Raw genomic sequence first — 56265 nt, 5'->3', positions numbered from 1 at the left:
TACTGTGGCCTGGCGCTCGCACAAGCCCTGGCCTGAGGTGTATCAGGAAGGCCGCATGCCGCTCCGATATCGGTGACATCCCCGCCGAGTGCCCGAGGGTCGCCCATGAAGGCCGCGAGAAACCCCGCTGAGACCCTGTTCACCCCGAGGAACCCGCTCGGGCCCAGTGTCGTGTCCGACCGGGTGAGCATCCCGGTGCTGAGGGCCATCTACGACACGCGGGTTCACCTGCACCTGCGATCGAAGGACAACCCGCCCACGTTCATCGTCGGACGGCGGGGCTCGGGGAAGACGGCGCTGCTGCTGTCGCGCGAGTTCGAGCCGCGCAACCTCGTGGTCCGGCTCAGCGCCCACGGCGTGTTCTCGCGCCTCCAGGCGGCCACCGAGCTGCTCGCCATCCCGCTCGTCCTCAGCGTGGAGGGGGTGGCGGAGCTCTGGGAGACGCTGCTGTGGGCGCCGATCATCGGCCGGCTGGTCGCGGAGCGGCACGACTGCGACCCCGACCGGGCCTTCCAGGTGCTGTGGGAGGAGACCGCCGCGCTGCGCCAGGACGTGGCCGGGTCCGACAGCCGGGACGACGCGGCGCTCGACTTCGTCACCACGCGCCTGATCGAGCACGTCGACCAGTTCGACAACGTCGTGAGCCTGGAGAAGCTGAGCCGCGACTTCCGGCTGTCGCGCCGCCCGTGGAAGGAGACGATCGAGGCGGCCAAGAGCGTGCTCGACGCCCGCGACACCCCGGTCTTCGTGCTGATCGACTCGCTGGAGAACATCGGCGACCACATCGAGCGCATCGAGGGGGTCCTGCGCGGGCTGTTCCACCTGGTCGGGCGGCTCGGCCTGCGCATCGACCGGACCTACTTCCGCATCCAGTGCTGCTTCCCCAGCGAGCTGTGGCCGGTGCTCGACCGGGTCTCGGCCAACCCGATCAAGGACTTCAGCGGGCGCATGGTGCTGCGCTGGACCTGGCAGGACCTGCTGCGGACGGTCGGGGCGCGGTTGCACATGTTCCTCACCCGGCACTATCCCGAGCTGCTGCGCGGCCTGCCGGACGACGGCTACCTGACGCTGCTCGACCGGGTGATCGTGCCCGAGCTGAAGAACCGGGCCGGCCTGCCCGAGCGGTCGGTCGCGTACGTGCTGCGGCACACCCAGCTCCTGCCCCGCCAGGTCCTGTACATCTTCAACGAGGCCCTGCACCGCGCCATCGCCACGACCGGCCGCCCCGTCGTGGACGGCAACCACATCCTGGAGACGGTGACCGAGGCCGAGGCCACGCTGTGCCCCGAGGTCTTCTCGGCCCACCACTTCCGCCATCCCAAGGCCCACGACGTGGCCCGGCGGCTGATCCCGTACCTGCCCTTCCGCTTCGACGACGCCTTCCTGCACCGGATGTGCAACCAGGCGGGCATCCGGCGCGAGTTCGGGCTCGACTACCGGGAGGTGCGCGAGATGTTCACCGACGTGGGCATCATCGGCCGCCTCACCGGTGAGAGCGAGCGGTACCTCAAGGCCGAGTTCGCCTACGCGGCGGAGGGCCAGATGATCCTCTCGCCCGACGAGGAGTACTGCCTGCACCCCCTGTTCGTCCGCGAGTACAACGCGCGCGGCAGGGTCTCCTCGCCCGCGTCCAAGCCCGTCTACCCCTCGGGAACGCCGGAGCCGTCATGACCGCCCACACCTCCCGGTACCGCTACCTGGCCGAGCCGGCCGGGCTCGACCAGATCGGCCTCGCGCTGAGCGGCGGCGGCGTGCGGGCCGCCTGCCTCGGGCTGGGCGCGCTCCAGGTGGCCGAGGAGTCCGGCGTGCTGGCCCGTACCCGCTACGTGTCGGCCGTGTCCGGCGGCAGCTACACCGCCGCCGCGTTCATGGCCGCCCGCGCCGAGACGCGCCGCCACCCGCTGCCGCCGGGCGCGGTGCCGCCGTGGAGCAAGGGCTCGCCGGAGGAGGCGCACCTGCGCAGGAACCTGCGCTACCTCGGCGAGGACTGGTCGGACATCTTCCTGTCCGGTGCCAGGTACGCGCTGGGGATGCTGGTGAACCTGGTGCCGTTCGTGGCCGCGATCGCGCTGGCCGGGGCGGTGCTGGGCGCCGCCTACAGCCTGACGCGGGTGCTGGCCGTGGACCACGACGTGCTGGCGGGGCGCTTCATCGGGCAGCGGTGGGCGCTGGCCGCCGCCGTCGCGGTGATCGCGGTGCTGCTGGAGATGCGGGTGCGCAGCCGCGCCGCCGAGCTGCTGACCCGCCGCCTGGCGCTGGCCACGGTGACCGCGCTGGTGCTGCCCGACGTCATCGCCGTCAGCACCCGGGTGCTGGACAGCCGCATGTTCGACCTGTCGGCGACCACCCGCCTGGCCGGGCTGGTGGTGGTGCTGGCGGTCATCGCCGTGTACGTCTTCCGCTCCCAGTGGCTGCTGTCCTTCAGCGGACCGCGCCAGCTGCTGCGCCGGCTGCTGCGGCTGCTGTTCTCCACCGCGATGGCGGCGGTGCTGATCCTGCCGACGCTGCTGCTGGCGGCGCAGGTCACCCAGCTCAGCCCGGTGGCCACGGCCGTGATCGCGGTGACGGCGGTGGCGGTGCTGGGGGTGTTCGCCATGACCGTGCACGCCAACGACACCTCGCTGCACGACCCGTACTCGCGCCGGCTCAACCGGGCCTACGTGGTCCGCACCGGTCTCGGCGAGCGCGGCGACGAGGGGATGCTGCGGCTGTCGCAGGTGCACCTGGCCGACATGCACGCCGACGGGCTGCCGTACCTGCTGCTGTGCGCGTCGGTGAACCTGCGCGAGGACGAGTCCGCCGCGGGGGAGGGGTGCGCCTCGTTCGTGTTCGCGCCCGACTACGTCGGCGGCGCCGCGATCGGCGAGGCGCCGCCGCAGGCGCGCGCGGCGGTGCCGGACGCGGCCTCGCTGGTGGCCGCCTCGGGCGCCGCGGTCGCGCCCAACATGGGTCGCTACACCAACCGGGCCAGCAGGATGGCGCTGGCCCTGATCAACCTGCGGCTGGGCCTGTGGCTGCCCAACCCGGTGGGCAGGCGCCCGCCCGGGCGGCTGACCTCGCACGCGCCGCAGTGGTTCGTCCGCCGCTGGCACCGGCCGGGCCCGCTCACGACCTGGCGCGAGGCGCTGGGCAACCTGTCGGTACGCCACCGCTACGTCTTCGTCTCCGACGGCGGCCACTGGGACAACTCGGGCGTCGTCGAGCTGCTGAGGCGGCGCTGCCGCACGATCTTCGCCGTGGACGCGGCGGTGGACGAGCACCGGGTGGGCAACCTGCTGCGGGTGATCTCGCTGGCCCGGACCGAGCTGGGCGTGGAGTTCGAGGCCGACGGCCGGCTGCTGACCTCCAAGGAGCCGGTGGAGCGGATCCGCTTCGCCTACCCGGACGACACCCCGGACAGCCCGGCGAACTACCTGGTCCTGGTGCGTACCCACATCAGCGACGACATGCCGAGCGACCTGGTCGCGCTGGCCGCCGACCGGGGCGCCTTCCCGTGCCACTCGACGGTGAACCAGTTCCTGCGCGCCCGCGACGTGGACGCCTACGTGGCGCTCGGCCGCTGGTTGATGCAGCGTGGCCTGCTGGCCGCCGACCTGCTGCCCGCCGGGCTCGACGCGCGGGCCACTGTCAACGGAGTTAGCGTGTAATCCTGTAAGCAAAGGAGTGCACGTAATGGCGGATCCCCTCGACGCCTACTCCCGCGTCGTGTCTTCCGTGGCAGCCGAATTACTGCCGAAAGTGGCCGCCGTGCGGGCCGGCCGGGGCAGCGGATCCGCGGTGGTGTTCACCGCCGACGGGTTCCTGCTGACCAACGCCCACGTGGTCGGCTCCTCCCGCGGAGGTGCCGTCGCCTTCGCCGACGGCACCTCCGGCGACTTCGAGGTGGTCGGCCGTGACCCGCTGTCGGATCTGGCGGTGATCAGGGCGCGGACGGCCACGCCCCCGCCCGCCGAGCTCGGCGACAGCGACGAGCTGGTGGTCGGGCAGCTCGTGGTGGCCGTGGGCAACCCGCTCGGGCTGACCGGGTCGGTGACCGCCGGGGTGGTCTCCGGGCTCGGCCGGTCGCTGCCCGCGCGCAGCGGCGCCAACATGCGGCTGATCGAGGACGTCATCCAGACCGACGCCGCGCTCAACCCGGGCAACTCCGGCGGGGCGCTGGCCGACTCGCGGGCGCGGGTGGTCGGGATCAGCACGGCCGTGGCGGGGGTCGGGGTGGGGCTGGCCGTGCCGATGAACGGCACGACCCGATCCATCATCGCCGCGCTGATCAGGGACGGCCGGGTCAGGCGGGCGTTCCTGGGCCTGGTGACCTCCCCGGCGCCGCTGCCGGAGCAGCTGCGCCGGCGCACGGGGCAGGACGGCGCGCTGCGGGTGGTCGAGGTGGTGCCCGGCTCGCCGGCGCACCGGGCCGGTCTGCACGCCGGCGACCTGGTGCTGGGCGCGGGCCGCAACCCGGTGGGCGACGCGCAGAGCCTGCAGCGGCTGATGTTCGCCGACGCGATCGGGCGGCCGCTGCCGATCACCGTCTACCGCAACGGCGCACTCGTGGACGTCATCGCCGAGCCGGTGGAGCTCACGGGCACGGGGGTGTGAGGTCCGCCGGGGCGCCGGCCGGGCGGGTCCTGCCCTCGCGCCTGGCCAGCAGGTCGGCCAGCAGCGCGTCCCACTTCTGCCCGATGACGTCCACGTCGTAGGTGTGCGCGGTCTCCAGCGCGCCCGCGGCCAGGTCGCGGCGCAGCTGCTCGTCCTCGATGACCCGGATGATCGAGGCGGCGAGGTTGGCGTTGGTACGCGGCTTGACCAGCAGCCCGTCCACCTCGTTCGTGATCATCTCCTTGGGGCCGTGCGGGCTGTTGAAGCTGACGATGGCCAGCCCCTTGGCCATGGCCTCCAGGATCGTCATCGGGAAGCCCTCGTGGCGGGAGCTGAGCACGTAGATCGACGCCTTCTCCAGCTCGCCGCCCACGTCGGCGGTGGGCCCCGGCAGCTCGACCTTGCCCTCCAGACCCGCGTCCACGATCTGCTGGGCGAGGTTCTCCTCCTGCGGCCCGGCGCCGTAGATGCGCAGCTTCCAGTCGGGGTGGGCGGCGGCGACCGTCTCCCATGCGGTGATCAGCCGGTGGAAGCCCTTGATGCGGGTCATCCGGCCGACGGCGACGGCCACCTTGGCGTCGAGCTTGGAGACGTCACCGGTCATCGGCGGCACGGCGTTGGGGATGCGGACCAGCTTGCGCGGCTTCTTCGGCAGCGTGTCGCGGTAGTCGCGCAGGTCGGCCTTCGTCAGCGTGACCAGGGCGTCCAGGCGCCGGTAGCGCCACTTGATCAGCTCCTGGATCGGTTCGGCCTGCGTGCGCAGGGCCACGTGTTCCTGCCCGATGGTGATGACGCCGGGCAGGGCTAACTGGGCCATCGCGAGGTTGAGCCCCGGGCGGGTGGCGATCAGCACACCGGTCTCGAGTGAGCGGATGTAGCGGGCCAGCTTCAGGTCGGTCCACATGTTGAAGCGGTGGTAGGCCGTCTCCTCCTTGGGGATGAGCCTGCTCGGCAACTTCGACAACATCGCGCGCACCGGGTCGGGGCCGGGGTTGAGCCGGTCGTCCAGGAAACGGAACCGCACACGGGGGTCGATGGGGAAGAACGGCTCCTCGGCCTCCTTCAGGATGCTCACGATCTCCACGTCGTGCTTCTCGGCCAGGTAGCTGGCCAGGTTGAACACCGTCCTGATCGTGCCGCCCATCCCGTTGGCGTGCAGCAGCAGGATGCGTACCTGCCGGGTCGAGGGAGGCGGCGCGTTCCGCACCTTGCGCCGGTTGTATCCCCGGTAGAGCCGGACCATCGCCGACTTGCCCTTGCGTGCCAGTGCGCGCACCTGTCGGATCCCCCTTAGTCGCGGAAGAAGTCTCAACACACGTGGCCGGAGGTGAGGGTTGTCGCCTCACCACCGGCTCATTGTCCTGCGGTCGATGGAGTGCACGGTGTTCATCCCCTGTGCGCTATCCCCACCTATGATCTTTAGACGCCGGACAGGTGCCTAAGGTTGCATGCGCGGCCGGTGCCGGGGATCAGGAGTGTGCGGCGGGCGCTCGGCCAGCAGGTCCAGCGCGACGTCGATGGCCCGCTCCAGCTGCGTGTCCACACCCCTGGCGTAGTCCTGCGGGGTGATGTCCACCTCGATGTCGGGATCGGTGCCGTAGTTCTCCACCTGCCAGCCGACGTCGTCGAAGGCGAAGGAGAACTCCGGCTGCGTGGTCACCGTCCCGTCGGCGAGCTGGTGGCGCGGCCAGATCCCGATCACGCCGCCCCACGTGCGCCGGCCGACCAGCGGGCCCAGCTTGAGCAGCTTGAAGGTGTGGCTGAAGATGTCGCCGTCGGAGCCCGCCCACTCGTTGGTGATGGCCACCAGCGGCCCGCGCGGCGACTCCGGCGGGTACGGCTCCGGATCCCCCCACCTCGGGTAGTCGTAACCGAGCCGCCGCCTGGCCAGCTTCTCCAGCAGCAGCGCCGAGACGTGGCCCCCGCCGTTGAAGCGCACGTCCACGACCAGCGCGTGCCGGTCGTACTCGGCCAGGAACCCCCGGTGGAACTCCCCGAACCCGTCCGCGCTCATGTCCGGCACGTGCAGGTAGCCGACCCGGCCGCCGGAGCGCTGGTGGCACTGGGCGCGGTTGAGGTTGACCCAGTCGCGGTAGCGGGCCGGCTGCTCGTCGGCCAGTGCGCGCACGGTGACGGTGAAGACCCGCTGCTCCCGGCGCAGCGTCAGCTCCACCTCCTCGCCCGCCTGGTTGACCAGCCGCTCGTTCGGGGTCGCCACCCCCACGCCGATGGGAGCGCCGTTGATGGCCAGGACGGCGTCACCCGTACGGACGTCGAGCCCGAGCCGGTTCAGCGGCGAGGTCGCCCGCGGGTCCCACGGGTCACCCGTGACGATGGCGCCGATGTGGTAGACCCCGTCGCGCAGCCGCCAGTCCACGCCCAGCTTGCCCTGGCTGTAGTCGGGGCCGGGACGATATTCGCCGCCGCTCTCGTACGCGTGGCTGGTGGCCAGCTCGCCGTGCAGCTCCCACAGCAGGTCGGAGAACTCGCCCCGGGTCGTCACCCGGTCCACCAGCGGCTGGTAGCGATCGTAGACGGCCGGCCAGTCCACGCCCGCCATGTCCTCGGTCCAGAAGTTCTCCCGCTGCAGCCGCCACGCCTCGCGGAACATCTGCCGCCACTCCGCCTCCGGGCAGACCGACACCTTGATGCGCGACAGGTCGATCCAGCCGCTCTCGCGCCCCGGCCCCTCCTCGTCGCCGGGCACCTCGCCCGCCTTGACCACCCGCAGCCGGCTCCCCGCCCGGTACAGCAGCGTCTTGTGGTCGCGGCTCAGCTCGAAGTCCCCGACGCCGTCGGCGAACGTCTCGTTCTCGCCCTTGGCGAAGTCGAACAGGTGCAGCGTGTTGTCCCCTTCGAGCGGGCTGGTCAGGATCAGCGCCTTGCCCTTCAGCCCGGCCACCCGCTCGTAGCGGCCCTCCGGCAGCGGGAACGCGGTCACCCGGCGGGCCAGCCCGTCCACCTCGACGCTCAGGGGTCCGGGCTCCTCCTCGTCCTCGTCGTCCTTCTCCTCCAGGGGGCGCGGCCGGGGCACGAACGGGTCCGGCACGTCCGCGCGCAGCGCCACCGCGTACGGGCGGGTGCCCAGCGGGAAGCCCAGGTCGAACTGGAGCTGGTCGTAGACGGGGGAGAAGACGCGCTGGCCGATGAAGTACAGGTAGTCGCCCCGCGGGTCGAACGCCGGCATCGAGTCCTTCAGCACCGGCTCGCTGGCCTGCACCGTGCGGCCGGTCTCGGGGTGGTGCAGCTTGATCGCGGTGGCCTGGGAGTTGAGCGGGCTCGCGTACGCCAGCCACGTGCCGTCGTGCGACCAGGCCGGGTCCTCCGGCGGGCCGTGCGGGTTGGCCTCGACCAGCTCGGCCCGGCCCGTGGCCAGGTCGAGCAGGTGCAGCTCGTCGCGGTGGTTGACCACCGCCACCCGGTCGTGGGCGGGGTCGGGCACCAGCTCGTTGATCCGCCCCAGCCGGGCCACCTCCGTGCCGGAGCCGCCCTCGCCGCCCTCCAGGATGACCAGCTTCTCCTCGTCGCCGTCGTCGCTGGCCGCCGCGATCAGCCGCGCCCCGTCGTTCAGCCAGGTCAGGAAGCGGTAGCGGGCGCCGTCGGAGGAGCCGTGCTGGCGTACGGGGCCCTCCCAGTCGGCCATCGCGTACGCCTTGCCGCGCGCGGTGATCGCCAGCGCGCTGCCGTCCGGGCTGAGCGTGGCGCTGTCGAGGTAGTCGGCGGCCTCGACGAACCTGCGGTTGCGCTGCGTCCTGGAGCTGGCCAGCCGCACCGCCAGCCGGCGCGGCCGCTCACCGGGCTCCAGCAGGTACAGGTCCGCGCCCGCGTGGTAGACCAGCCGGTGCCCGTCGCCGGACAGGTTGCGGGCGTAGTAGTCGTCATGGTGGGTGTGCTTGCGCAGGTCGCCGCCGTCGGGGGTGCACGAGTAGACGTTGCCGACGCCCTCGTGGTCGGAGATGAAGCACACCCGGCCGCCGCTCCAGCAGGGCGAGGCCAGGTTGCCGGGCAGCCTGATCAGCCTGCGGAACTCGCCGTCGCCGTGCGGGTCGATCCACAGGTCGCCGACCGTGCCGCCGCGGTAGCGCTTCCACCGTGCCGGGTCGGCGGTGTTGCGGCCGAGCACGATCATGCCTTCGGGGCCGTGCGCGATCGAGTTCGCCGGGCCGTACGGCAGCCGCTCCGGCACCCCGCCCGGTGCCACCCGGTGCAGCCACTTGCGGCCCTCGAACGGCTGGGACTGGTCGCTGGCGTACAGGATGCGCCCTTCGGGGTCCCAGCCGGTCACCGTGCAGCGCGCGCCGTGGAAGGTGACCCGGCGGGCCGCGCCGCCGTCGGACGGCATCACGTACACCTCTTCCGGCCCCTCCTCGCGCCCGACGAAGGCGAGCTGGTCGCCGCGCGGGGAGATGCGCGGGTAGCCGGCCTCGGCGAGCCCGGCGGTCAGCCGGAAGGCCCGCCCGCCCTGGGCGGAGACCATCCACAGGTCGTCCTCGGCGGCGAAGACCACCACGTCCTGGAAGACAGCGGGGAAACGCAGGTAACCCGACATGGGCGCAGCTCCACGGTCGATCGGACAGCCGGGGCCCTGTGGGGCCTCGGCCGTCCGATCATGTCACCGGTCGGGCAGCCGGCGACGGCTGCCCGATGGTCACTCCTCGCCGGTGGTCTTCCGGTCCTCCCGCTTGGTCTCCTTGGCCTGCCTGCTGGTCTTGATGGCCTGCTTCTTGGACTTGCCGGACTTGGATGCGGGTTTCTTCTTCGTGTCTGCCATCGAAATCCCCCCTGTACGGACGAGATGCACCGGATTGGTGCACCAAGCCCCTTAATACCCATCTAACGAGAAAACCGACATACCACCTATCTGGTCGCAGTGGACTGCCGCACCGCACGGTCGCCGGCGGCCTCCGACCACCAGACCCCCTCGCCGTGCGACAGCCCGGGCAGCCGCAGCTCGACCTCGTGCACCGCCGCCGCCGGGATCTCGCCGGCCAGCACCCAGGTGTCGTCCCGCCGCCGCGTGTCCCGCAGCTCGGCGCCGACTCCGGCCAGGCTCGCGGTGACCGCGCCGAACGTCTCCAGCGGCACCTCCGCCTCGAAGCGATGGCACGGCTCGTACACGATCGTGCCCGCCCGGCGCAGCGCCCGCGCCAGCACGACGGGCGTGCGCCCGCGGAAGTCGGCCGCCACGGATTCGGGCGCGGAGTAGCCGGTCCTGGTCAGCGTCACCACGACGTCGGTGACCGGCCAGCCGTGCGGCCCCTCGCGCAGCGCCAGGTGCACGCTGTCCTCGATCGCCCGGTGGAAGGCCAGCGGGAGCGACCCCAGATCGACCTCCCGCCGGTAGTCGACGCCCGAGCCCGGCGGGGCCGGGTCGACGCGCAGGCCGACGGTGGCCATGAAGGCGTTGCGGCCGTGGCGCTGGATCTCCTCGACCGCCTCGCCGGTGCCCGCCGGGCGCTCGAAGTAGACGGGCCGGCTGGGCTCGAAGTCCGCCTCGACGCCGAAGTCCCTGGCCAGGGTCTCGCCGATGACCTCCTTCTGCACCTCGCCGTAGAGCAGGACCGAGGTGTCGCCGCCGGCCAGCGTACGGGTGCCGATCAGCGGGTCCTGCTCGGCGAGCGCGAGCAGGGCGGCGTGCAGGCGGGGCTCCTGGCCTGGGACGCGGGGGCGTACGACGGTCTCCAGGCCGGGCGGGGTGAAGTGGGCCTGCCCGGCCGGGCCCGGCCCGCCCACGTGGTCGCCGACCCGGATCTCGGGCACGCCCCAGACCCTGACGATGTCCCCGGTGACGGCCTCCCGCTGTGCTGGGGCGCCGGCCACGGACAGGGCGGTCAGGCGTCCGTCGTACGTGGCGTTCTGCCCGCGGTGGAACACGACCGGCTCCCGCACCCGCAACACCCCGGCACGAAGGCGCAGGTACGCCACCTTCTCCCCGGACGGGCCCCGCTCGATCGCGAACACGGCCCCCCGTGCCGGCTCGTCCGGGAGCGCGGACCGCGACACGGCGGGCAACAACGTGCCGATCCCGTCGAGCAGCTCGGGAACGCCCTGCCCGGTGATCGCCGAGCCGAACAGCACCGGATAGGTCACGCCGTCCCCGCACTGCCGGGCCAGCGCCGCGCGTACCAGGTCCGCGCTCGGTGTCCCGCCCTCGACGAGCAGCTCCAGCAGCCCGTCGTCCCGCTCGGCCAGCACCTCGGCCGCCTCCTGCGTGGAGCCGGCGGGACGGGTGACGGCCGCCCGGCCGCCGATGCCGGTCACGGTGTTGACCGGGACGCAGGACGGGGCGAGCCGCCGCCGGATGTCGGCGAGCAGCTCGCGCTCCCGGGCCCCGGCCCGGTCGATCTTGTTGACGAAGATGAGCGTCGGCAGGCGCAGCCTGCGCAGGGTCTTCATCAGGACCCGGGTGTGCGGTTGCACGCCCTCGACCGCCGACAGCACCAGCACGGCGCCGTCGAGCACGCCGAGCGCCCGCTCGACCTCGGCCACGAAGTCGGCGTGCCCCGGGGTGTCCACCAGGTTGACCCGCAGGTCACCCAGGGTGAAGGAGGCCACGGCGGTGCGGATGGTGATGCCGCGGCGGCGCTCGATCTCGCCGCTGTCGGTCTGGGTGCTGCCTTCGTCGACGCTGCCGAGCCGGTCGATCACGCCGGTCTCGAACAGCAGCCGCTCAGTGAGGCTGGTCTTGCCCGCGTCCACGTGCGCGAGGATGCCGATGTTCAGGATGTGCATGCTGGAGGAGCCCTCGAGAAACTCTTGTGCCAATGGGGCGCTGGGAGATTCCGAGGCGGCGCCGCATCTCAAGCTCCTGATCGTCGACGGGCTACAGCCCGGCCATCCTGCCACCGCCCACCAGCCGCGGGCGAGCCATTTATCGCCAGGCCCCCGAAGCGTGCCGTCGGGGCGTGGAGCCCCGGAGCGCACCAGCCGGTCAGGGCGGAACACACGGTGGGGGCCGGCCGGCAGCGGGCCCAGGGGTGGGGGGGTGGCCGCCGCGAAGCGCGCCGTCGGGACGTGGAGCCCCGGAACGCACGGTGCCGAGCTGGCCGGCAGCGGGCCCAGGGGTGGGGGTGGCAGCCCTGGGTCGCGGGCCGGCGGGGTGGTGGCCCCTGCGGGCCGCAGGCGGTTACAGGAGGCGGAGTTGCTCGGGCTCGGCCGGGGCGGTGGGGCGGCGGGGTGGGAGGCGGCGGGCCATGGCCGGGGTGGCACGGCCGACCCCGTGGCGTTCGGCGAGCTCCTTGACCAGGCCCGTCACCCGCTGCTGGTAGGACTTCGGCGCGTAGGCGCCCCGCCCGTACAGCTCCAGATAGCGCGGCACCAGGCGCGGGTGCTCGCGGGAGAGCCAGCTCAGCCACCACTCCCGGGCCCCCGGGCGCAGGTGGAGCACGATGGGGGCGATGTGGGTGGCGCCCGATTCGGCGATCTCCTTGACCGTGCGGTCGAGCTGGGCGGGGGAGTCGGAGAGGTAGGGCAGGACGGGCGCCATCAGGACGCCGCAGGCGATGCCGTTGTCGTTGAGGGTCGCGCAGGTCTCCAGGCGGCGGCGCGGGTTGGGGGTGCCGGGCTCGACGGCGCGCCACAGCTCCGGGTCGACGAACCCCACCGAGACGTTGGCGCTGACGTCGGTCACGTCGGCGGCCTCGGTCAGCAGGTCGAGGTCGCGCAGGATCAGGGTGCCCTTGGTGAGGATCGAGAACGGGTTGGCGGCGTCGCGCAGGGCGGCCAGGATGCCGCGCATCAGCTTGTAGCGGCCCTCCGCGCGCTGGTAGCAGTCGACGTTGGTGCCCATGGCGACATGGTGGCCGCCCCAGCGGGGCGCGGCCAGCTCCTTGCGGGCCAGCTCGGCGGCGTTGACCTTGACCACGATCTTGGAGTCGAAGTCCGCACCGGCATCCAAATCTAGGTATTCGTGCGTTTTTCGGGCAAAACAGTAAATACAGCGATGGCTGCAGCCGCGATACGGGTTGATCGTGTAGTCGAACGGCACCCGGCTGGCCCCGGGAACCCGGTTGATGATGGATCTGGCCCGGATCTCGTAGAAGGTCATCCCCTTGAACTCGGGTGTGTCGAACGTTCGGGTCACCGCGCCGCGAGCGAAGAGCGGCGCGGCCGGATCGTCCCGGCCGGGCCCGGCCAGGCGCAGGTTGTCCCAGCGCATGCCATGATTAGAACAAAGGTTCGAGCTTGATCGCAAACTGAAAAGAGGTGGCAATTACTGGGTCAGCCGGGGGCTAATGATCTTCAGGGTTGGGCAGAAAGACGCCACAGAGCTTGCGTTCCGGAGGTGCACCTATGGCCTGGTCGCAGGACGAGGAGCGGATGCTGGCCCAGATCGAGCAGCACCTCGTCGACGACGATCCGCGACTCGTCGCACGGCTGGAGTCGTTCAACGAGCGGGTTCGCCGCAGCGAGGCGAGGTCGACGGGGCAGTCGCCGGGTCCTCGGAGCCGGCCGCGTCGCTCGACGGTCATCATTCTGATCAGCTGGTTGCTCATCGCCACGCTGGTCGCCACGCTCCTGATCATGGTTCTCCGCCACGAGGCCGCCGCGGCCATGGCCCTGGCCACCGCCTTCTGACCCCTTGTCGCCGCCTTCTGATCCCCCTGTCGCCTTCCGGGTGCGAGCCCTCACGTGTGAAGGCCGGTCCACGCCTTCTGCAGGGTCCTGTAGTCGATCACCACGATGCCCTCCTGCCGCAACAGCTCCCGCGCCCGCGGCGAGGTGAGGAACTCGTAGTCGCTCAGCCGCACCCGCCACCCGTCCGGATCCACCGCCCGTGCCTCCTCCTCGTCCAGCGCCGGATGCACGGCCCACTCGCTCAGCCCGGGCGGCACCTCGCGCAGCCGCCGCGCGTACGCGGCCGCCTTGCCGTCCAGGTCGAGCCCGAAGCTGTCCAGGAAGCCGGGCTCGGCCACCGGCAGGCCCCGGGCCCGTAGCTTCCCGCGCGCTGGGTCGAGCCAGGCCCGCACCGCCAGCCCGTACTCCCGGGCCAGGTCCACGGTGAGGTCGAAGATGTCGGCCCGCCCGCCGTCCGCCAGGCAGTGCCAGTCGAGGTGGGTGGGCGCCAGCCCGGCGTCGGTGGCGGCGGTGATCTGGGCCCGGAACTCCACCTCCACCTCCTCGATGCGCGCCGCGGCGAGCAGGTCGGGAATGCGGTCGAACGTGTACAGCAGGCCGTCCGGGTCGAGTAGCGAGGGAACCGTCTCCCGGGCGGCCAGCGGCCCCCACGGATGGCCGGGCGCTTCGCAGACCAGCGTCAGATGGAGGCCGAAGGAGATCTCCGGCCGCTCGCGCAGCAGGCCCATCGCGTGCCCGGCGGCCGGGCAGGGTGTCATGAGGCTGCACGAACCCGCGATCCCCTCCTCGATCGAGCGCACCACCGCCTCGTTGACCGCCCGGTACATCCCGAAGTCGTCGCAGTTGACGATCAGCAGCCGGCTTCCGGCCGGGTGTCCCAGTAGTTCGTTCACGCCCCCAGCGTGCCGACAGGCCCCCGGAGATCCAACCGGTTTAGTGCAGGCCGCGCTTGCCGGGGGCCCAGAACGGCTTGACCTTGATCGACTTGCGCGGCCAGTTCCGCTCGCGTACGAGATAGTCGCGGATCATCTGGCACGTGCGCGCCTCACCCGCCACGTAGGCCGCCCCCGTGTTCCCCGGCAGCTCCAGCCCGGCCACCGCCTCGACCAGGGTCTTCGACGACGCGGCCGGCGCGCCCCGCCGGTGGACCCGGCGCAGCTCGTGCGGCCCGGGCATGGGCGGATCGTGCTCGGCGGACTCGCTCTCCAGCGCGCCGTGCACCCGCGCGCCGGGCCCGAGCGCGCGGATCATCGGCCCGAACGCCGCGCTCGCCGTCTCGTCCCCGGCGAACAGGTGGAAGGGCGCGTCGTCGCGGGTGAAGAAGTCGCCCTGCGGCCACCAGAACGTCACCGCGTCCCCCGGCGCGACCTCCCGGGCCCAGCGCAGCCCGATGCCGTCGCCGTCGTACAGGTGCGTCCGCAGCTCCAGCGCGCGCCGGTCCGGGTCCAGGTCCCAGATCGTGTACGTGCGCAGCGTGTCGGCCGGCCGCAGGATCCCTGACACCGACAGCGGGTCGTTGAGCTGCACCCTGATGTGCTGGCCCGGCCGGTAGGGGAACGCGATGGGGACGCCGGTCGCCAGGCGTATCCGCCGCATCGTGGGCGTGACGAGCTCGGCGTCGGTGACGCGGCCCTCCATCACGTATCTGGCGAAGGCGCTCGCCAGCGGGTTGCGCGCCATTCCTTCTCCTTAGTGAGGATAGATTTGTTTATAGGCCATAAGGAAACATAGACGCATTAGGATGTCAACGTGCGTTCCCGGAGGAAGGTGGGCGATGGCCACGCAGGGCGTCAGCAGGCGTGAGCGGGTGCGGCAGGCGACGCTGGCGGAGATCCGCGCCACGGCGCGCAGGCTGCTGATCGAGCAGGGGCCGGCGGCCGTCACGATCAACGCGGTGGCCAGGGAGATGGGGATGAGCGGGCCGGCGCTCTACCACTATTTCGCCGGTCATGACGATCTGGTCGCGGCGGTGACCGTCGACTTCTACCGCGAGCTGACGGAGACGATCAGGGCGGCGCGCGAGGCGTACCCGCGGGAGGAGCCCGGCCGCCGGCTGCTGGCGGCGTGCCGGGCGATGCGGCGCTGGGCCATCACGCACCGGGCGGAGTTCGGCTGGGTGTTCGCCAGCCCGATCAGGGGCGAGCGGCGGCTCGACTCGCCGCGCGACCGGGCCGGGCAGGACTTCGAGCGGGCCTTCGTCGAGGAGATCGCGCAGCTGTGGGAGGCGCGGCCGTTCCCGGTGCCCGCGCCGGAGGAGCTGGATCCGTCGATCAGGGCGCAGCTGGAGACGTACGCGCAGGCCGCCGGCCTGACGCTGCCGGTGGAGGTGATCCACGTCTTCCTGTCGTGCTGGATCAGGCTCTACGGCCTGCTCTGCATGGAGGTGCTCAACCAGCTCGACTTCGCCTACTCCGACCTGGAGCCGATGTTCGAGGATTGCCTGCGCGAGCTCGCCCCCAGGCTCGGCCTCGACTACGACGCCGAGGCCGGCCGGGGGGCGTAGGGGTGGCGGCCGGCCGCCCGCGTGGCCGGCCGGCGGCCGTCAGCCGATGCCGCGTGTGCGGAGGGCGGCGATCACCCACTGGAAGGCGGGGACGGCGGGTGCGGATTCGCCGTGCCCGTTGAGCGCGGCCAGCAACTCCCAGTAGCGCTCCACCCGCGCGTCCGCCACCGTCTCCATCCACTCCAGCAGGGCCGCCCGGTCCACGGCCGGGCCCGCCACCCGGTCCAGCACCTCCTTGCCCGCCGGCGACCCGGGATCGACCCCGCCCGCCAGAGCCGGACCGGCCTCGGCCAGCACGCGGGCCCGCAGTTCGTACTCGGGCAGCGGGCCGGGCCCGGCCAGCGCGATCCGGCGCAGCCGCCGCCGGAAGTCCTCGTCGGCGATCAGCCCGGCCAGCTCCACCCACGCGTCGAGCTGCGCGGGGGAGGGGGAGTCGGGCAGCTCGCGCATCCAGTCCGCGATCACCTCCGCGTCGCCGTCGAGCTCGATCCCGGCGAACGTCCCCGAGACGAACTCCGTCACGATCTGCCGCCGTTCGGCGGCCGACAACTGGGCGAGTCTGTGCAACATCACGGTCTCCTCCTCGGTAGTGCCACGTTCGGAGATCAGGCGCAGTACGGCCCGGCGCGCCCGCAGGGCCCGGATCTCGGCGTCCACGGCCCGCAGGTGCACCCGCGCCACCTCGGCCACCGTGACCTGCCGCGCCAGGATCTCCTGCACGGCCTCCAGCCCGATGCCCAGCTCGCGCAGCATGCGCACCAGGCCGAGCCGGGTCAGGGCGGCCTCGTCGTACAGGCGGTAGCCGCCCGCCGACCGGCCGGTGGGCGGCAGCACGCCGCTGTCGGACCAGAACCGGATCGTCCGCACCGGCAGCCCGGCCCGGCGGGCCAGCTCGCCGATGGTGTAAAGCCCGTCACTCACGACTCGCAGCCTGCACCTTCCACCTACTGGAGACTCAACCTTGTGGCATGATACTCGTGAACGTATACTCGCCAACGAGTATTCGTAGACGAGGCGGTGACCGGAATGGGCAAGCGGCGCCCGGTGGCAAACCTGCTGGCACTGGCGGTGCTCACCGTGGTCGTCCAGCGGCCGATGCACCCGTACGAGATGGCCTCCGTCCTGCGCGCCCGTGGCAAGGACCAGGACATGCCTCTCAAATGGGGCTCGTTCTACACCGTCGTGCGGAACCTGGAGAAGCACGGCCTGCTGGAGGCGGTGGAGAGCGGCCGGCAGGGCGCCCGGCCCGAGCGGACCGTCTATCGCATCACCGACGCCGGGCGGCGGGAGGCGGAGGACTGGACGCGCGAGCTGCTGTCCACCCCGCAGCCGGAGCCGTCGGCGTTCGGGGCGGGCCTGTCGGTGATGGGCGGCCTCGGCCCCGACGAGGTCGCCGCGCTGCTGCGGCGGCGCCTGGAGCTGCTGCGGGAGCGGATCGAGGCCGAGCGGCGGACGCTGGAGGAGGAGCGGGCCGAGCTGCCCAGGTTGTTCGTCGTCGAGTCGGAATACGCGCTGGCGATGCGGGAGGCCCAGGCCGCCTGGGTGCGCTCGCTGCTGGCGGAGCTGGACGGGGGCACCTTCCCCGAGCTGGACGGGTGGCGGGCCTATCACCGGACCGGTCACCTGCCGCCCGGCATGGCGGACCTCGCCGAACGAGGCCGCCCGGCCGAATGAAAGATCCCGGCGGCAGTGCTGCAACACCGCCGCCGGGAGACCTCGCAACCGAAGCGGAGCCCCGGCCACGAGCTGGCACAGGCAACGATAGCCGGGCCCGCTTCCCGTACCGAACCATGGGGAGCGCGACATGACCACGACCACCGCCGGCACCGTGACGTCGGACGACGGCACCACGATCAGTTACCGCGAGGTCGGGCGGGGACCCGGCCTGGTGATCCTGCACGGGGCCATGCAGACCGGCCACAGCCAGATCGAGCTGGCCCGGGCCCTGTCCCAGGACTTCACCTGCTACCTGCCCGACCGCCGGGGGCGGGGCGGCAGCGGCCCCGCCGGCCCCGCGTACGGGCTCGACCGCGAGGTCGAGGACCTCGGCGCGCTGCTGCGGGCCACGGGCGCGCCGTACGCCGCCGGGGTGAGCTCGGGCGCGATCATCACGCTGCGCACCGCCATCGCCCGGCCCGGCCTGCTGCGCAAGGCCGTCGTCTTCGAACCCCCGATGAACGGCTCCAGCTCGCGGGACCACCTGCCCCGCCTCGACCGCGAGCTCGCCGCGGGCCGGATCCCGGCGGCGCTCGTCACCGGCATGAAGGCCGCCCGGCTGGGCCCGCCGATCTTCAACGTCCTGCCGCGAGCGCTGCTGGAGCTGCTCACCGGCCTGATGGTAAGAAATGAGGGCAAGGGGGTGGCGGGCGACGAGCCGACGTTCAGGGAGCTGGCCCCGACGCTGCGCCAGGACCTCCAGCTGGTGGCCGAGGCCGGTGGCGACCTGACGGTCTACCGGCCGGTGGAGGCCGAGGTGCTGCTGCTCGGCGGCACCAGGAGCCCGGCCTACCTGCGCGCCACGCTCGCCGGGCTGGAGCGGGTCCTGCCGCGCGCCCGGCGCGTGGAGCTGGCGGGCCTCGACCACAGCGCCACCTCCAACGCCGCCCGGCGTGGCCGGCCGGAGCGGGTGGCCGACGAGATCCGCGGGTTCCTCACAGGCTCCTGAGGCCGGGTCCTCTCACGCTCCTCACAGGTTCTTGAGGAACGTGGCCGCCACGGGGGCGGCGACCTTCCCGCCGCCGCCCCCGCCCTCGACGACCACGGCGAACGCGACATCGTCCTTGAACCCCATGAACCAGGCGTGCGACTCGAGCTTCTCGCCGGTGCCGTACTCGGCCGTCCCGGTCTTGCCGTGGGTGCCCGCCGGCAGCCCCGCCGCCTTGGCGGTGCCCTTGGTCACCACGGCCGACATCATCGCGTGCAGCCCGCTCTTCACTCCACCGGGCAGCTTGCGCTCGGTGGCCTTCTGCTTGATCGAGGGCACCAGCGTCGGCGGCCGCCAGGTGCCGTCGGCGATGGCGGCGGCCACCGAGGCCATCGACAGCGGGCTGGCCGTGATCCGCGCCTGCCCGAACGCCTCCGCCGCCAGCTCGGCGTCGGACTCGGCCTTGGGGAAGCTGGCCTTCGTGGCCGGGACGCCGATGTTGAGCGGCTGGTTGAAGCCCACGTCCTCGGCCGTGTCGAGCAGCTTGTCGGCGCCCAGCTTCGCCTCGGCCAGCGGCGCGAACGTCGTGTTGCACGAGTGGGCGAACGAGTCGAGGAACGACAGCGACCCGAACTCCTCCTTGTCGGAGTTGCGGATCTTCAGCCCGCCGACGGTGGCGTACATGGGGCAGGTGACCTGGTCCTGCGGCGACATCCCGGCCGCCAGCAGCCCGATCGCGGTGACGGCCTTGAACGTCGAGCCGGGCGGGTAGCGGCCGTCCAGTGCCCGGTTGAACCCGCCCACGTTGTTCACCACGGCCAGGATCTCGCCCGTCGAGGATTTCACGGCCACCAGCGAGGTGGGCTTCTTCATCTCCTTGACCGCCGTCACGGCGGCCGCCTGCGCCCGCGGGTCGAGCGTGGTCCGCACGGGCTTGCCCTCGGTGCCCTCGATGGTCTCCAGCGTCTTGCCGCCGAGCTTGATCTCGGTCGCCGGCGTGCCCGCCAGGCGCTCCTGGAACGTCTCCTGCAGCCCGCCGCGTCCGACCGCCTGCCCGACCTTGTAGGAGGAGCCCAGCCGGGCCACGTCCTTCTTGGTCGCCTTGTCCAGGTAGCCGACGAGCTGCTGCACCGAGCCGCCGACCGTGCCGGTGTCGATGCGGTCGCCGTCGGCGTCGGTGATCTCGGCGCGGTCGGGCCAGCGGGTCTTGAGCGAGAACGTCGCCCCGGAGGTCATCGACGGATGCAGCGCGGCGGGCTTCCAGTCCACCTTCCACATGCGGTCGGCCACCACCAGGTCGATCTGGCCCTGGTAGGACCACTCGCCGATGTTCTTCAGGTCGAGCGTGGCGGTGTAGGGGACGCGGGCCCGGCCGTCGCCCTCGGCGACCTGGCCGAGCTTGATCGAGGCAGACTCGACCGCGAGGGCGGTGCGCTGCTGGTCGTACGCACCGAGCTGCTGCGGCGTGGCCAGCTCGGCCGCCATGGCGCCCTTGTCACCGGCCTGCCACGCCGCGGCGAAGCGCTGCGCGGTCTCGGCCGGGGTGCCCCTGGTGTGGAGCACGTAGTAAGCGCCACCGGCCGCGGCCCCCACCGCGAGGACGGTGGCGCCGGACACGATCGCGATGGTACGGCCCCGCGCCACTGATCAGCCCCCTGCTCTTCGACGACAGGTCTCCGAGCCTAGCGGCGTCGAATCAGGACATACCATTCGAGGCCTTGAAGCTCGTGGCATACGTCGGAACGTATTCCTGGCCGGACAACTTCTGGATGGCCGCCATGATCTCGTCGGTCACCTGCCGCCGGTCGCGCGCCTTGGTGTGGTCGCCCTCGAACCGCATGGGCGCCCCGATGGCGATGCCGATGCTCGCGGGCCTGGGCACCTTCGCCCCGACGGGCAGCACCTTCTCGGTGCCGCTGAGCGCCACGGGCAGCACCGGCGCGCCGGTCTTGAGCGCCAGCCAGGCCACCCCGATCTTGCCGCGGTAGAGGCGGCCGTCGGGGGAGCGGGTGCCCTCGGGGTGGATGCCGAACAGCTCGCCCCGCTCCAGCAGCGCGGCGGCCTCGTCGAGCATGACCTGCGCGGAGTGGGCGCTCTCGCGGTCGATCGGCAGGCTCCCGCCCAGGCGCATGAAGAAGCCGGAGACCGGGTTGCCCGAGAAGTACTCGTTCTTGGCGGTGAACGTCACGTGCCTGGGCAGCAGCGCCGGCAGCAGGAACGAGTCGAGCACGGAGAGGTGGTTGGCGGCCAGGATCGCGGGGCCGGTCCTCGGCACGTGCGCCGCACCCGAGATTTGCGGCCGGCACATCGCGTGGGCGAGCGGCGCGGAGGCGAACTTGACCACTTCGTACAGCAACGAGCTCTCCTGATCATCGGGCGGGCGGCCACCCCACAATAAGGCAGGCGCCCCGCAGGTGTGGCGGGACGCCTGGGAAAAGCTGTTAGGCCGATGTGGCGGTCGCCTCCTCGGCGAGATGCACAACACGGCTCCAGCCGAACGGTATTCCGTGAAGGCGGTAATTTGCGGCCCGGGGGACACAGACCACATCGGCACCTTGAGTTAAGCACACGGTCCGGCCCTGGGGGTAATCCTGGCCCCCGTCCGGGGGCAATCGTGGCCTCCGTACGGGGAACGCGTGACCTGGCGGGCGGCGGTCAGGTCCTCGTCCAGTGCGGTTGCGCCACGTCGAAGACCCGCTGCTCCCGCCCCCGCAGCGCCACCTCCGCGAACTGCCACAGGATCGCCCCCGTCGGCGCGTGGATCACGATGGACGGCCCCAGCGGCATCTGCAGCAGATCGCCCCGCCAGCGCGGCACCCCGGGCGCCAGGAACCGCTCCAGCGGCACCGCGTGCACCGAGGCCACCTCGCGCGGGTCGGGCACCGGCTCCTGGTGACCCCCGAACGCCACCACCGGCGTGATCACGAACCCCGAGTCGGTGACGAAGTCGTCGAGCAGCCCGGCCACCTCGACCCCGGTGATGCCGGTCTCCTCGGCCAGCTCCCGCAGCGCCGCCTCCACCGGCTGCTCCCCGTCGTCGGCCCGCCCGCCGGGCAGCGCCCACTGCCCGGGGTTGCGGCCGCGGGCGGCCCGCCTGATCACGACGACGTACGGGCTGCGCTCGGCGTCCTCCAGCACGCACACGGTGACGGCGGCCCGGCGCACCCCTCCGGCCGGCGGGACCTGCCGGCGGTCGAAGGCGGCCAGACGGGCGGTGATCTGCGCGCGCAGCTCGTCGATGGGCGAAAGCACATGTCAAGGATCTCACGGAGGCGTGCGCGGGAGCCGTACCTCCACCCGCAACCCGCCCTCGGGCCGCGCCGAGGCCGTCACCCGGCCGCCGTGCGCGGCCACGATGGCCCGGACGATGGACGGGCCCAGGCCCGCCCCTTGGAGGAGCGCACCCGGTCGCCCTGCATCCGGCTGAGCGGCACGAACAGGCCCTCCACCTCGTACGGCGGCACCGGCGGCCCGGTGTTCTCCACGACGATCGAGGCGCCCCCGTGCTCCCTCCTCAGGATGAGCCGGACCGCACCGGCCCGCACGTTGTACTTGATCGCGTTCTCCAGCTGGGTTGAACAGGCACCGCTCCAGGAACAGCGGATCCCCCTGCACCAGCACCGGCCGCAGGTCCTGGTGCAGCGTGACGGGCCGCCGGCGCGAGCGCAGGTCGGTCTGCTCCAGCACGGTGCGCACGACCTGCTCCAGGTCCACCGTCTTGCGCGCGGCGAGCTGCTGCTCGGACTGCGCGAGCAGCAGCAGGCCCTCGATGAGCCGCTCGTAGCGGGCGTTGCCGCCCAGGAGCGCCCTGGCCAGCGCCTTCATGTCCTCCGAGGCGGCCGGCTCCTCCAGCACCGTACGGTTGACGGCCGGCGGCGTACGCGGCTCGTGCATCGTGCTCCCCGACAGCCGCCGCGCCGTCTCGGTCACCCGGTCCAGCGGCCGCAGCGCCTGGTCGGCCACCACGTAGCCGAGCGGCAGCGCGATGATCCCGGCCAGGATCATCACCAGCATGACGAGCGCACCATCTCGCTGAGCACGCTGTCGGCCCGGTATTGGACCTCCGCCCGGAAGACCATGTCCCCGTGGAGCACCTGCGGCGGGGGCTGGGGGGCGCCGCCCGCCTGTCGCCCACGGTGGCCCTGGCCACCGCCTGACCCCCGCTCATCCCGGGGTCAGCAGGATGCTGAGCACCGTGCCGAGGAGCATGCCCGCGCCCGCGGCGATGGCGGCCCACCGGCCGAGGGGCTCGCCGCGGGTGTGGCCGACGATGCCCAGCACGACGCCCGCCAGGCCGAACAGGACCGGGACGAACAGCACGGCCACCGCGGCGCAGACGAATCCGATGATCGACAGGACCTGATCGCTCACCCGGGGCCGCTGCGCCGGCGCCGGGCGGGGCGACCAGGCGGCCGTGCCGTCGGCGGCGTCGTGGGGCTGGTCGTCGCCCTGCGGCGGGTCCTGCGAAGAGGTCACGGGGGGCTCCTCTCACGACGGGAACCACATCACACACCCGAACGAGAGGCCCTGTCGAGCCATCCGTTCCCGGACATCTGCCCATTTCAGGCGGCTTCTGCCGGACGGGAAAGCTGCGGCGGGAGCGGGCGGGCGTGCACGACGTCGAGGCGGGAGACAGCGCGGGTGAGGGCGACGTACAGGCGGTTGAGGCCGCGCCGCTCCGCCTCGGCGATGGCGGCGGGCTCGGCCACGACGACGTGGTCGTACTCCAGGCCCTTGCACAGCGAGGCGGGCAGCACGCCGATCCGGCCGGCCACGTCCAGACCCTCGTCCCACAGCGCGGAGGTGAGCGCCTCCACGTCGGCGTCCGCGGCGATCACCCCGATCGAGCCCTCGAACTCCAGCGCCTCGCGCACCGCCGCCACTACGCCCTTCTCCAGCTTCGCCACCCGGGTCACCCGCAGCCGCCCGTCCGACCGGTACGAGCGCGTCGCCGGCACCTCGGTGCCGAGCGCCGCCAGCAGCGTGTTGGCCAGCTCCACCACGGCCGCCGGCACCCGGAAGCCGGTCGTCAGCGCGATGACCTCGCCGTCCGGCTTGCCGAGGAGCTCCATGCGCTCGGGCCAGGACGTCGCGGCCCATGGCGTGGTGCCCTGCGCCAGATCGCCCAGCACGGTCAGCGAGCCGTGCTCGCTGCGCCTGGCCACGGCCCGGCACTCCATGGGGGACAGGTCCTGGGCCTCGTCCACGATGACGTGCCCGTAGCCGCGCGGGCGCTCGATGAGGGCGGCGATCTCGTCGAGCAGCACCAGGTCGGCGGCCGACCACTTCGCGCTCTTGGCGCTGCGGGGCGGCCTGGCCCAGGTGAGGGCGGCACGCTCGGCATCGGTCAGCACGCCCTGCGCCGGGTCCCGCCCGCCCTCGCCGCGCGCCGGGTCGCGCCCGTCCTGCGCCCCGCCTGATGGCCCGCCCGAGGGCCCGTTCGACGGTCCGGCCGAGGGCCCATTTGATGGCCCGCGCAGGACCTCGTACAGGACCTCCTCCGGTTTGACGGCCGGCCAGACGGTGTCCAGCCATGCGGTGACACCGCGGCCGATCTTGCGGAGCCAGGCCGCGTTCGCCGGGTGACCGCGGGCCTCGGCGTGGCGGCGGATCGTCTCGACCACGCGGGCCCGGACCCGTTCGCGGCCCGTGCCGTACGGGAGGGACGTGCGCCGGGTGTCGTCCACGATGCGGCGCAGCTCGTCCTCGTACACCCGCCACCGGTAGGACCCGTCCGGCACCTCGACCGGCTCGACCGGCTTGCGGATCCGCCCGTACAGCGCCTTCCGCAGCACCTCGGCCATGCGCACGTCGTGCTTGACGACGGCCGTGGCCTCGTCGTCCGCCCCCGTGACGGGGACGCGGCCCAGCAGCCGTTCCAGCGTCGTCTGCTCGACGTCCATCTCCCCGAGCGTGGGGAGCACGGCCGAGATGTAGCCGAGGAAGGCGCGGTTGGGGCCCAGCACCAGCACGCCGCCGCGTTCCAGGCGCCGGCGGTGGGCGTACAGCAGGTAGGCGGCCCGGTGCAGGCCGACGGCGGTCTTGCCGGTGCCGGGCGCGCCCTGGACGCAGATCGAGGTGTCCAGCTCGGCGCGTACGAGGTCGTCCTGCTCCGGCTGGATGGTGGCGACGATGTCGCGCATGGGGCCGACGCGGGGGCGTTCGATCTCGGCGGCCAGGATCTTGCTCCCGCCCTCCTCGCCCCGCGCGAGCCGCTCGTCCTCGAACCCGGTCAGCGTGGTGCCCTGCCAGCCGAACCGGCGCCGCACGTCGACGCCCTGGGGGTCGCGCGCGCTGGCCCGGTAGAAGGCCCGCGCGACGGGCGCGCGCCAGTCGATCACCACGGGCGGGCCCCCGTGCTCGCCGGTGATGTGCCGCCTGCCGATGTGGTACGCGCGCCCGTGGTGCTCGGCCGAACCCGGGCCGAAGTCGAGCCGGCCGAAGAACGGCGGCCCGTCCGGCTCCTCGCTCAGCTCCTTGGCCAGGCTCTTGAGGTGCCGGCCCAGCCGTTCGGCGCTGTAGCGGTCGCCGGCCACGGACTCACCGACGATCACGTTGTACCGCGCGCCCTCCAGCATCCTGCGCAGGCCGGCCCGGCAACGTTCGACGTATTCCCTCTCGTCCTCGAGCGTTCCCATCACACCTCCTAAAGCGTTAACTCGGTTAAGAGATTAACCAGGTTAACACTTTGATAGGGTGTGCTCATGACGGGACTGCGGGAGCTGCAGCGGCAGCGCGTGCACGAGGCCATCTCGACGGCGGCCATCACGCTCTTCCTGGCGCGCGGCTTCGACGAGGTGCCGGTGACGGAGGTCGCGGCGGCGGCGGGGGTGTCGAAGCCGACGCTGTTCAAGTACTTCCCGACCAAGGAGGACCTCGTGCTGCACCGGATCGCCGACCACCTGGGCGAGCCGGCCCGGGTGGTGCGCGGCCGGGGCCCGGGGGAGCGGCCGCTGCGGGCGCTGCGCCGCCACTTCCTCGACGGGCTGGCGCGGCGCGATCCCGTCACGGGGCTCAACGACCATCCGGAGGTGCTGGCCTACCACCGGATGGTGTTCGCCACCCCCAGCCTGCTGGCCCGGGTCCACCAGTACATGTCGCTGGACGAGGAGGCCCTGGCCGAGGCGCTCGCGGAGACCGCGGACGACCTGACCGCCCGGCTCGTGGCGGGGCAGGTGCTGGCCGCGCAGCGGGTGCTGGCCCGGCGCAACTGGCAGCTGCTGGCCGATGGGCGGCCGCTGGCCGAGGTGGAGGCGGAGGCGGTACGGGCGGCGGAGCGCGCGTTCGACCTGCTCCCCGACGCCGCCCCCGCGTGACGCTTGCGGTCCGACGCCGCCCCTCGTGGCGCTTGCGGTCCGACGCCGCCCCTCGTGGCGCTCCAGGTCCGACGCCGCCCCCGCGTGACGCCTCAGGGGAGCCAGGTCTCGTGGAGGTGCAGCCAGCGCCAGGTCGGCACGGTCCGGAGCGCGGCGGTGGCCCGGCGTCCGGTGCCGCCGGGGCCCGTGTGGTGCCATTCCTCGTAGGTCACGACCAGCAGGTCACCCGAGGCGGCCACCACGTGCGCGTCCCTGATGCTGATCGTCAGGCCGGGCGCGTCACCGTAGGCCGCCCCGACCGCGGCCAGCACCTCGTCCAGCCGCAGCACCGCCCCGTCGGGCCCGGCCAGGGTGAAGCCGGGCGCGTGGGCGCCGGCGAAGGCGGCGAACTCCGCGCGGTCGGCGGCGCCGGTCAGCCAGCGCTCGATCAGCCGGTGATGGCGCGCCACCTCCCGATACGCGGCGTCCGCCATGGGGTGTCCGCTCGTGCCCGGCTCGCTCGTGCCCGGCTCGCTCATGCCGGGCCCCAGTGCTGGGCGGCGGTCCAGTCGCGCAGAGGTGTCAGGCGGAGGCCGAGCCGCTCCTCGACGTCGGGCGGCGCGTCGAAGAAGTCGCCGGCGTCGCGGATCCACCGGTACGTGGCGGCCACCTCCGCGGCCGTCCCCGGCCCGGCCACCAGCGCCAGGGCGGTGGCGAACTCGGCCACGTCCTGCTCCTCGTACCGGACGCCCGGCCGCACCATGGCCGCCAGCTCCGGGCCCGTCACCGCGTCCGGGCCGCCCAGGTCCAGCGTGGCGCCCTCCAGCCCGTCCCGGACGAGCACCGCCGCCGTCGCGGCGCCCAGATCGGCGTGCGAGAGCCAGGGCACCGCCACGCCCGCCGGCAGCGGGTAGCGCAGCACCCCGGGCCCGGCCACCCAGGGGGCCAGCAGGTTGTCGGCGTAGAGCGGCGGGCGCAGCACCACCGTGGGCACGCCGCTGTCGAGCAGTGCGGCCGCCGCCCGCCGGCGCGTCTCGAACGCCGCCACCCCCGTCGCCACCGCGGGCAGCCGGTTCCCCGTGTTGAACGCCAGCCGCCGCACCCCCGCCGCCCGTGCCCCGTCGATCAGGTGGCGGACGTACGCCGAGACCGTGGGCGCGTCGTACACCATGGGCAGCACCACCGAGGCGTGCGTCACCCCGTCGAACGCCTCCTTGACCTGCTGCGCGTCCCCCAGGTGGCCCAGGAAGGGCCGTACCCCGTCGGGGACCTTCCCGTTGCGGGAGAAGCCGCGGACCTCGTGCCCCTGCGCGGCCAGCTGGCGGGCGACGGCGCCGCCCTGGGCGCCCGAGGCGCCGATCACCAGGAATCTCATGGGAGCCAGTCTGCTGAGAGCCTGGCAATACGCTCTATAAAGAGAAATCCCCGAGTATTTAAGGATCGTCCATGGACGGTGACCTGCTGAGCGAGTTGCTGGCCCCGTTGCGGCTGCGCGGTGTGTTTCACAGCCGCTGGACGGCCCGGGCGCCGTGGGGTGTGGCGGGGGAGCGGGAGAGCTGTGCCCTGCTGCACTACGTGCGGGAGGGGTGTTGCGTGGTCGAGCTGCCGGGTGCGGATCCGGTGCGGCTGGGGGCGGGGGAGCTCGCCGTGTTCCCGCACGGGGCGGCCCATCGGCTGGCCGACGCGCCGGGGCGGGCGGTGGTGCCGCTGGAGAGCGTGCTGCCGGGGCGGGAGCCGGGCTCGGCGCGTACGGTGTCGATCGACGGGCCGGGGCCGCTGACCACCATGCTCTGCGGCGGGCTGCACTACTCCGCGGCCGCCGCGGCGCCCCTGTACCGGGCGCTGCCGCAGGTGCTCGTGCTCGACCGTACGGCGGTGGCGAGCGAACCACTGCTCGGCGACCTGCTCGGACGGCTGGCCGGCGGCGACGCCGGTGCGGCCGGAGAGCGGGGCGCCGGTGCGGCGGGAGAGTGGGGCGCCGGTGGGCCCGGGGTGGAGATCGTGGCGTTGCGGGCGTTCGAGCTGGCCTTCGTGCTGGCCCTGCGCGCGGCCCTGGCGAACCTGGCCCGCGACGAGCCGGTCCTGCGTGCCCTGCGGGATCCGGCCGTCGGGGCGGCGCTGCTGGCCGTACAGACCAGGTTCGCCGAGCCCTGGACGGTGGAGAGGCTGGCGGCCGAGGCGGGGATGTCGCGGTCGGCGTTCGCGGCGGCCTTCCGCGAGCTCGTCGGCGAGCCGCCGATGCGGCACCTGACCGCGCGCCGGATGCAGGAGGCCGCCCGGCTCCTGGCCGAGACCTCGCTCCCGCACAGCGCCATCGCGCTGCGCGTCGGTTACCAGTCGACCGTCGGGTTTCACCTCGCATTCAGACAATGGCACGGTTTCACGCCTGGCGAATATCGCCGAGGCGCCGAAGTTTAAGCAGGTGGGAGGGGGTGTACTTGATATCCTGACACCTCTTCACCAATTGCAAAAGTATGCAATTGGGGACAATGCGGGGTTGGCTTTACGTAGAGGGAGTGATGGTGACAGGACCTTTCACGGCCGCATGCAATCACAGAAACGAACTGAACGGTGACACAACGTGAACACCGTGATCCATGCGGTCTGGAGCCGCGTACGCTCAGTACTGCCCGAACGCGCCGCCTGGGCGGCGATGCGCCACCGCCCCCGCAACGACCTGCTGGCCGGGCTCACCGTGGCGATCGTCGCGCTGCCGCTGGCGCTGGGGTTCGGCATATCCTCCGGCCTCGGGGCCGCCTCCGGCCTGGCCACGGCCGTGGTCGCCGGATCGCTCGCCGCGCTGTTCGGCGGCTCGGCGCTGCAGGTGTCGGGCACCAGCGGCGCGATGACCGTCGTGCTCATGCCCATCATGAGCACCCACGGCGCCGCCGGCGTGCTGATGGTCGGCCTGCTGGCCGGGCTGCTGCTCATGGCGCTCGCCCTGGCCCGCGCCGGCCGCTACATGGCGCTCGTCCCCGCGCCCGTGGTCGCCGGGTTCACCGTCGGCATCGCGTTCGTGATCGGCCTGCAGCAGATACCCCATGCCCTCGGCGTGCCGCCCCACGACAGTGACAAGGTCGCCGTGGTGGCCTGGCACGCCGTCATGGACTTCCTCGCCAGACCACACTGGTGGGCCATGTCCGTCACCCTCATCGTGGCCGCCGCGCTGCTGGTGGGCGCCAGCCTCCGGCCGACCGTGCCGTTCTCGCTGGTCGCCGTGGTCGTCGTCACTCTCGTCGCCGAGCTGGCCGAGCTGCCGCTGGCCAGGATCGGCCACCTGCCCGCCGGGCTGCCGGCGCCGTCGCTGGACTTCCTGGATCCCCGGATGTTGCCGGCCCTGGTCGCCCCGGCCATCGCGGTGGCCGCGCTGGCGGCGCTGGAGTCGCTGCTGTCGGCCGCCGTGGCGGACAACATGGCCGACAACACGCAAGGGGGCGATCGGGTCGTCCGCCACCGGCATGATCCCGACAGGGAGCTGTTCGGTCAGGGCATCGCCAACCTCGTCACGCCGCTGTTCGGCGGCATGCCCGGCACCGGCGCCATCGTACGCACCGCCGTCAACGTCCGCTCCGGGGCCGGCTCCCGGCTGGCGGCGCTGTCCCACGCGGTCATCCTGGGCGGGATCGTCTACCTCCTGGCGGGGCTCGTCGCCAAGATCCCGCTCGCCGCGCTGGCCGGGGTGCTGCTGGCCACGTCGGTGCGCATGGTCGAGAAGGACGCGGTGCGGGCCATGTTCCGCTCCACCAGGAGCGACGGCGCGGTGCTCGTGCTCACCGCCGTGGGCACGCTGACGCTCGACACCGTGCTGGCCGTCATCCTCGGGCTGGTGGTGGCGGGAGCGCTGGCGCTGCGGGCGATCGCGCGGAACGTACGCTTCGACCAGGAGCCGCTCCGCCACGACCTGCAGCCGCAGCACACGGTGGAGGAGCACGCGCTGCTCGCCGAGCACATCGTCACCTACCGGCTGGACGGGCCGCTGTTCTTCGCCGCCGCCCATCGGTTCCTGCTGGAGATGTCGGAGGTGACCGACGTGTCGGTGGTGGTGCTGCGGATGAGCCGGGTCACCACCATCGACGCCAGCGGGGCGCTGGTGCTGGGCGACGCCGTCGAACGGCTCGAGAGGCGCGGGATCATGGTGTACGTCTCGGGCATCCCCGACGGGCACCACCAGCCGCTGGAGGCCCTCGGGGTGATCGCCCGGCTGGACCGGGAAGGGCGCGTGTTCGCCACGACGGACGGGGCCATCGCGGCGGCCCGCGAACGCCTCCACAGCACCGGCATCGTGCCCCGCCTGGCCGGCTGACCCCCTCGCCCACCGCCCGGGCACGGCACGTTCCCTGCCCGGGGCCTGTGGGCTCCGCGGCACGGGGTCGCGCGGTTCCCCGGCTCCGCGCCTCCTCGACGGCGTCGTTCCGGTCCCGCGCATCCTGCTTATGGGGGAGCCGCAGCTGTGCGGCTCCCCGGCTCCGCCGCTCGCGCCGGCTCCGCCTCAGCCTCAGTCTCGCCGCCTCTGCCTCGCCGCCTCAGCCTCTGCGCGGCCGCCGGTCGTCTTCCGTCGGTGCGCTGTTCGCGCCCCAGAAGCCGCGCGCGACGGGGGAGGCGCAAGCGCGAGCGGGGGGCCGATGAGTAGTGGGCCGGCCGCGCTCGGCAAGGGTGGGATGCCAGCCAGGCGGAGGGGGAGCGGGGCGCTACGGCTCGGTGGGGCCGGGTCAGGCGAGGGGGCGGGCGGTGGGGAGGCGGAGGCGGTCGACGGCCTCGCGACGGGTGCGCTCCGGCCGGCGGTCGTACCGGGCCGTGGTGGCCGGGGACGAGTGCCCCACCAGGGCCTGCGCCGTCGCCAGGTCCACGCCCGCAGCCGCCCCGCCTTGCTGATCGGGCTGAACAGCGCTCCCGGAGCGGTCCCGCGTACCGCCAGCCAGCGCTCCACCAGCCCGATCGCGTCGGTGGTGAGGTAGACCATGCGCTCCTTGTCCCGCTTGCCGCGCACCCGCAGCGAGAGCGCCCCCGGGTCGTAGTCGGCCAGCGCCAGCCCGCCGAGCTCGGCGCGGCGGCAGCCGGTCGAGTAGAGGACGGCGATCAGCGCCGCGTCGCGCACCCCGGCGGGCGAGTCGTCGCACGCCGACAGGGCCGCCCCGACCACCTCGGGCGGGACGTGGTGCCCGGTGGGCAGGCGGCTCTGGCGTACCGGGGCCAGGTCGGAGGCGCGGGCGAGGTCCTCCGCGCTCGTCTGGCCGAGCCGCCACGCCTCCTTGAGCACCCGGCGCAGCGCGACCAGGTGCTTGTTGACGTACGCGGCCGACCAGCCCTGGTCGGTGAGCATCGTCCGGATGCGTACGGTGTGCTCGTAACGCAGCAGGTGCCACGGCTGGCCCGCGCCCGTCGCGCTCTCGTCGCCGGTGAGCAGGCGCGCCAGCCGGTCGAGGCAGCCGCGCATGGTGCGGCGCGACTCGGGGCTGGTCAGGGAGTCGAGATAGACGTGGTACGGGTGGCGTGCCGGCTCGACCGGCAGCGCCCCCGGCTCGGTCACCGCAGGCAGGCTCACCTGGACGATCTTAGAACGGTCCGGCCGGCGCGGCCATGCGACAGCCCACTGCCCGGCCGCAACCTCAGAACGGCCCGGTGAGCTCGCCCAGCTTGTCGGTCAGCCCGAGGTTCGCGGAGTAGTCGACCGGCACCGCGATCACCGACACCACGTCGTCGGCCAGCGCCTGGCGCAGCGTCGGCAGCAGCTCGTCCGCGCTGTTGACCCGGTAGCCGCGCGCCCCGAAGCTCTCGGCGTACTTCACGAAGTCGGGATTGCCGAACGCCACGTTGGAGTCGCGCCCCAGCTCCAGGTCCATCTTCCACTCGATCAGCCCGTACGCGCCGTCCACCCACACCAGCACCACGAACGGGATCCGCTCCCGCACGGCGGTCTCCAGCTCCTGCGAGTTCATCAGGAACGCCCCGTCGCCCGTCGCCGCCACCACGCGTCGCCGCGGGAAGGCCAGCTTGGCGGCCAGCGCGCCCGGCACCGAGAACCCCATGGACGACAGCCCGTTGGAGACCAGCATCGTGTTCGGCTCGTACGTCGGGTACATGCGGGCCATCCACATCTTCACCGCCCCCGTGTCGGCCAGCACGATGTCCTCGCGCCCCATGGCCTCGCGCAGATCGGCCACCACGCGGCGCGGCGACAGAGGGAACCCGTTCTCGGACCGCCCCTGCTCCAGCTCCTCCCGTATCATGCGGCGGATCTTCTCGCCGGTGCCGTTGATCTCGAACCGCCGGTGCACGGCGTCGCCGAGCGCGTGCAACGACCGCGAGATGTCCCCCTGCACGCCGACCGCCACCGGGTAGTGGTCGTCCACCTCGGCCGGGAACTGGTGAATATGGATGATCTTCTTGTCCCGCGTCGGGTTGATCTTGACCGGGTCGAACTCCTGCAGCTCGTACCCGACGCTGATCAGCACATCGGCCTCGTCGAAGCCGAAGTTCACGTAGTCGTGCCGCATGAACCCCACCGCGCCCAGCGCGTGCCGGTGGTCGTCGGGGAAGACGCCCTTGCCGTTGTACGTGGTCGCCACCGGCAGCCCGAGCCGCTCGGAGAAGCGCACCAGCGCCTGCGAGGCTCGCGCGCGGGTGGCTCCGTGCCCGGCCAGCACGATCGGCCTGCGCGCGGTGGCCAGCACGTCGGCCGCGCGGGCGATCTGCGCGGGGGAGGGGTCCTGGGGGCGTACGACGTTGACGGGGAGCGGGCGCAGACCCGCGGGGAGCGGCGCGGACTCGACGTCCTCGGGGATGGCCAGGTAGACGGCGCCCGGCCGCTCGGTCTGGGCGGTCTTGAACGCCTTGCGGATCATCTCGGGCAGCGCCTGGGGCGCGGGCGCGAGCTCGGACCACTTGGTGATCGGCCTGAACAGCGACACCAGGTCCACCACCTGGTGCGACTCCTTGTAGATGCGGTCGAGCCCGACCTGCGCCGTGATCGCGACCACCGGGGTGCTGTTGGTGGTGGCGTCGGCCACGCCGAGCTGCAGGTTGATCGCACCGGGGCCCAGCGTGGCCGATGCCACCCCCGCCTTGCCGGTGAGCCTGCCGTAGATCTCGGCCATGAAGGACGCGCCCTGCTCGTGGCGTACGAGGACGTAGCGGATGGAGGAGTCCTTGAGCGCGTCGACGAAGTGGATGTTCTCCTCGCCCGGGATGCCGAAGACGTACTCGACGCCCTCGGCTTCCAGGGCCTGCACGATGAGCCGGGCCGCGGTGGCCTGCGCTGACATGCGAAACGCCTTCTTCCATGAATGACTGCTTTCCTGACCAGCACGGGAAGCCCGCCGTTCATTCCATGACGGGCTTCACCTGGGGTCGTTGGCCGAGGTTGGTTCCCATGGGCCGCCGATGGCCCTGCGACGGCCCGGGCGCCGTCCGTTCTGTCGCTGGAGCGCGCCTCACCCGGACGGCTCGAGGTTGGGAATCATGGTTGTGGCTGTGATGCCTGATAGGCGCGGACGCGGCAGGCGGTGGAGCAGTGTCGGGGGCGCCGGCCGGTGGTGGGCTGGCGGAAGAGGCGGCCGCATTCTGTTGCCTCGCATGGTGTTTCGTTCCTGCGATCAGGGCCCGGATCTCGCAGATCACGGTGAGCGACCTCAGCCTGCGCGTCCCCAGGCCGCCGGGCAACGACGAGATCATTCGTGCTGTGGCTGCCGCTCGTCAGCGGAGGTCCCGCAACGGCACATCAGAGGCAGACACCTGACGCGCACCAAGAGCCGCTCTCAACCAGAGAGGCCCATTAGCCGGACGGCGCGTACAGCGGGAAGAGTTGCTCGGCGGCCGTGCCCATCGAGGCCACCTGGCCGTCGTCCAGCCGGGCGGGGCGGCGCAGGCGGTGGTGCCCGACGTCGTGCCGCTCGCCTCGCCCGGCACGGTAGCGGTGCCCCTCCGCGAGCGGGGCCTGACGTGGCCGCTCTCGATCCGTCAGCCCCCCGGGCCGTAACATCCGGGAGCCGGGCCCTGCGGACGCTGCTCGACCTGATCGGGAAACCGGTCCTTACCAAAGCAGAACGACCGCGCAAGCGGCCGTCCGTAGGAATAGAACCGGCCCATGGAGTGTCTCTATCTCCGCGTCCAGGAGCGTTTCACCTGGTTCCCCAGCTTCGTGCCGAAAGGCCGGGAATGGAGAGCTGTGCCCCGGCAGATCCAGTACCACAAGAACCCGGAAGCCGTTTCGCGGCTCGACCCGGAGCAGTACCGCGTGACCCAGCAGGACGGCACCGAGCGCCCGTTCGCCAACGCCTACTGGGACAACCACGAGCCCGGCATCTACGTCGACGTCGTGTCCGGCGAGCCGCTGTTCGCGTCGGTCGACAAGTACGACAGCCACTCAGGCTGGCCGAGCTTCACCAAGCCGATCGCCAAGGCGAACGTCGTCGAACGCAAGGACTTCAGTCACGGGATGATCCGGGCGGAGGTCCGCTCGCTGCACGGGGACAGCCACCTCGGTCACGTCTTCGACGACGGTCCTCCCGACAGGGGTGGACTGCGCTACTGCATCAACTCCGCGTCGTTGCTGTTCATCCACCTCGACGACCTGGAGCAGGAGGGGTACGGCGAATACCGGACCCTGTTCACGAGTGACATCGACGACAAGTGACGACAAGTAAGGAGATGACGTGACCACCGAAAGGGCGATCCTCGCCGGCGGCTGTTTCTGGGGCATGGAGGAGTTGTTCCGCCACCAGCCCGGCGTCGTGTCCACGCGCGTCGGCTACAGCGGCGGTGACGTCCCGAACGCCACCTACCGCAACCACGGCACCCACGCGGAGTCCATCGAGGTCGTCTACGACCCCGACAAGACCGACTTCCGCGCGCTGCTCGAGTTCTTCTTCCAGGTGCACGACCCCTCGACGAAGAACCGCCAGGGCAACGACATCGGTACCAGCTACCGCTCGGCGATCTTCTACACCAGCGACGAGCAGAAGCGGGTTGCCGAGGACACCATCGCCGACGTCGACGCCTCGGGACTGTGGCCCGGCAAGGTCGTCACCGAGGTAACCCCGGCGGGCGACTTCTGGGAGGCCGAGCCCGAGCACCAGGACTACCTGCAGAAGTACCCCAACGGCTACACCTGCCATTTCCCCCGTCCCGGGTGGAAGCTCCCGAAGCGGGAAACGGCCTGACATATCCGGCGCGCGGACCCCGAGTCCGCGCGCCGGCGCGTATCCGGGAAAACGTAGGCGAGCAGAGCCCCGTGCGCGACTACCCCGAGGCGATCGCCGGGATCGGCCACGTCGAGCCCGTCCCGCGACGGGTCCGCGCCGTGGCCGGCGTGGCTACGGCGCTCGACACGACCCGCGCGATGCACATGGCGGAATGGCTGTACTACACGTCACCGCTTTCCAGCTCGACGAGGACGAAGCGATGGGATGAGCGCGGCGATGGCGTCCAGGATGCGGTCGAGCCCACGCCGGAACCGCTCCTCGGGGTCGAGGTGGGCAGTGCGGGCGTCGAGAACTGACCGGCTGAACAGGGGGAAGGCGCCGGATTCGACGACCTGGCGGACGTACGGTCCGATGTAGTCCCGCTTCCAGCGCTCGGGGTCCAGTCCGGTGCGGCGCGCCTCCTCCAGCCAGCCGATCTCGCGGCGGATCGCGCTGTGGATGTGGTCGTTGAGCATGTCGACGAAGCCGGTGATGTCGTCGATGTCGAGGCCGAGCCCGTCGAACGCGCCGAGCGCGAACTCGTGCACGCGCAGCAGGTTGGGGCCCAACGTCGGTCGGCTGGTGAGCAGCGTGATCAGCCAGGGATGGCGTAGGCCCGTGGCGCGGATCCGCCGGGCCAGCAGTGTCAGATCGCCTCGCCAGTCACCGGACGGGCCACCGGGGAACTCGACCTCGGCCATCGCCAGGTCGATCATGAGGTCGAACAGGTCGTCACGCCGGGGCACGTAGCGGTAGAGCGACATGGCGCCGGTGCCCAGCTCGCCCGCGATCCGCCGCATGGTCGCGGCCTCCACCCCTTCGGCGTCGGCGATCTGGACGGCCATTCGGGTGATCTGCTCGCGGCTGTAGCCGGGGCGCCGTCCCGGGCCGGTGCGCTCCTGCCGCTCCGGCTGCATCCAGATGCTGATCGGGTCCGCGTCGGCCATCCGTTCCTCCCCGTATTTGCGTACAGAGTACCTGAATGACTATGGTCCATTTCACGTACGAGGTACGCGAAATAGAGGAAGTGTGGATCGCTCTCTTCGCATGGAGGTGACCGGCGTCATGCTCGGCATGATCACAGCCCCCTCGACACCGTCAGCTTCCACGGCGCCTGGGAGTGCTTCGACGGCGACGGACAGCCGAAGAACCCGGTCTGCGCGGTCGCGGCCGCCAAGACCCTGCTGGACCAAGTGAGCTGGTGGGCGCGCATCCTGCGCGACGCCAAGACCATCACGCCCCACACCGCAAAAGGCAGAAAGGCCTGATCATGACGACATTGACCGGCAAGACGGCGCTGGTGACCGGCGCGAGCCGGGGCATCGGCCGCGCGATCGCCACCCGGCTGGCCCGCGAAGGCGCCCGGGTCGCCGTGCACTACGGCCGCAACCACGCCGCCGCCAAGGACACCGTCGCCGCCATCGAAGCGTCCGGCGGGCGGGCCTTCGCCGTCCAATCCGAGCTGGGCGCGCCCGGCGACGCCGAAGCCCTGTGGACCGCCTTCGACGCGCACGCTGACGGGCTGGACCTCCTGGTCAACAACGCGGGCATCCTCGGCGGCCAGAGCGAGATCGACGGTGTCACCCGGGAGGGCCTCGAGCGCCTGTTCGCGGTCAACACCACGGCCCCGTTCTTCATCACCCAGCAAGCCCTGCCACGGCTGCGCGACGGCGGGCGGATCATCACCGTGGGCACCATGCTGAGCCGCGGGGCGGCCATACCCAGGGCGATCGACTACGCCATGTCCAAGGCCGCACTCGACGTCATGACGGTCGCCCTGGCCAAGCAGCTCGGGCCGCGCGGCATCACGGTCAACCTCGTGGCCCCCGGCGTCATCGACACCGACATGCACCAAGGACGCCTGGTCGGCGAGGCCCTGGCCTGGCTGTCGTCGCAAACGCCCCTCGGCCGGCTGGGCACACCTGAGGACGTGGCCGACACCATTGCCTTCCTGGCCTCCGACGACAGCCGCTACATCACCGGACACCGACTCGACGTCTCAGGCGGGACGACCATGTAGACCCCACGCCGCGCGTGCTGGTGCTGGACGAGCCGTTCGAAGCCATCGACCCGGTGATCAGGCTGCTCTGTGGTGCTCGTTGATCGGTCCTGTAACGGTGCTTCGGCGGTGGATCCGGGAGGTCATGTCGATCATCTGGCTGGGGTGTGCAAGGGAGGGCGGAGGGAACGGCTCTGATGTGGGCGATGATGGTGGAAATGGTGCTCGTACTCGGTCAGGACCCTTGCGCAGGTACCGCTCGCCATGGATGTGCAGGTGGTCGAGGCACTCACGGCGTAGTGTTCCTGCGGAGTAGCGGCCGAGCGCGTCGCGGTGCCACACGTCCACCGCGGCGTTCTCGACGGGTGAGGCGCTGTCGTGGTCGAGGACGGTGCTGCGGAGCCGCATCGGGAGGCCGGGGCGGCCCCTCGGCTATGTCCCGGCGGAGCGCGTCGGCAGCTACGCGAATTCCGGGTCAGAGCGGCTCTCGGCAGCGTCATGGTGCGCATATCGGCAGCGCCGGAGTGTCGCGGGTGCGGATGCCGGACAGCCAGGCGTGGCCGCCGGGCACGTCGTCGAGGCGGACTCGGTACCAGCGGGTGCCTTTGGTGCCGATCTCATCGAAGACCTCGTCGCCGTCGTGAAGGACGCAGTCGGCGCTCAATACGTCATTGTGCCAGACACGGTGGTTCACCACGTTGCGGGCGTCGTAGTTGAGCCGTGGGTTGATCGCCAGTCCGAGGCTGCAGCCCGGGGCTCTGTCGCTGCGTTTCCGGCAGCGCTCCTCGATGTTGAAGACCCGCACGGGGCTGGTGACCCCGGCGTTTGCCGGCGGGTCGCTCCCGGCCTTCGAGCTGTCCGGCCGGTGGGCGCTCAGTACGGCGATCACGCTTGCGGTGATCGTCGTCAGACAGACGATCGTCACGATCGTGATCCCGCGACGGTGAGACCGCCGCGCTGGTTCGGGTGCGCCCCAGGAAGCCGTGGGTGACGTCGTGCTCTGGTCATCGCCGGGAACGGCCGCCGGCGGTTCGCCGGACGTCACTGATGATCGTGTGGCATCGGCGAGCGCCCACTGTCGATGCAGCTCCCGGAGTTCGTCGTTTCTCGCGCCACAGGCCTTGGCGATTGTGTGAACTACGCCGTAGTCAGCGGGAATCTTGGTTCCGGAGCAGTAGCGGTGAAGGCTTGAACTGCTGATTCCGGTTCGCCTGGCCAGCTCTTCGAAGCTGATCCCGGCGCGATCTTTAAGCGCCCGGATCAGGGCGGCGAACCGGTCGGTTTCCTGCGATTGCACAATGTGACCCCAAACGACTCCACGGCCTGAGTGTCGACCCCGTTTCCCAGCATCCCACCCGCGTCCCAGCAGGTCGGAATAACCGCAGGTTACAGCTGCGAACCCATCCCACCATCCCATCTTGCCCCGATTTCTTGCAAGCCCCCCTCGCAGCTTGCGAACGTTCCTATTGCGGAGGAAACGGCGATGATCCGATAAACCGGAAGATCCGTAAACGGATGCCGACGACCGGGACAGCTCCTCTGCTGCCCGGTTCGACATTCCGAAACTCCGCAGAAAGCAAACGGCGACATCTTCGGGGAAGGAAAAGAAATGCGACCACTTCACACATTCGCGGGCTTGGCCGCCGCAGCGATCAGCGTCGTGACGCTCGTGGGCCCGGCGACCGCCCAGGCCGCACCAGGGACCGGCAAGGCCGCCGCCAACCTCTGTGGCGGGGGCGTGTTCCTCGACGGCATCAGGGCCCTCGAGGTCAGCGAAAACGGCCGTGACGAAGTGAGGATCGTGAATGGCAGAGGCAAGAAGATCTGGCCGGTGACCGCGCCCTATGTGTCGATCGCCCGGGACCAGCGGGTCGAGGTGGACAAGTGCGTCAAGGTCGGCAGCCTGCAACGGCTCATCGAGGTCGATGACCTCGATTCAAACGACAACCTCGGCAGCATCCGCATCCGCGGGCACGTGACCCGCAACTACGAATTCCGCAGCGGCGAGTCCAGGTACCGGATCGGCGTCATCCGCTGAGCCCACCACCTGCACCAGAGCCGCGAAACACCCTGGTCATGCTCTCCGGAGGTCCCCATCTGGGGACCTCCGGAGAGCGGGTCGCACAGTCGAGCAACGTGAACGAGCCCATGGCCAGTCCCTGGTGGATGCCCGCGTCGAAGGGTATGACCTGGATGGTCAGCAGGTCAGGGACCAGCGAGGGGTTGTAGGACCTGATCGCAGACGCTCCGGCTTCGTACCCGATCAATTTTGGATAGGCGTCAGGCACAACGTTCTTGTAGTCATCCCACAAGCGCGGGTTCTGGACTGCCTGGCTCAGCCCGATGATTACGCCTTCGATTCTGATGGCCTTCGACACCGACCATTCGAGCTGAGCGGCCACGGCCTCTTGTGTCACCTGGGCGACAATTCGTGCCCTGATGAGGTTGCGCAGGAACATCGCTCGGCACAGCGTGGGGCCCAGGTCCATAGGCGCTCGCATCGCGCGACTCCGAAGCCTTGGCCGTCACCCCGAGCGGCAAGATGGAAAATAGCAGCCAAGGGGAGTGCTACCTGGCAAGATCCGAAAATTTTTGATCGACCCAGTCTGGCTGAGGTTTTTCGGGGATGTTCCGCTCGCTAGAGGTGAGATAGGCAACAATGCCCGCGAAGATCCCCGCGGCGACGACGAAGGCGGAGCGGGCGGGATAACCCCTCGACGTAATTGGCCACAGTGGCTTTGTATGAACCCACCGGGCCCAGCCGGTCGATGCGCCCCTGCCGGACGTCATGCGCACGCGGGAAAGGATCACTTCCGGGCCGGCCATGATCTCTTCGTCGCACGGGGCCGGCAGTGTCCCTGAAAAGGGATGAGCGTCGGTGTTGCCGGATGGGAAGTGAGCTTTGATGCTCACTTCCCATCGGTGGGCATGTTTCCGATCAGCCGGCAGTGTTCGGCCGAACGGCTGTGGGCAGAGCCGTCACCGGGGCCAGGGGCTGGCTTTGCGGACGTTGATGCCGCATGCGCAGCCACCGCCACGCGGTGATCCATGCCTGCAGATCTTCGTGTGAGCCTGTACAGGCCCAGACGAAGGCTCGGACCAGTTTCTCCGGGGGCAGGTGCGTGGACTTCAGTGCCTCGCACAGCGTGCTGGCGCCGAAGGCGTTGCGGGCGCGTTTGACGAGTTCCCGGTAGCTGGGCTCGCCCGCCCAGATCCGGTAGAGCCTCATCAGCTCCACGAACTCGGCCGCGGTCTGTGCGGTCAGCGGATCCGGCTTCAGAAGGTAGCCATCGGCGTCGTCGGGTGGTTGGAAGGGCAGTTCGGGCGGGAGCTCCTGTCGTCGGGTGGCCCGCGGGTGGTGAAACTCGTCTTCCTGCCGCTGCTCGCGGTGCCGGACAGCCTGGGCCGTTTCGCGACGGGCTTGCGTCGGCTTCGCCACGACCCTTATGCCTTTCCCGGCCGGGGGGTGAGGTGCCGGTGTGCCTGGACGGCCACCGCCACGGCGCCTGCGATCAGGGTGAGCACAGCTTCTGGTTCATAACCGAGACGGAGCAGGGTCACCGTGACGACGATGACGATGATCAGCGTGCCGGTGCCGGTGCCGGTGCCGGTGCCGGTGCCGGCGCTGGGTGTGGAGATACGAAGGCGAAGCATGGGTGGACCACCTACCTGTGTCGATCTCGACCACGGAACACGCCCGCCGAAATCCGGTTCCGGCCGGCGCCAACCGTGCCGTAACCGCGGGCGTTTGGCACCATGATGGGCCGATATTTCGTGTCCTTCCAGGTCCGTGCAGGGGGCAGCGGGACGCCTTGGCGCTCGCCGTCGTGCGCCGGCGTTCGGTTCGGTTCGCAGGTGTTCGGCTCGTGACGTCCTCGTGCGGGATCGGACGGATCTGGCGCACGGCCTGGAAGCAGTCCTCTGGTTCGGCTTCAATGGGAGGGAAACGAACACAAGGATTGTTGAACAATTCGACCTGGAGTTTCGTCTCGACCACGGAACACCACCTCGGGCCCGCTGCGCCAACAGCGGGCCCGGCCCGTCAACGGGTATCGCACCACGCACGCTGAGCAGGGCGTGTGACTGACCAGCCCAACATCTCACCCCGGCCCCGCTGGCCCCCTGGTCGCACACTGGCGTGCAGGGCCGCGAGGAAGGCCTGTTCCCCGCTGTGATGCACGGTCAGCACAGGCCTGGCCTCGGTAATGGTCAGCAGACGGGCGCACCTGGATGCCAAGCTGCTGGGCGCTGGATGCGGCGTGGAAGCAGATGGACGGCCGCCTCGAGAGAGCCGGTGACGATGCCCTGGTGCGGGTGGTCACCCGGCCGATGGGTACGCCGGTTGTCGTTGAAAAGCTCGGCGCGCTCGGTGAGTCGCCGTCGCTGAAGTGGCTGCGCGCGGCCTCCCCGGCGATGCTGCCGCGCATCCTGCCGCAACAACGTGATCAACGCCGGCCGTTCCGGTGTCCAGCCCCGGCCTGCCCTCCTTGCCGAATGCGCCCGCGAACGCCTCATCAGTGAACACCTCACGCAATTCATCACGCACCCGCACCCGCACCGGCAACGGCACCTGCCGCTTGCCCCGGTAGATGGTCCGGATCGCCACGGCGGCCTCAGGCGCCGGCTCCGGCCACGGCATCGGCTGCCCCCACGGGCATGAGCAAGAGCAGAAACCATCAGATCACGAACCAACCGACACCGTGCGAGTTAACCAGCAGAGTCGTACAGGGTGGAACCGGCCGCCAACGGCTGGGCGACGCTGCGCCTGGCGCCGCCGGATCAGCGTGAACCCGATCCCGCCCGCCAGGGACAGGGCCGAGGCCGACAGCAGGCCGCCCAGGCCGAAGGCGACGTTGCGGGCCGTGGCTTGCATCGCGTACAGCCGGTCCCGGCCGCCGTCCTCGGTGAGCGCCGCCACGTAGCTGCCCGAGGCGGGGTAGAAGGCACGGTCCCCGGCCGAGATGACGGCGGCGATCGCGACGAGCGGGCCGAAGGCGTCCACGAGGGGGAGAGGGCGAAGCCAAGCGCGCGGATCACATACGTGCCGACCAGCACGGTACGCGCGTCGAACCGGTCGATGAGCACCCCGGCCAGTGGGTTCGCCGCCAGGCCGAGTGTGGCCGCCAGGGTCGCCCCGAGCCCGACCGTGGTGGCGGGCAGTCCGGTCACCTGCTGGATGAACAGCAGGGTCAGCGGGACGTACAGGCCGTTGCCGAGGGCGTCGACGAACATGCCGACGAGAAGGGAACGCACGGCCGGTTGCGGGGCGGAGAGGTGGAACGCACGCCGAGCAGTGTGCCTGACCAGCGGATACGCGCGGATCGGCCGTTGGTTCTACGACCCATGGTCTCGCGTGTGACGGTTCGGCCGCCCTGACCGTGGCCGCGATCCGCTGCGTGCCGGCCCCCGCGACGCCGGCGGCCACCCCCTCGGCACATCACCACGCTGATGGAAGCTCACCTGGAGCACGTCCTGCCTTCGCTACTCGGGGTCAGCGGCCACACGCACCATCACCCGGCGAGATCGATACCCATGAGGCCGGCAGGTGTGCGGTCAGCACAACGATGGGGAGCGCGGCGAGGCGCCGTTTCTTACAGCGGTCGTCGGCAACCGCCTCGATGCACTGCGGGAGCCGCAACACTGCGATCACGTCGGTGAGGCCAGTGAGCTCGTCCGTCGCATGACCCAGCTCGCCCCCGAGCAGGCACGCCTCCTTGGAGGCAGGCCGGAGGGCGGGGGGACCTCCAGATTGAATGGCTCATACGGCCTGCGGTTCCTCGTAGGGGATGCGGTTCAGGTGCAGAATCTCGCCCAGCGTCCCCCATTCGTCGCCGCCGAGCTTGGTCAGCGGCCGCAGCCGCTCGGCGTCAGGCCGGCCGTTGACGATGTACTCCTCGTGCACTGCCGCGAGGAACACCCTGCCGAAGACCAGGGTGGAGTTGCCCATGCGCAGAGTGGTGTGCGAACGGCACTCCAGGACAACGGGAGAGGCGGCCACCCGGGGCGGCCGCACATGACGGCTGGGTTCGCGTTCGATTCCCGCGGTACCGAATTCGCTGACGGTACGAGGGAAATCGGTGGCGGTGTCGCGGATCAGATGCAGCAGTGGTTCGGAGGAGAAATTGACGACGAACTCACCGGTGTCCTCGACGTTGCGCAGGGAATCCTTGCGGCCGATCGAGGTGAACTGCACGATCGGCGGATCAGTGCTGGCGATGCTGAAGAAGGAGTGAGGAGCGAGGTTGTCAACCGCTCCATCGGGTGTGACGGTGGACACCCACGCGATCGGACGCGGAACGACGACCGACGTCATGAACTTGAAGAAAGCCGCCCCACCCAGGGCCTCGGGGTCGAAATCGACACGCATACCGTTCAGTATCCATTTCACTCACAGTGTGTAGTGGCCGCCACGCGGAGCCACGGCGGCATCCGGCCCGGCCCGCAGGGACAAGCCGGTCATCAACGTTTCCTCGGCGGGTCGGGCATACCTGGGACCGGATGGGCGTGCCGCGGAGAGCTGTCACAAACGAGGAGACCGTCTTGTCCTTGTTGCGGACAGTCCCTGTTCGGATGGAGGAACGCATGAGCGCTGAGCACGCACACCTGCCCCCAGGCGTTGAGGTGATCACGACCCTGCCGGAGGCGGCGGCCCGGATCCCGGCCGGCGCCGAGGCCAGGACCATCCGGGTCACCCTGCCACCCGGTGACCCTGGCGCGCCGCCGCACCGGCACCCAGGGCCGATCTTCGGCTATGTGACCCAGGGCGAGATCCTCTTCGAGCTGGAAGGGCAGCCGCCCCGCGTGCTCAAGGCCGGTGACGCCCTGTTCGAGCCCGGGGGCGATGTGATCCACCTCCAGGGCGCCAACAACCTCCCGGACGCGCAGTCACAGCTGGTGGTGACCATGTTCGCACCGCCCGGTACCCCGGTTCTCACCTTGGTCAGCGCGGAGGAGCTTGCCGAACGACGGCACCTGCGGGTCACCCGGCCATGATGAGCAGCAGTGTTCCGGATCCCCCAGATCAATAACTCCTGCGCCAGATGCCGGGCGGAGCCGGCTTCGCCCTGCTCCGTCTCCGCATCCTCTTGGCCAGACACGCCCTGCCCAGATGCCGTCAGCTGATCAAGAGCGGCCTGTGTGGCGGACTCGATCGTGTCGTGGGACGGACTGGTGTAAACCTTGCCGTCGATCAGCCACTCATCGCCCGCAGCGAAGCGTGGACGAACGGTCCCGCCTCCCTCGGCGGACGCATGCGGCTGCGGACCGATGCCACCCATCGGCTCATAGCCGCCCTTCGGGCAAATGACCACAGACGTCGGTAACGCACCTGGGGATTCGGCGACTCGCCGTCGAGAAAGATCGGGGCTGCACGAGGCGCACGAACCGGTTGCCGGGCGGACCAGGGCGGCGATGATGAGGTCATGGCGATCAGACGGAATGTCATGTCCTGGGTCGGCGTGCTCGCGTCCGGTGCGGTGCTCCTCGCGCTGAGCGTGTTGTTCGTCGCCACAGGTCTGGACAGCGCCGACAAGCTCGCCAGCGTGATCGGCGCGTTCGTCGGCGTGGCCGGTTTGGGCGGCTCCCTGTACGGACTCGCCCTCGCTCGTCGCTCCCGCGATTCCCCGCCCCCACCAGCCGTCGCCGGGAACGATTTCGTGGCGCCGCGGCCACTGCCCGAGGCCACGCGGCTGCGGGTCCCGTTCGGGATGGCAGCGCTGCCCCGCCCCGCGTCGCGCGTTTTCGTCGGACGCGAGAAGGAGCTCGTCCAGCTGGAGGAGGCGTTCGGCGACACGGCTCGCCTGACCGTGCAGGTCGTGTGCGGACTGGGCGGGGTCGGCAAGAGCGAACTGGCACTCCAATACGTCGACAGCCGGCGAGGCCGTTACCCCCTGATCTGGTGGATCGACTCCGCGGCCCCGGAGACGCTGCTGACCGGCCTGGCCGATCTGGCCCGCGGCATCGCCTCCGGCAGCGCCTCGTCGGCCGCCGGCAGGGTCACCAACGAGGAGGCGGTCAGCTGGGTCATAGCCTGGCTGGCGGCCCACCCGGGGTGGCTGCTGGTGTTCGACAACGCAACCGAGGCCGTCTCGCTGCGGCCCTACCTGGGGAGGCTGCACGGAGGGCACGTCTTGATCACCACCCGGCGGACCGTCGGCTGGAACGACCTGTGCAGCCCGATCATCCTTGAGGTACTGTCCCGGCAGGCGGCCGTTCGCCTGCTTGCCGAGCTCACACGCTCCCCCGACACGGAGGAACTGGACGCTCTGGCCGGCGAGCTGGGGGACCTGCCACTCGCGCTTGCCCAGGCCGGTGCCTACGTCGCGCACACGCCGGGCATCGGAGTACGCCGATATCGCGAGCTGCTGCGTACGTCGCCGAAGCGGATGTACGCCTCGGCCGCGCCCGGGGACGACCCAGAGCGGCTGGTGGCCAAGGTGTGGGCGGTCACCCGGGCCCGCGTCGAGGAGATCAGTCCGCTGGCCATCGACCTGCTGAACCTGCTGGCCTGCTTCGCCGCCGACGACCTGCCCCGCGACGTGCTGATCCGCGCGGTCGGCGCCGAGGAGGTGAACGCGGCAGAAGCGATGGGCGTGCTCTCCTCGTACAGCATGATCGGCCTCGTCGATGACGGCATCTCGGTTCACCGGCTCGTGCAGGCGGTCACGCTGCACGAACTCGATGACCGGCAGCGTTCCACCCTGCGAGCAAGAGCAGCGGAGTCGCTGGTGGAGATTCTGCCCGACCGTCCCGCGGACCCGTCCAACTGGCCCCTCTACGCGCGCCTGCTCCCTCATGTGATGGTCCTGCTGCATGCGGGCTCTCCGGGCCTGAGCAGGACCGTCGACTACCTTGACGCGATCGCCGACTACGCCACGGCAGTGCGGCTGCAGCAGCGCGTCGTCGATGCAGCGTGCGAGCGTGCCGGCGCTGAGCATCGGTCGGCACTGACCGCGCGGGCCAGGCTGGCCAGGTTCACGGGCATGGCGGGTGACGCCGCCGGGGCCCGCGACCAATACACCCGGTTGCGGCCCCTGTTCGAGCGACATTTCGGCCCCACGCACGAGCAGACGCTCACCCTGCGTGTCCGCCTCGCCGAATGGACCGGCGAGGCGGGGGACAGATCCGACGCTCGCGGCGAGTACACGCGGCTTATCCCTCTCCTGGACAAGGTCCTGGGCCAGGAACATCCGCAGACGTTGTACGCGCGCATGGACTTCGCGAACTGGATTGGTCACTTGGGCGACGCCGCCACGGCCTACGAGGTGAGTGCACCTCTGCTGCCCATAGCCGAACGGGTCTGGGGACCGGAACATCCGCACACACTGACCCTGCGCGGTTGCCTGGCCCACTTCACCGGCCATATCGGCGACGCGGCCGGTGCGCGCGACCAGTATGCCGCCCTGTTGTCGCTGCGTCGGCGATACAACGGGCCAGACCACCCCGAGACCCTGGCCACATCCCGCGACCTCGCTACTTGGATCGGTGAGGCGGGTGACCCGCAGCAGGCGCGAGACCGCCTCGGGGAGCTCATCCCGCTCTTCGAGCGCACCTGGGGCAAGGAACATCCCAACGAGACCCTGGTCGCCAGGGGCCTGCACGCCGAGTTCACCGGGTGCGCGGGAGACCCGGTCGCCGCCCGGCGGCTCCTGGCCGAGCTCCTCCCGATCCGCGAGCGCGTCTCCGGGGCCGACCATCCTCTCACCAGGACGACTCGCGCCGCCCTTGCCCGTTGGACGCAAGAGATCCGGTCACCGTGAGCCCACCTGCCGCTCCTGAACCGACAAAGACCGCATTGCCCAGCGGTAGACGGGTGCCTCATCGAGTCACCAGCTCAAGGTGTCGGTACTCAGAGTGCGAGAGCGCGGGCGATGGACCAGGCGCCGGGGAGGTGGTGGGGTGTCGGTAATAGTCAGGCCGTACGGCCCAAACCCTCTGTTCGTCGCCAGGAGATCTCAGGCGGCTTGACAGAGAAGCACCTACCGGGCAAGGCGACCTGTGACCTGCGGCGATATTGCTCGTTGGGGCCATATGGCGCAATTCGTACCGACACCCCTAGTTGCTCTCTCCAGCCCGGTTGTCCGGCGCACCGTCGGAGACGAAGAACGAGGTGAGGTGGTCGGCGCGCACCACTTCGGAGATCGAACCGCAGATCCAGATGCGAGACAGCTCCATCATGGCTCCGATTGTGGACGGGCATCCGCCTGCGGGCACCACCCATGCACCTCCTCGCTGTGCCGGGTGGGCTTGCGCCGTTCCAGCCGGCGTCCCGGATGGTGGTCAGGATCTCTTGGCGCCCGGCCCAGGCGGCGCCGGCGTGGGTGATGTACCGGCCGGTGCTGAGGCGGACGTCGGCCTGGTGGTTGCCGCCGCCGTACCACCAGTCGCCGGTGGTGGGAGTCGTAGGACGGGGTCATGCCGGTCTTCTGCTCGTTGCTGACCGTGTCCCACGGGCGCGCGTAGCCCGGCCTGCTGTGGAGGTGGCCAGGACGATGTACGAGGTGCCCAGCTTGCGGGCCTCCTCGACCCAGTAGGCCGCGGTGTGCCGCGGCGCGGTGAACATGCCCCAGTGCAGGAGCAGGCCCGCGGGGGAGTCGCGTGACCACTGTTGGCGCGGGTGCTCGACCTCCGCGGCGGCGGGCTCGGCGGCGAGGCTCACGGTGAGGACGAGCGCGGCGAGGACTCGCAGAGTACGAAGGCGCATAGGTGCCCCTTCCTCTAGACATCCGATGAATAACCCAATTGACCGTTCTGGTCAAGGGCCCTTGACGCACCAAAGGGCGAAGTGGTCCTATGACTGGCGATAGGAAAGTTTCCTAATCGGAGGTCTCGATGCGATTACTGACCATCGGTGCGGCGACGATCGGATTACTTCTCCCCGCTCTTCCCGCGTCGGCCGACCCCGTGGAATCCGGCCCGTGGACTTCGTACTCGCCGACGTTCACCGTCCAGGAGCGGGGGTGCGGCGACGTCAGCGACCTGACGTTCACGCTGAGCTGCTCCGACGACAGCGGCGACCAGCGGGCCGAGCGGCGCTACGCCACCTACTCCAGCGGCACCCGGCAGTTCGAAGGCTACTTCAAGATCACCAGCCTCGAGGGCAGCCGCATCAGCCTGAAGCAGACGTTCAAGACGACCGGCGCGTACTTCATGCTCGCCGTCGAACGCGGCGGGCGGCTCTACGCCGTGAACGGCGGCAGCACGATCGCCACCGGCGCGACGGTCGGCACCACGGTCCGCGTCAACACCGTGCACGTGGTCGGCAGCACCCACAGGACCTACATCAACGGGTCGCTGAAGCACACGACGTCGAGCCAGAGCGGCGACTTCTACGACAAGTTCGGCGCCTACCGGACCGGCAGCGGCGAAGGTCCCGCCACGGTCCAGTGGAGCGATATCCGGTTCTGGCGTAAGTAGCGACAATGCGGGCTCTGATGATGGTGGTGTTGCTGATGGTGGCCGCCTGTTCGGCACCGACCCAGCACGTGCCGATCCGGCTGTCGGCCGAGCTCGTGTCGCCGACCGACATCACGTTGCGCTGGCAGGGCCGTGATCCGGCCGCCGCCGGCCACGTGATCGAGTTCGCCACCGAGCCCCAGGGCCGGTACACGATCCTGGGTTTCCTCCCGCCGGAGCAGACCACCTACACCCACCCCGATCTCATCCCGCGCACGGCGTTCTACTACCGGTTGCGGCCCTACTACGGCGCGGCCTCGGCGCCGGTCGACGTGACGCTCGGCGGCGGGCCGTACCCGGAACCGGCGGCCGGCTGGTCGCAGCCGCGTACCCTTTCCGGCACACCGGAGGGTACGCGGCCGGCCGGGCGCGCGGGGGCGGCGCCGGCGAGCCTGAGCGCGACAGTGACGCGGGCCGACGGCATCGCCTTCCGGTGGGCCGACACGACCGGCGACGAGGAGGGCTTCCTGCTGGAGAACAGGCCCGCGGGCCGGCCGGACTTCCGCGTGGTCGCCGCCCTCGACCCGGACGTCAACGCCTTCGGCCTGGTCACGCTGCCCGAAGAGGGCCGCGCCGCGTACCGGGTGCGCGCCGTCCGCTACGGCCCGCCGTCGAACGTCGTCCACCGGACGACCGGCGGCGACCCCCTGCCAGACGTTCCCAAGGAAGAAACACCATGAACAAGCCGACCGCGTCTTTGGCGCTCGCCGTCATGCTGGGGCTGAGCGCCTGTTCGAGCGGCGCGCCCAGCCAGTCCTCCGCCGCGCCCCCAGCGGACGGGAAGCAGAAGGTGTCATTCCTGGTCTTCCCGTCGCCGAATCTGCCGGAGTCGTACTGGAAAGCCCAGGTCGAGCTGGTCACGAAGGCCAACCCCGACCTGGAGGTGGAGCTCGTCGCGGCGCCGTCGGAGTCGGAGCGCAACGACTACGCCAAACAGCTCGCCGCCTCCGGGCAGCTGCCCGACGTGCAGATCGGCATGCAGGACCTGATCGCCCTGGAGCCGAGCCTGGCGCCCTGGACGGAGGCGGAGCTCAAGGACTTCCTCTGCCCGACATGCGGTGCGGTCAACGGCAAGGTCGTGCAGCTGCCGACCAACACCCAGACGATCCCGAACGTCTTCTACAACAAGAAGCTCTTCGCCAGGGCCGGGATCACCGAGCCGCCCAAGACCTACGCCGAGCTGCTCGCCGCCGCGGAGAGGCTCAAGGCCGCGGGGATCACGCCATTCGTGACCGGCGGCGTGTTCGTCACCTCCCAGCCCTGGACCGCCATCCTGGCCACCGACCTGTACGCCAAGACGCCCGGCTGGATGACCGAGCGGCGGGCCGGCGAGGTCAAGTTCGCCACCGACCCCGCGATGAAGGCGGCCACCCAGAAGTTCGCCGACCTCGCCGCCAAGGGCTACATCGACAAGCGGCAGATCGGCCAGGACTACCCGAAGACCCAGGAGGCGTTCCTGTCAGGCAAGGGCGCGATGTACCCGATGGGCAGCTGGTTCGCCGCCGCGGCCGACCAGTCGGACATGAAGGACGACATCGGCGTCTTCGCCTGGCCCGGCGACGACGGGAGCCTGCACCTGCCGGCGTTCACCGGCGGCGGCCTGTCCGTCAGCGCGACGGCCGGGAACATGGCGGCGGCCAAGAAGTTCGCCCTGGCCTTCCAGCTCACCAAGGAGAACCTGGACGCCTCGGTCAAGGCCGACGCCCTGTTCCCGGCGATCAAGGGCTACACGCCGCCGTCCGACACCGGGCCGGTCTTCAAGGCCGTGTACGACCTGTGGCAGCAGGCGCTCGGCCAGAACGCGACCGTCCCGGCGTTCAGCTGGGAGGCCGGCGACACGGCCATGCTGCCCGGCATGCAGGGCAAGTTCTGGTCGTCGGCCCAAGACCTCGTCAGTGGCAAGAAGACCGTGGACCAGGTGCTGACCTACCTCGACACGGAATGGGAGAAGAGCGGCTGATGGCCGCCGGCACCACACAACGCAGGCCCGGTCACGCGATGAGCAGGGCGCGTGGGAGCCGCGCCAGGCGCACGCGGCGGCCGGGCCCGCGGCACTTCCTGACCTTCGCCGCGCCGGGCACGCTCGTCTACGTGTGCCTGGTGCTCGTGCCCATCGTGATGAGCGTCGGCTACAGCCTCACCAACCAGGCGCTGCTCCGGCCGAAGACCGAGTTCGTCGGCCTGCGCAACTACCGGCTGCTCTTCCAGGACGACACGTTCCTGCAGTCGCTGAAGGTCACCACGGTCCTCACGCTGATCGTCGTCATCGTGCCGAACGTGCTGGGCGTGGCCATCGCCGTGCTGCTGGACCGGCGCGGCTGGCTCTACAACGCGCTGCGCAGCGTGTTCTTCACCCCGATGGTGATCAGCTCGGTGGTCATCAGCGTCATCTGGACGCGCATCCTGGCCGACGACGGGCCGATCAACCAGGCGCTGCGCGGCCTCGGCGTCCGGGAGCCGCCGGGCTGGCTGTCGGACCCGGACATCGCGCTCTACTCGCTGTCGTCCATCGTCTGCTGGCAGATGGTCGGCTTCTGCGTGGTCGTCTACCTGGCCGGGCTGCAGGGCGTGCCGCAGGAGCTGGCGGAGGCCGCCGCGATCGACGGCGCGGGGCCGGTGCGCCGCTTCTGGAACGTCACCTGGCCGCTGCTCGCGCCCGCGCTGACCATCAACACCGTCGTCCTGCTGATCTCCGCGTTCAAGATCTTCGACCACGTGAAGGTCATCACGAACGGCGGCCCGGGCACCGGCACGACCGCGAGCGTGGCCTTCGTCGTGCTGCAGGAGGGATTCGTGGAGAACCGCACCGGCTACGCCTCGGCCGAGGCCGTGGTCATGCTCGTCGTCATCGCCGCGCTGTCCGTCATCACGCTGCGGATCCTGGGGCGCAGGGAGGTGCAACTGTGACCGGTCCACGCCTGCCGTGGCTGCGGCCGCTGGTGGCGCTGATCGCCGGTGCGGTCTTCGCCATCCCGCTCTACATCGCGTTCATCAACGTCTTCAAGGAGAGCAGGCAGGTGGCCGGCGGCGCGATGTCGCCGCCCGCGCCGCCCACGCTGGACAACCTGGTCGGGGTGCTGACCGGCCCGGACAGCCTGTTCTGGTCGTCGCTTCGCACCAGTGTCGTGGTGACGTCGCTGTCGATCGTCATCCTGACGCTGCTGTCGGCCATGCTCGGCCACTACCTGGCCAGGCACTCCCAGTGGTGGTCGCGGGTCATCATGGTGCTGCTGCTGTGCGGGCTGATGATCCCGCCGCAGGTCATCCTCATCCCGGTCACCCAGGTACTGAAGTCGCTCGGGCTCATGTCCACGCTCCAGGGGCTGATCCTCTTCAACGTCGGCTACTACGTGCCGTTCGGCGTGTTCGTCTTCTCCGGCTTCATGAAGGGCGTGCCGCGCGAGCTGGAGGAGGCGGCCGCGATCGACGGGGCCACGCGGTGGCAGACCTTCTGGCGGATCGTCTTCCCGCTGCTCCGGCCCGCCACCGCGAGTGTGCTGATCTTCCTCGGCGTGTGGATCTGGAACGACTTCCTCAACCCGTTGATCATTTACGGACCCCGCGAGGGCACGACGATCATGACCGGCGTGTACAAGTCGCTCGGCCAGTACGCCGCGGACTTCGGCGGCATGTTCGCCCTCATGTTCCTCGCCACGCTCCCGATCCTGGTGTTCTACCTGCTGCTGCAGAAGCAGTTCGTCAAGGGGCTCACCGGGGGCGCCACTAAGGGCTGAGCTGCTCGTTCATGATGAGGAAGGCCCCGAGCCCATGGAAGTCGTTGACCGGCCGCGCCCGCCCGAAGTAGTAGGAGAGCGAGTCGCTGGCGTTGGTGCCCTCGCTGATGTCGGTGATGTCCGTCCTGCCGTCGGAGCCGAGCGACACCTTCGCCAGCACGCCCTGGTAGCCGCGGTCGGCGTTGACCTGGTAGGAGGCGTCCACGTAGCCGCGCTCGACGGATCTGTCGATCGTGTACGTGTACATCGCCGAGCACGACGTCTCCGTCCAGTTCGAGGAGTTCGACGGCTCGGTGACGACCTGGAACCAGCGGCCCGTCGCCGGGTCCTGCCAGCGGGCGTAGGCGGGCACGAGGTCGCGCAGGATGTTGATCAGCCCGGCCCGGCGGGGATGGTCGGCCGGAAGGATGTCCAGGATGTCCACCGTGGCCATGCCGAACCAGCCCATCGCCCGGCACCACGAGATGCCGTTCGTGTCGCCCAGCGACGGCTTGACCCACGAGGCGGTCGGCCCGCCGGGCTCGTCGTAGGCGTGATACAGCAGCCCGGCCGCGCTTCCCGAGGTCCGCCGCAGGTGGCTCCAGTAGACCTCCAGCTGCCGCGCGGGCTCGGTGCCGGTGAAGGAGTCGCCCGACACCCACGCGCCGTACCTGGCGAGGAACGGGTCGGCCATGTAGACGCCATCGCCCCAGAGCTGGCCCTCGCGCGAGCTGGAGGTCGAGTGCCACCAACCGCCGTCCGACGTGCGCGGATACGTGTTCAGCCGGTTCCTGATCTTGGCCGCGGCCGTGCGGTAGCGGGCCTGCCCGGTCTCCCGGTAGAGGGCGAGCAGCACGTTGCCCGACTGCATGCTGTCGAGGTTGCCGAAGCTCTGGCCGATGTTGCCGGAGGAGTCGACGAACCGGTCGGCCCAGTCCTTGATGTACTGCAGGTACCGCGGGTCGCGCGTACGCTGCCACACGAGGTACTGCCCCCACAGGTAGAGCCCGCGCGTGTAGCCCCAGCCACCGAGCGAACTCGGCGAGTAGCGGGCCATCGTGGACTCGACCACGGCCTTGGACCAGTCGGTCCCTTGCTGGGGGTCGCCCACGGACAGCGAGTCGACGTTCGGGCCGCCGCCCGCGGTGGTGGCCGTGGCCCTGATCGCCGTGGCGCCCGAGGGTAACGTCGCGCGGACGGTCACGGTGCGCCAGGTCGTCCACGAGCCGGTGGCGGGGAAGGACGCGGTCGTGGTCGTGCCGCCCGTGGTGACGGCCATGGGCCGGTCGGCACTGGTGCCGTTGGTGTAGCGGAAGGTGAGCGCCACCTCGCCGGGCGCGTCGACCGTCCACTCGACGTACGAGCCGGCGACGTTGTCGTAGTTGACGAACCCTGAGCCGGTGAAGCCGGCATGGTTCGACTCGACGGCGCCTTGCGAGATGGTCGCGTTCTCGGCCTCGTACAGGGTGGCCGGGGCGGCGGTGGCGGAAGTGGCCGGCGTGGCCGCTGGTGCGGCAACCGGTTGCAGAAATTGCAGGCCGCCGAGTGTCACGACGGTGAGTGCGCGAAGTCGTTCCATGTATCACTCCGAGGTTGACGGGTTGTGATGGCGTGCCGCCCGCTGAGCGGTGGCATATGGCTCCGATCTTCTTCCGCATTTCAGGCATACATCCCGACTCCTCGCCTGTCCATCGACCGCTTTCATCCGATGTATCGATTCCATAAAGTTAGGAAGGTTTCCTAAGCATTGGATCGGTCCAAGTGTTGACGGCCCCTCGCGTTTATGGCAAACGTTTGTGAAAGCTCCATCTTCCAACGCTGCATCACTCTCAGCCAGGAGCGCCCGATGATCTTCAGTAAGTCCCGGGCCAGCGTCATCGCCTGCCTTCTCGTCTTAGGATCGGCGGCCGTGCCGGCCGCCGCCGCGCCCACCCGATACGAGGCCGAGAACGCCACGATCTCCCAGGGGGTCGTGGAGTCCAACCACGCCGGCTATTCCGGCACCGGCTTCGTCAACGGCGACAACGTCGCCGCCTCCTACATCGAATGGACGATCAACGCGCCCAGTGCCGGCACCGCCACGCTGGCCTTCCGCTACGCCAACGGCACCGGCTCCGACCGGCCCAGCGACATCGCGGTCAACGGCACCGTCGTGGCCGCCGCCCGCTCGTTCCCGGTCACCGGCGCCTGGGCGACCTGGGCCACGATCACGCTGACCGCGCCGCTCCAGGCCGGGGCCAACAAGGTCAGAGCCACCGCGACCACCGCGGGCGGCAACCCGAACTTCGACCATCTCGACGCCGAGGTCCAGTCCTCGTCGTCCTTCACCGACTACCAGGCGGAGTCCGCGACGATCTCGCAGGGCGTCGTGGAGTCGACCCACGCCGGCTTCACCGGCTCGGGCTTCGTCAACTACGACAACGTCACCGGCTCGTACGTCGAGTTCGCGGTCAGCGCGGCCGCCGCCGGTACGCAGAGCCTGACCTTCCGCTTCGCCAACGGCACCACGACCGACCGGCCGATGGGAATCGCGGTCAACGGCACGGTCGTGGCCGCCGCCCGCTCGTTTCCCGGCACCGGCGCCTGGACGACGTGGCAGGAGATCACCGTGGACGCGCCGCTCCAGGCGGGCGGCAACACGGTCAGGGCCACGGCCACCACCGCGAACGGCGGCCCGAACCTCGACCGGCTGCGCGTGAGCGGCCCGGGCGACACCGAGAAGCCCACCCCGCCGGGCCAGCCGACCTGCTCGGAGATCACGCACAGCGCGCTCACCCTGGACTGGCCCGCCTCGACCGACAACATCGGCGTGGTCGGGTACGACATCTACTTCCTGGGCCAGCAGCTCGCCTCCGCGACGGCGCCGCCGTACCGGCTGACCGGGCTCAACCCCGACTTCAGCTACCAGCTGTCGGTCTTCGCCCGCGACGCCTCCGGCAACGTGTCGCTGAGCAGCCCCGAGGTGACCTGCCGCACGTTACCCGCGCCCGCCGACGACCCGCCGAGCGCTCCCGGACGGCCGACGGTCGGCAACGTAGGGTCCTCCTCGGCCACCGTGACCTGGGCGGCCTCGACCGACGACAACGGTGTGCGCGCCTACCTGGTCCGCGACAACGCCACCAACGCCGTGCTCGCCACCGTCACCGGAGCCCCGCCCGCCACCACGGCGAGCGTTCCCCTGGAGTGCGCGCACACGTACCAGGTGCACGTGGTCGCCAGGGACACGGCCAACCAGCTCTCCGCGCCGAGCCAGCCGTCCGCGTCGTTCACCACGTCCGCGTGCGGCAACGTGCCGCAGACGCCGAGCACGATCGCCGGCGGCTGGGACGTGCCGTGGGACATCTCGTGGGCGCCTGACGGGTCGTACGCGCTGGTGACCGAGCGCGACACGTTCAGGGTGTTCAAGGTGACGCCGTCCGGCACGAAGACGCAGGTCGGGACGGTGCCCAACGTGCAGACCACCGGCGGCGAGGGCGGCCTGATGGGGCTGGACTTCTCGCCCACCTGGAACGGCACGACCGACCAGGAGGTGTTCTTCATGCACACCGCCTCCGAGGGCAACCGCGTCGCGAAGATGAACTTCAACGGCACCTCGCTCAGCGGCTACGCGGTGGTATTGCAAGGCATCGACAAGAACCGCTACCACAACGGCGGGCGCATCAGGTTCGGTCCCGACGGCTATCTGTACGTCACCACCGGCGACGCGCAGCAGTCGGGCAACGCGCCCGACCTCGGCTCGCTCAACGGCAAGATCCTGCGCATCACCAAGACCGGAGCCGGGGCCCCCGGCAACCCGTTCGGCACCCGCGTCTACAGCTACGGCCATCGCAACCCGCAGGGGCTGGCCTGGGACTCGGCCGGTCGGCTGTGGTCGTCGGAGCTGGGCAACTCCTCCCGGGACGAGCTCAACCTCATCCTTCCCGGCCGCAACTACGGCTGGCCGGCCTGCGAGGGCAACTGCAACACCTCCGGGATGACCAACCCCAAGCACACCTGGAGCGTGTCCGAGGCCTCGCCGAGCGGCATCGCCATCGTGAACAACACGATCTTCGTGGCGGCGCTCCGCGGCCAGCGGCTGTGGCGCGTCGTGCTCAACGGGGAGAACGTCTCGACCGTCAACTCCTACTTCAACGGCACCTACGGCCGGCTCCGCGCGGTCGAGAAGGTGCCCGGCGCCGGCGCCATCTGGTTCGGCTCCACCAACTCCGACAACAACGGCGACGGCTCCGCCGATGTGATCCGGCGCTCGGCCATCCAATGATCACCCACTGACCGCCGGCGGCCGCCCCGCAGTGTGGGCCCGCGGCA

At 70.8% G+C, this 56265-nt stretch carries 53 protein-coding genes and 1 pseudogene (1 of these 54 only partly in view); 23 read left to right on the top strand and 31 right to left on the bottom strand.

Translation table 11 applies throughout. From position 1 onward, the window contains the following. The 4 genes from crcB to AB0J69_RS39685 all read left to right on the top strand — a co-directional run. Positions 1 to 36: the 3' end of a fluoride efflux transporter CrcB gene (gene crcB, locus AB0J69_RS39700; protein WP_364128733.1), read on the top strand. Its footprint begins 324 nt before the window's first position; only the last 36 of its 360 coding nucleotides appear in the window; the start codon falls outside the window, past its left edge; the stop codon is at positions 34 to 36. Positions 37 to 105: 69 nt separating this feature from the next. After that, complete coding sequence (locus tag AB0J69_RS39695) at positions 106 to 1671, top strand: hypothetical protein (protein ID WP_364128731.1); 1566 nt, start codon at positions 106 to 108, stop codon at positions 1669 to 1671. Further along, positions 1668 to 3647 (top strand): hypothetical protein, encoded by a 1980-nt coding sequence (locus AB0J69_RS39690; RefSeq protein WP_364128728.1) that lies wholly within the window; start codon positions 1668 to 1670, stop codon positions 3645 to 3647. Before AB0J69_RS39695 ends, AB0J69_RS39690 begins: the two co-directional genes overlap by 4 nt. A gap of 25 nt (positions 3648 to 3672) precedes the next feature. Then, positions 3673 to 4593, top strand: a complete 921-nt coding sequence (locus tag AB0J69_RS39685; protein WP_364128726.1) for a trypsin-like peptidase domain-containing protein — start codon at positions 3673 to 3675, stop codon at positions 4591 to 4593. On the opposite strand, the gene AB0J69_RS39680 is transcribed toward AB0J69_RS39685, so the two are convergent. From AB0J69_RS39680 to AB0J69_RS39660, 5 genes are all read right to left on the bottom strand, one after another. Beyond that, complete coding sequence (locus AB0J69_RS39680; RefSeq protein WP_364128723.1) at positions 4574 to 5869, bottom strand: glycosyltransferase family 4 protein; 1296 nt, start codon at positions 5867 to 5869, stop codon at positions 4574 to 4576. The two genes, AB0J69_RS39685 and AB0J69_RS39680, sit on opposite strands and share 20 nt — an antisense overlap. Positions 5870 to 6031: 162 nt before the next feature. After that, a complete protein-coding gene (locus AB0J69_RS39675) occupies positions 6032 to 9142 on the bottom strand; it encodes a S41 family peptidase (protein WP_364128721.1) in 3111 nt (1036 codons plus the stop codon). Positions 9143 to 9241: 99 nt separating this feature from the next. After that, a complete protein-coding gene (locus AB0J69_RS39670) occupies positions 9242 to 9364 on the bottom strand; it encodes a hypothetical protein (protein WP_364128719.1) in 123 nt (40 codons plus the stop codon). An 86-nt stretch (positions 9365 to 9450) separates the two neighbouring features. Continuing rightward, on the bottom strand, positions 9451 to 11325 hold the full coding sequence (locus AB0J69_RS39665; RefSeq protein WP_364128716.1) for a translation factor GTPase family protein: 1875 nt from the start codon (positions 11323 to 11325) through the stop codon (positions 9451 to 9453). A gap of 394 nt (positions 11326 to 11719) precedes the next feature. Further along, the gene (locus AB0J69_RS39660) at positions 11720 to 12751 is read right to left on the bottom strand and encodes an Rv2578c family radical SAM protein (RefSeq protein WP_364128714.1); all 1032 of its coding nucleotides are present in this window, start codon (positions 12749 to 12751) and stop codon (positions 11720 to 11722) included. A gap of 134 nt (positions 12752 to 12885) precedes the next feature. On the opposite strand from AB0J69_RS39660, the gene AB0J69_RS39655 reads away from it, so the two are divergent. Beyond that, a complete protein-coding gene (locus tag AB0J69_RS39655) occupies positions 12886 to 13170 on the top strand; it encodes a DUF3040 domain-containing protein (protein WP_364128713.1) in 285 nt (94 codons plus the stop codon). Positions 13171 to 13220: 50 nt separating this feature from the next. On the opposite strand, the gene AB0J69_RS39650 is transcribed toward AB0J69_RS39655, so the two are convergent. Together AB0J69_RS39650 and AB0J69_RS39645 are read right to left on the bottom strand one after the other, a co-directional pair. Continuing rightward, positions 13221 to 14063, bottom strand: a complete 843-nt coding sequence (locus AB0J69_RS39650) for a polysaccharide deacetylase family protein (protein ID WP_364128710.1) — start codon at positions 14061 to 14063, stop codon at positions 13221 to 13223. A gap of 40 nt (positions 14064 to 14103) precedes the next feature. Next, positions 14104 to 14850, bottom strand: a complete 747-nt coding sequence (locus AB0J69_RS39645) for a siderophore-interacting protein (protein ID WP_364128707.1) — start codon at positions 14848 to 14850, stop codon at positions 14104 to 14106. Positions 14851 to 14944: 94 nt separating this feature from the next. Between AB0J69_RS39645 and AB0J69_RS39640 the strand changes: the two genes are divergently transcribed. Continuing rightward, positions 14945 to 15673, top strand: coding sequence for a TetR/AcrR family transcriptional regulator (locus AB0J69_RS39640; protein WP_364128705.1), 729 nt, complete (start codon positions 14945 to 14947; stop codon positions 15671 to 15673). A gap of 39 nt (positions 15674 to 15712) precedes the next feature. Here the strand turns inward: AB0J69_RS39640 and AB0J69_RS39635 are convergent, their stop codons facing one another. Beyond that, positions 15713 to 16594, bottom strand: a complete 882-nt coding sequence (locus AB0J69_RS39635) for a MerR family transcriptional regulator (protein ID WP_364128703.1) — start codon at positions 16592 to 16594, stop codon at positions 15713 to 15715. Between the two features lie 123 nt (positions 16595 to 16717). Here AB0J69_RS39635 and AB0J69_RS39630 point away from each other — a divergent pair, with 123 nt between their 5' ends. Beyond that, entirely contained in the window at positions 16718 to 17347 is a 630-nt protein-coding gene (locus AB0J69_RS39630; protein WP_364128701.1) for a PadR family transcriptional regulator, read from the top strand. Positions 17348 to 17477: 130 nt separating this feature from the next. Beyond that, positions 17478 to 18338: an alpha/beta hydrolase gene (locus tag AB0J69_RS39625; protein WP_364128698.1), complete on the top strand. Its 861-nt coding sequence runs from the start codon at positions 17478 to 17480 to the stop codon at positions 18336 to 18338. A gap of 21 nt (positions 18339 to 18359) precedes the next feature. Here the strand turns inward: AB0J69_RS39625 and AB0J69_RS39620 are convergent, their stop codons facing one another. The 6 genes from AB0J69_RS39620 to AB0J69_RS39595 form a co-directional block, all read right to left on the bottom strand. Continuing rightward, entirely contained in the window at positions 18360 to 19934 is a 1575-nt protein-coding gene (locus tag AB0J69_RS39620; protein WP_364128697.1) for a penicillin-binding transpeptidase domain-containing protein, read from the bottom strand. 79 nt (positions 19935 to 20013) lie between these two features. Continuing rightward, on the bottom strand, positions 20014 to 20673 hold the full coding sequence (locus AB0J69_RS39615) for a lysophospholipid acyltransferase family protein (protein WP_364128695.1): 660 nt from the start codon (positions 20671 to 20673) through the stop codon (positions 20014 to 20016). Positions 20674 to 20972: 299 nt separating this feature from the next. Continuing rightward, positions 20973 to 21569, bottom strand: coding sequence for a CoA pyrophosphatase (locus AB0J69_RS39610; RefSeq protein WP_364128693.1), 597 nt, complete (start codon positions 21567 to 21569; stop codon positions 20973 to 20975). A gap of 12 nt (positions 21570 to 21581) precedes the next feature. Beyond that, positions 21582 to 22331: a hypothetical protein gene (locus tag AB0J69_RS39605; protein ID WP_364128690.1), complete on the bottom strand. Its 750-nt coding sequence runs from the start codon at positions 22329 to 22331 to the stop codon at positions 21582 to 21584. A gap of 150 nt (positions 22332 to 22481) precedes the next feature. Continuing rightward, positions 22482 to 22793, bottom strand: coding sequence for a hypothetical protein (locus AB0J69_RS39600; RefSeq protein WP_364128688.1), 312 nt, complete (start codon positions 22791 to 22793; stop codon positions 22482 to 22484). A gap of 86 nt (positions 22794 to 22879) precedes the next feature. After that, entirely contained in the window at positions 22880 to 24955 is a 2076-nt protein-coding gene (locus AB0J69_RS39595; RefSeq protein WP_364128686.1) for an ATP-binding domain-containing protein, read from the bottom strand. 66 nt (positions 24956 to 25021) lie between these two features. On the opposite strand from AB0J69_RS39595, the gene AB0J69_RS39590 reads away from it, so the two are divergent. Continuing rightward, positions 25022 to 25633, top strand: a complete 612-nt coding sequence (locus tag AB0J69_RS39590; protein WP_364128684.1) for a TetR family transcriptional regulator — start codon at positions 25022 to 25024, stop codon at positions 25631 to 25633. A 92-nt stretch (positions 25634 to 25725) separates the two neighbouring features. On the opposite strand, the gene AB0J69_RS39585 is transcribed toward AB0J69_RS39590, so the two are convergent. Beyond that, a complete protein-coding gene (locus tag AB0J69_RS39585) occupies positions 25726 to 26151 on the bottom strand; it encodes a DUF4440 domain-containing protein (protein ID WP_364128682.1) in 426 nt (141 codons plus the stop codon). Next, on the bottom strand, positions 26148 to 26987 hold the full coding sequence (locus tag AB0J69_RS39580) for an NAD(P)H-binding protein (RefSeq protein WP_364128680.1): 840 nt from the start codon (positions 26985 to 26987) through the stop codon (positions 26148 to 26150). Before AB0J69_RS39580 ends, AB0J69_RS39585 begins: the two co-directional genes overlap by 4 nt. Positions 26988 to 27058: 71 nt before the next feature. Here AB0J69_RS39580 and AB0J69_RS39575 point away from each other — a divergent pair, with 71 nt between their 5' ends. Both AB0J69_RS39575 and AB0J69_RS39570 read left to right on the top strand, forming a co-directional pair. Beyond that, complete coding sequence (locus AB0J69_RS39575) at positions 27059 to 28030, top strand: AraC family transcriptional regulator (protein ID WP_364128677.1); 972 nt, start codon at positions 27059 to 27061, stop codon at positions 28028 to 28030. A 235-nt stretch (positions 28031 to 28265) separates the two neighbouring features. After that, on the top strand, positions 28266 to 29915 hold the full coding sequence (locus AB0J69_RS39570) for a SulP family inorganic anion transporter (RefSeq protein ID WP_364128817.1): 1650 nt from the start codon (positions 28266 to 28268) through the stop codon (positions 29913 to 29915). Between the two features lie 192 nt (positions 29916 to 30107). Here the strand turns inward: AB0J69_RS39570 and AB0J69_RS39565 are convergent, their stop codons facing one another. The 3 genes from AB0J69_RS39565 to AB0J69_RS39555 form a co-directional block, all read right to left on the bottom strand. Then, positions 30108 to 31154 (bottom strand): tyrosine-type recombinase/integrase, encoded by a 1047-nt coding sequence (locus tag AB0J69_RS39565; protein ID WP_364128674.1) that lies wholly within the window; start codon positions 31152 to 31154, stop codon positions 30108 to 30110. 64 nt (positions 31155 to 31218) lie between these two features. Then, entirely contained in the window at positions 31219 to 32874 is a 1656-nt protein-coding gene (locus AB0J69_RS39560; protein WP_364128672.1) for an acetolactate synthase large subunit, read from the bottom strand. Between the two features lie 509 nt (positions 32875 to 33383). Beyond that, entirely contained in the window at positions 33384 to 33590 is a 207-nt protein-coding gene (locus AB0J69_RS39555) for a hypothetical protein (RefSeq protein WP_364128669.1), read from the bottom strand. A 198-nt stretch (positions 33591 to 33788) separates the two neighbouring features. Between AB0J69_RS39555 and msrB the strand changes: the two genes are divergently transcribed. After that, positions 33789 to 34244, top strand: coding sequence for a peptide-methionine (R)-S-oxide reductase MsrB (gene msrB, locus AB0J69_RS39550; protein WP_364128815.1), 456 nt, complete (start codon positions 33789 to 33791; stop codon positions 34242 to 34244). A gap of 64 nt (positions 34245 to 34308) precedes the next feature. After that, positions 34309 to 34770, top strand: a complete 462-nt coding sequence (gene msrA / locus AB0J69_RS39545) for a peptide-methionine (S)-S-oxide reductase MsrA (RefSeq protein WP_364128814.1) — start codon at positions 34309 to 34311, stop codon at positions 34768 to 34770. Between the two features lie 209 nt (positions 34771 to 34979). Here the strand turns inward: msrA and AB0J69_RS39540 are convergent, their stop codons facing one another. Continuing rightward, complete coding sequence (locus AB0J69_RS39540) at positions 34980 to 35738, bottom strand: TetR/AcrR family transcriptional regulator (RefSeq protein ID WP_364128666.1); 759 nt, start codon at positions 35736 to 35738, stop codon at positions 34980 to 34982. Between the two features lie 323 nt (positions 35739 to 36061). Between AB0J69_RS39540 and AB0J69_RS39535 the strand changes: the two genes are divergently transcribed. Continuing rightward, positions 36062 to 36811 carry an SDR family oxidoreductase gene (locus tag AB0J69_RS39535; protein WP_364128664.1) on the top strand — a complete coding sequence of 250 codons (750 nt, stop codon included), beginning with the start codon at positions 36062 to 36064 and terminating at the stop codon, positions 36809 to 36811. Between the two features lie 475 nt (positions 36812 to 37286). Here the strand turns inward: AB0J69_RS39535 and AB0J69_RS39530 are convergent, their stop codons facing one another. Beyond that, positions 37287 to 38087, bottom strand: coding sequence for a helix-turn-helix transcriptional regulator (locus tag AB0J69_RS39530; protein WP_364128662.1), 801 nt, complete (start codon positions 38085 to 38087; stop codon positions 37287 to 37289). 339 nt (positions 38088 to 38426) lie between these two features. Between AB0J69_RS39530 and AB0J69_RS39525 the strand changes: the two genes are divergently transcribed. Continuing rightward, complete coding sequence (locus tag AB0J69_RS39525; protein ID WP_364128660.1) at positions 38427 to 38828, top strand: hypothetical protein; 402 nt, start codon at positions 38427 to 38429, stop codon at positions 38826 to 38828. Here AB0J69_RS39525 and AB0J69_RS39520 read toward each other — a convergent pair. The 7 genes and pseudogenes from AB0J69_RS39520 to AB0J69_RS39490 form a co-directional block, all read right to left on the bottom strand. Continuing rightward, positions 38818 to 39249: a hypothetical protein gene (locus AB0J69_RS39520; protein ID WP_364128657.1), complete on the bottom strand. Its 432-nt coding sequence runs from the start codon at positions 39247 to 39249 to the stop codon at positions 38818 to 38820. The two genes, AB0J69_RS39525 and AB0J69_RS39520, sit on opposite strands and share 11 nt — an antisense overlap. A 109-nt stretch (positions 39250 to 39358) precedes the next feature. Then, on the bottom strand, positions 39359 to 39703 hold the full coding sequence (locus AB0J69_RS39515; RefSeq protein ID WP_364128656.1) for a hypothetical protein: 345 nt from the start codon (positions 39701 to 39703) through the stop codon (positions 39359 to 39361). Between the two features lie 25 nt (positions 39704 to 39728). Further along, the gene (locus tag AB0J69_RS39510) at positions 39729 to 40229 is read right to left on the bottom strand and encodes a hypothetical protein (protein WP_364128654.1); all 501 of its coding nucleotides are present in this window, start codon (positions 40227 to 40229) and stop codon (positions 39729 to 39731) included. A 5-nt stretch (positions 40230 to 40234) separates the two neighbouring features. Further along, a complete protein-coding gene (locus AB0J69_RS39505; protein WP_364128652.1) occupies positions 40235 to 40444 on the bottom strand; it encodes a hypothetical protein in 210 nt (69 codons plus the stop codon). Positions 40445 to 41471: 1027 nt separating this feature from the next. Then, positions 41472 to 41792 carry a hypothetical protein gene (locus AB0J69_RS39500; RefSeq protein WP_364128823.1) on the bottom strand — a complete coding sequence of 107 codons (321 nt, stop codon included), beginning with the start codon at positions 41790 to 41792 and terminating at the stop codon, positions 41472 to 41474. Positions 41793 to 41848: 56 nt separating this feature from the next. Further along, positions 41849 to 42022, bottom strand: a pseudogene (locus AB0J69_RS39495) (hypothetical protein); the annotation flags it as partial. A 526-nt stretch (positions 42023 to 42548) separates the two neighbouring features. Continuing rightward, complete coding sequence (locus AB0J69_RS39490) at positions 42549 to 43157, bottom strand: flavin reductase family protein (RefSeq protein ID WP_364128649.1); 609 nt, start codon at positions 43155 to 43157, stop codon at positions 42549 to 42551. Positions 43158 to 43372: 215 nt separating this feature from the next. On the opposite strand from AB0J69_RS39490, the gene AB0J69_RS39485 reads away from it, so the two are divergent. Further along, the gene (locus tag AB0J69_RS39485; RefSeq protein ID WP_364128646.1) at positions 43373 to 43783 is read left to right on the top strand and encodes a cupin domain-containing protein; all 411 of its coding nucleotides are present in this window, start codon (positions 43373 to 43375) and stop codon (positions 43781 to 43783) included. 428 nt (positions 43784 to 44211) lie between these two features. Beyond that, on the top strand, positions 44212 to 46548 hold the full coding sequence (gene fxsT / locus AB0J69_RS39480; RefSeq protein ID WP_364128644.1) for an FxSxx-COOH system tetratricopeptide repeat protein: 2337 nt from the start codon (positions 44212 to 44214) through the stop codon (positions 46546 to 46548). Positions 46549 to 46843: 295 nt separating this feature from the next. Here fxsT and AB0J69_RS39475 read toward each other — a convergent pair whose 3' ends face one another. Together AB0J69_RS39475 and AB0J69_RS39470 are read right to left on the bottom strand one after the other, a co-directional pair. Beyond that, a complete protein-coding gene (locus AB0J69_RS39475; protein ID WP_364128641.1) occupies positions 46844 to 46966 on the bottom strand; it encodes a hypothetical protein in 123 nt (40 codons plus the stop codon). A gap of 235 nt (positions 46967 to 47201) precedes the next feature. Further along, on the bottom strand, positions 47202 to 47492 hold the full coding sequence (locus AB0J69_RS39470) for a hypothetical protein (protein ID WP_364128638.1): 291 nt from the start codon (positions 47490 to 47492) through the stop codon (positions 47202 to 47204). Between the two features lie 128 nt (positions 47493 to 47620). Between AB0J69_RS39470 and AB0J69_RS39465 the strand changes: the two genes are divergently transcribed. Genes AB0J69_RS39465 through AB0J69_RS39445 form a run of 5 tightly spaced genes read left to right on the top strand, consistent with a single transcriptional unit; the run spans position 47621 to position 51978 of the window. Next, positions 47621 to 48205 (top strand): hypothetical protein, encoded by a 585-nt coding sequence (locus AB0J69_RS39465; protein ID WP_364128636.1) that lies wholly within the window; start codon positions 47621 to 47623, stop codon positions 48203 to 48205. Between the two features lie 5 nt (positions 48206 to 48210). Continuing rightward, a complete protein-coding gene (locus AB0J69_RS39460) occupies positions 48211 to 48924 on the top strand; it encodes a fibronectin type III domain-containing protein (RefSeq protein WP_364128633.1) in 714 nt (237 codons plus the stop codon). Continuing rightward, positions 48921 to 50204, top strand: coding sequence for an extracellular solute-binding protein (locus AB0J69_RS39455; RefSeq protein ID WP_364128630.1), 1284 nt, complete (start codon positions 48921 to 48923; stop codon positions 50202 to 50204). Before AB0J69_RS39460 ends, AB0J69_RS39455 begins: the two co-directional genes overlap by 4 nt. Positions 50205 to 50242: 38 nt before the next feature. Beyond that, positions 50243 to 51151 carry a sugar ABC transporter permease gene (locus tag AB0J69_RS39450; protein ID WP_364128627.1) on the top strand — a complete coding sequence of 303 codons (909 nt, stop codon included), beginning with the start codon at positions 50243 to 50245 and terminating at the stop codon, positions 51149 to 51151. Then, positions 51148 to 51978 (top strand): carbohydrate ABC transporter permease, encoded by an 831-nt coding sequence (locus AB0J69_RS39445; RefSeq protein WP_364128625.1) that lies wholly within the window; start codon positions 51148 to 51150, stop codon positions 51976 to 51978. The genes AB0J69_RS39450 and AB0J69_RS39445 overlap by 4 nt, the downstream gene beginning before the upstream one ends. Here AB0J69_RS39445 and AB0J69_RS39440 read toward each other — a convergent pair. Then, on the bottom strand, positions 51968 to 53536 hold the full coding sequence (locus AB0J69_RS39440; RefSeq protein ID WP_364128622.1) for a glycoside hydrolase family 88 protein: 1569 nt from the start codon (positions 53534 to 53536) through the stop codon (positions 51968 to 51970). The genes AB0J69_RS39445 and AB0J69_RS39440 overlap by 11 nt on opposite strands. A 267-nt stretch (positions 53537 to 53803) precedes the next feature. Here AB0J69_RS39440 and AB0J69_RS39435 point away from each other — a divergent pair, with 267 nt between their 5' ends. Continuing rightward, positions 53804 to 56218, top strand: coding sequence for a PQQ-dependent sugar dehydrogenase (locus AB0J69_RS39435; RefSeq protein WP_364128620.1), 2415 nt, complete (start codon positions 53804 to 53806; stop codon positions 56216 to 56218). The last annotated feature ends 47 nt before the right edge of the window (positions 56219 to 56265 follow it).

Source organism: Nonomuraea sp. NPDC049709 (assembly GCF_040674815.1).
In the GTDB taxonomy this organism is placed as follows: Bacteria; Actinomycetota; Actinomycetes; order Streptosporangiales; family Streptosporangiaceae; genus Nonomuraea.
This window is presented reverse-complemented; position numbering and strand designations above follow the sequence as displayed.

Excerpts from the sequence above, each read along its gene's own strand:
- AB0J69_RS39695 (WP_364128731.1), top strand. The coding sequence starts at position 106 with ATGAAGGCCGCGAGAAACCCCGCTGAGACCCTGTTCACCCCGAGGAAC.
- AB0J69_RS39690 (WP_364128728.1), top strand. The coding sequence starts at position 1,668 with ATGACCGCCCACACCTCCCGGTACCGCTACCTGGCCGAGCCGGCCGGG.
- AB0J69_RS39685 (WP_364128726.1), top strand. The coding sequence starts at position 3,673 with ATGGCGGATCCCCTCGACGCCTACTCCCGCGTCGTGTCTTCCGTGGCA.
- AB0J69_RS39675 (WP_364128721.1), bottom strand. The coding sequence starts at position 9,142 with ATGTCGGGTTACCTGCGTTTCCCCGCTGTCTTCCAGGACGTGGTGGTC.
- AB0J69_RS39670 (WP_364128719.1), bottom strand. The coding sequence starts at position 9,364 with ATGGCAGACACGAAGAAGAAACCCGCATCCAAGTCCGGCAAGTCCAAG.
- AB0J69_RS39665 (WP_364128716.1), bottom strand. The coding sequence starts at position 11,325 with ATGCACATCCTGAACATCGGCATCCTCGCGCACGTGGACGCGGGCAAG.
- AB0J69_RS39660 (WP_364128714.1), bottom strand. The coding sequence starts at position 12,751 with ATGCGCTGGGACAACCTGCGCCTGGCCGGGCCCGGCCGGGACGATCCG.
- AB0J69_RS39655 (WP_364128713.1), top strand. The coding sequence starts at position 12,886 with ATGGCCTGGTCGCAGGACGAGGAGCGGATGCTGGCCCAGATCGAGCAG.
- AB0J69_RS39645 (WP_364128707.1), bottom strand. The coding sequence starts at position 14,850 with ATGGCGCGCAACCCGCTGGCGAGCGCCTTCGCCAGATACGTGATGGAG.
- AB0J69_RS39640 (WP_364128705.1), top strand. The coding sequence starts at position 14,945 with ATGGCCACGCAGGGCGTCAGCAGGCGTGAGCGGGTGCGGCAGGCGACG.
- AB0J69_RS39625 (WP_364128698.1), top strand. The coding sequence starts at position 17,478 with ATGACCACGACCACCGCCGGCACCGTGACGTCGGACGACGGCACCACG.
- AB0J69_RS39605 (WP_364128690.1), bottom strand. The coding sequence starts at position 22,331 with ATGCTGGTGATGATCCTGGCCGGGATCATCGCGCTGCCGCTCGGCTAC.
- AB0J69_RS39595 (WP_364128686.1), bottom strand. The coding sequence starts at position 24,955 with ATGGGAACGCTCGAGGACGAGAGGGAATACGTCGAACGTTGCCGGGCC.
- AB0J69_RS39590 (WP_364128684.1), top strand. The coding sequence starts at position 25,022 with ATGACGGGACTGCGGGAGCTGCAGCGGCAGCGCGTGCACGAGGCCATC.
- AB0J69_RS39585 (WP_364128682.1), bottom strand. The coding sequence starts at position 26,151 with ATGAGCGAGCCGGGCACGAGCGAGCCGGGCACGAGCGGACACCCCATG.
- AB0J69_RS39580 (WP_364128680.1), bottom strand. The coding sequence starts at position 26,987 with ATGAGATTCCTGGTGATCGGCGCCTCGGGCGCCCAGGGCGGCGCCGTC.
- AB0J69_RS39575 (WP_364128677.1), top strand. The coding sequence starts at position 27,059 with ATGGACGGTGACCTGCTGAGCGAGTTGCTGGCCCCGTTGCGGCTGCGC.
- AB0J69_RS39570 (WP_364128817.1), top strand. The coding sequence starts at position 28,266 with ATGCGCCACCGCCCCCGCAACGACCTGCTGGCCGGGCTCACCGTGGCG.
- AB0J69_RS39560 (WP_364128672.1), bottom strand. The coding sequence starts at position 32,874 with ATGTCAGCGCAGGCCACCGCGGCCCGGCTCATCGTGCAGGCCCTGGAA.
- AB0J69_RS39555 (WP_364128669.1), bottom strand. The coding sequence starts at position 33,590 with ATGTTACGGCCCGGGGGGCTGACGGATCGAGAGCGGCCACGTCAGGCC.
- msrA (WP_364128814.1), top strand. The coding sequence starts at position 34,309 with ATGGAGGAGTTGTTCCGCCACCAGCCCGGCGTCGTGTCCACGCGCGTC.
- AB0J69_RS39540 (WP_364128666.1), bottom strand. The coding sequence starts at position 35,738 with ATGGCCGACGCGGACCCGATCAGCATCTGGATGCAGCCGGAGCGGCAG.
- AB0J69_RS39535 (WP_364128664.1), top strand. The coding sequence starts at position 36,062 with ATGACGACATTGACCGGCAAGACGGCGCTGGTGACCGGCGCGAGCCGG.
- AB0J69_RS39520 (WP_364128657.1), bottom strand. The coding sequence starts at position 39,249 with ATGTTCCTGCGCAACCTCATCAGGGCACGAATTGTCGCCCAGGTGACA.
- AB0J69_RS39505 (WP_364128652.1), bottom strand. The coding sequence starts at position 40,444 with ATGCTTCGCCTTCGTATCTCCACACCCAGCGCCGGCACCGGCACCGGC.
- AB0J69_RS39490 (WP_364128649.1), bottom strand. The coding sequence starts at position 43,157 with ATGCGTGTCGATTTCGACCCCGAGGCCCTGGGTGGGGCGGCTTTCTTC.
- AB0J69_RS39485 (WP_364128646.1), top strand. The coding sequence starts at position 43,373 with ATGAGCGCTGAGCACGCACACCTGCCCCCAGGCGTTGAGGTGATCACG.
- fxsT (WP_364128644.1), top strand. The coding sequence starts at position 44,212 with ATGGCGATCAGACGGAATGTCATGTCCTGGGTCGGCGTGCTCGCGTCC.
- AB0J69_RS39475 (WP_364128641.1), bottom strand. The coding sequence starts at position 46,966 with ATGATGGAGCTGTCTCGCATCTGGATCTGCGGTTCGATCTCCGAAGTG.
- AB0J69_RS39470 (WP_364128638.1), bottom strand. The coding sequence starts at position 47,492 with ATGCGCCTTCGTACTCTGCGAGTCCTCGCCGCGCTCGTCCTCACCGTG.
- AB0J69_RS39465 (WP_364128636.1), top strand. The coding sequence starts at position 47,621 with ATGCGATTACTGACCATCGGTGCGGCGACGATCGGATTACTTCTCCCC.
- AB0J69_RS39460 (WP_364128633.1), top strand. The coding sequence starts at position 48,211 with ATGCGGGCTCTGATGATGGTGGTGTTGCTGATGGTGGCCGCCTGTTCG.
- AB0J69_RS39455 (WP_364128630.1), top strand. The coding sequence starts at position 48,921 with ATGAACAAGCCGACCGCGTCTTTGGCGCTCGCCGTCATGCTGGGGCTG.
- AB0J69_RS39450 (WP_364128627.1), top strand. The coding sequence starts at position 50,243 with ATGAGCAGGGCGCGTGGGAGCCGCGCCAGGCGCACGCGGCGGCCGGGC.
- AB0J69_RS39440 (WP_364128622.1), bottom strand. The coding sequence starts at position 53,536 with ATGGAACGACTTCGCGCACTCACCGTCGTGACACTCGGCGGCCTGCAA.
- AB0J69_RS39435 (WP_364128620.1), top strand. The coding sequence starts at position 53,804 with ATGATCTTCAGTAAGTCCCGGGCCAGCGTCATCGCCTGCCTTCTCGTC.